The sequence below is a fragment of the Paenirhodobacter sp. CAU 1674 genome, from assembly GCF_029222945.1.
In the GTDB taxonomy this organism is placed as follows: domain Bacteria; phylum Pseudomonadota; class Alphaproteobacteria; order Rhodobacterales; family Rhodobacteraceae; genus Rhodobacter.
Map to the genome: position 1 here is coordinate 112211 of NZ_JARHUH010000010.1, position 55896 is coordinate 168106.

Here is a 55896-nt window from a genome sequence, read left to right on the forward strand (position 1 = left end):
CGCCCCGCGATCCTGGAAATCCGCCCCGGCACCGGCGGCGAGGAAGCCGCGCTGTTTGCGGGCGATCTGCTGCGGATGTATCAGCGCTATGCCGAAACCATGGGCTGGCGGTTCGACTTGCTGGACCTGACCCAGACCGAACTGGGCGGCGTCAAGGAGGCGGTCGCGCGGATCGAGGGCGAGGGCGTCTTTGCCCGGCTGAAATACGAATCCGGCGTGCATCGCGTGCAGCGCGTGCCCGAGACCGAGGCGGGCGGCCGCATCCATACCTCGGCCGCGACCGTCGCCGTGCTGCCCGAGGCCGAAGAGGTCGATATCGACATCCCCACCAGCGACATCCGCATCGACACGATGCGTGCCTCGGGTGCGGGGGGGCAGCACGTCAACACCACCGACAGCGCCGTGCGCATCACCCACCTGCCGACCGGCATCGTTGTGACCAGTTCGGAAAAATCCCAGCACCAGAACCGCGCCAATGCGATGGCGGTGCTGCGCGCGCGGCTTTACGAGGCCGAGCGCGACCGGCTGGCCAGCGAACGCGCTGACAGCCGCAAGTCGCAGGTGGGCTCGGGCGATCGGTCGGAACGGATCCGCACCTACAACTTCCCGCAAGGCCGGCTGACCGATCACCGCATCAACCTGACGCTTTATGCGCTGGCGCAGGTGATGAACGGCGATCTGACCGAGGTGATCGACGCACTGATCGCTCACGATCAGGCCGCAAAACTGGCGGAGATGGAGGGATGAGCGCCCCCCAGACCGCGCAGGTCGCCCTGGTCGCCGCCGTGCGCCAACTGACCGCCGCCGGGATCGAGGGCGCCGCCACCGACGCGCGCCGCCTGCTGGCGCATGCGATGGGGATGGCGCCCGACCGGCTGACCCTGCATCTGCAAGACCCGCTGACGCCAGAGCAGGCCGCGGCCTTCTGCGCTGCGCTGACGGCGCGTGCGGCCCGTCAGCCGGTGGCCCAGATCACCGGCCGGCGCCTGTTCTGGGGGCAGGATTTCCACGTCACCCGCGACACGCTCGACCCGCGCCCCGAAACCGAGGGGCTGGTGGCCGCCGCGCTGGAACGGCCCTTCGTCAAGGTTCTGGATCTGGGCACCGGGACCGGCTGCATCCTGCTCAGCCTGCTGAAATCCATGCCGATGGCGACGGGGCTGGGGGGCGATATTTCCGCAGCCGCCCTTGATGTGGCGCGGGGCAATGCCGAACGGCTGGGGCTGGCCAGCCGCGCGCGCTTTCAGCAGGCCGACTGGTTCGCGGGCATCCGTGGCATGTTCGATCTGATCGTATCCAACCCGCCCTATATCGCCGCCGCGGAAATGGCCGGCCTGTCCCCCGAGGTCCGTGACTGGGAACCGCATGCGGCCCTGACCCCGGGCGGCGACGGGCTGGATGCCTATCGCGCGATTGCGCGGGGCGCGGGGGCGCGGCTGCTACCGGGCGGGCGGATCGTGCTGGAAATCGGGCCGACGCAGGGCGCGGCCGTGGCCGCGCTGCTGGCCGAACAGGGGTTCGAGCGGATCGAGATCCGCCCCGATCTGGATCGGCGCGACCGGGTGGTTTTGGCACATAAACCCGTGGGCGAAACCGGCTGTGGTTGTGCCTGAGCGGGTTTTGTCGTGCATTTTGCACATAAACCGGGGTAAAATGCCGCATCCCCGCAGATTTCTGCTTGTCACTGCGCGCAGTGCATGATTAGTCAAATGCGTGCTGGGTGGAAATTGATCCCCCGCACGGCTCAGCTTCACACTGCGGGTCATACGGTCTTCGGCGGGCAGATGCCCGGTTCTCTTCGCAAGATCGTGTCGCCTGCATGGGCCCCTTGCCGGGCAGCCCAGACCTCAGCACCCCTTCGGGGAAAGACACACGAAAGCTCATGAGATCTTCCAAATCCCGTTCGCGTTCCAAGTCGAACCGCCAGCGCTCTGTCGGCAATGTCATCAATCGGGTCTTTGACAGCTCCGGTCCCGAAGGCAAGGTCCGCGGCACGCCGCAGCAGATCATCGACAAATACCTGATGCTGGCGCGTGACGCCCAACTGTCCAACGACCGGGTGGCCGAGCAGAACTTCCTGCAACATGCCGAGCATTACACCCGCCTGCTGGGCGAGGCGCAGCGTGAAATGGCCCGCGAACAGGAAGAACGGCAACGCCAGCAGGGCCAGGGTGGCAACCAGAACGGTGGCAACCAGAACGGCGCAAATCAGGGTGGCAATCAGAACGGCGGCTCCAACGCGCCGCGCGATCGGTTCGAACCCCGCCCGGACGAGCCGCGCGACGCGGAACCCACCACGCCCGATCTGCCGCCGGTGGAAGAGGATGGCCCGGGTCTGGTCGAGACGCCGGAAATGCGCGCAGAGGCTGCCGCCGGGGCCGAGCCTGCCGCCGAAGGCGCCGCAGAGAGCAAGTCGTCGAAATCGCGCAGCCGCCGCAGCCCGCGCAAACCGCGTGAGCAGCGCGCCGACAAAGAGGCCGCCCCGGCCACCGAAGGATCGGCCGACTAAGCGCCCGATCACGACCAGACTGCAGAACCGCGCCCCGCAAGGCGCGGTTTTTCATTGTGCGGCGACGATCCGGGCAAGGTGGCAGAACTGTTCCAGGCTGACCCGTTCGGCGCGTTCGGTGGGCGCGATCCCGGCCTCTTCCAGCAGCGCCTCGATGTTCGGGGCAACCCCTTTCAGCGACGCGCGCAGCATCTTGCGCCGCTGATTGAACCCCGCCGCGACGATCCGGTTCAGGACTTTCGGGTCCGCCGGATAGCGCGGCGCGGGCAGGGCCTTCAGATGGACCACCGCCGAATGCACCTTGGGCGCGGGGGTGAAGGCCTCGGGCGGCAGATGCATCACGATCTTCACATCGCAGCGCCACTGCGCCAGCAGCGCCAGCCGCCCGTAATGATTGTCGCCGGTCTTTGCCACGATCCGCTGCGCGACCTCTTTTTGGAACATCAGCGTCAGACTGTCCCAGAACGGCGGCCATTCGGGCGGCGTCAGCCAGCGTACCAGTAGTTCGGTCCCGACATTATAGGGCAGGTTGGCGGCGATCTTGATCGGCGGGGTCAGATGGGCGGCCACGTCGATCTCCAGCGCATCGCCGTTGATCACCTCCAGCCGCCCGGGATAATGCGCCGCGATCTCGGCCAGCGCGGGCAGGCAGCGCGGGTCCTTCTCGACCGCCAGCACCCGGCGCGCGCCCTCGGCCAGCAGCCCCCGGGTCAGACCGCCGGGCCCGGGCCCCACCTCCAGCACATCGCAGCCGGTCAGATCGCCCGCGCAGCGCGCGATCTTCGCGGTCAGGTTCAGATCCAGCAGGAAGTTCTGGCCCAGCTGCTTTTTCGCGATCAGATCATGGGTGCGGATCACCTCGCGCAGCGGGGGCAGCCCGTCAAGTGCCGTCATCTCCGACCTCCTTGTTTCATCTTGGCGCAAATATCCTCGGGGGTCCGGGGGCAGACAGCCCCCGGCGCGCGGTGCCAGAACCACGGAGGCAAGGGGGCGCTGCCCCCTCGGCCTGCGGCCTCACCCCCGGGATATTTGAGCCAAAGTGAAAGGGCAAGCCGCGCGGGGCGTTCAGCCGCGCCGCGCCGCGCCCATCTGCGCGGCCAGTTTCAGCGCAGCGATCAGGCTGGACGGGTTGGCCACGCCGCGCCCGGCGATGTCATAGGCGGTGCCGTGATCGGGCGAGGTGCGCACGAAGGGCAGGCCCAGCGTGACATTCACGCCCTCGTCGAAGGCCAGCGTCTTGATCGGGATCAGCGCCTGATCGTGATAGGCGCAGATCGCCGCGTCATAGCGCGCGCGGGCGGCGGCGTGGAACATCGTATCGGCGGGCAGCGGGCCGGTGACGGCGTAGCCCTCGGCGCGCAGGCTTTCGATCGTGGGGATCATCCAGTCCTGTTCTTCGTGGCCCATCGCGCCGCCTTCGCCCGCATGCGGGTTGAGCCCGGCAACGGCAAGGCGCGGATTCTCCAGCCCGAAATCCCGGGCAAGCCCCTCGGCGGTGATCCGCACCGCATCGCGCAGCACCTCGGGGGTAAACGCGGCGGGCACGTCATGCAGCGCGATATGGATGGTGGCGGGCACCACGCGCAGCCCGGGGGCCGCGAGCATCATCACCACCTTGGCGCCGCCTGCCAGATGGGCAAGATATTCGGTATGGCCCGGAAAGGCGAAGCCGGCGCCGTCTTTCAGCGCCTTCTTGTGGATGGGCGCGGTGCACAGGGCCGAGCCTTCGCCGCGCATCACCAGATCGACGCCGCGCGCGATCACATCGATCACCGCGCGGGCATTGGCGGGGTCGGGCTGGCCGGGCAGGGCGGCTTCGGGGAAGGCATGGGGCAGCACCGGAAGCGCCGCACCCGCATGGCTGAGCGCCTCGGCCGGCTCGGCGATTTCGCGCACCCGGGTGCCGCGGGGCAGATGCGCGGGGTCGCCCAGCCACACGAAAGGCAGGCTGGCCCCCAGCGTTTCCCAGGCCTTGGCGGCGATTTCAGGCCCGATGCCCGAGGGATCGCCACAGCTGAGGATGACGGGCGCCAGACTCATTTGCGCACGATCACCGCATTGGCCATCAGATCGGCCAGATAGCTGTCGGCATAAGAGGCCAGCCGGGCGTTGGTCAGGCCATTGGCCACCGCGGTGCGGTCAGGCGCGGTCTCGCCTTCGGCCTGGCTGCGTTCGCGCTTGCACAGCATCAGCACGACGGTGTTCGGGCCGCGGGTCAAAAGCCGCGTCTCGCCGATATCCATCGTTGCCAGCGCCAGCCCGATATCCTGCGGGATCGCCCCTTGCGGTTGGGTGTCGCGCAGCAGCCGTTCGGCGGGCAGGCCCTTGGCCAGACCGTAAAGATCGTCGCAGCGATCGGCCTTGTCCTGCATCATGGCGGCGCTGGCGGCGGTTTCGGGCGCCCCTGCGGGACCTGCGATAAACTGCGCATACTCAAGGGTTTGCGCCTCTTGCGTCACCGGGCCGCCTTCGTCCAGCGCCCGCAGCATGAAGACCGCAACCGCATTGGGGATTTCCACCGGCGCGCTGGCCTGACCGGGCGCGAGGCCCAGCACGATGCTGCGCAGCGCGGGCGGCAGGTTGGCGATCGGCAACCAGTCCAGACGCCCGCCGCGCGGCGCCGAGCTCGAGGCCGATACCTGCCGGGCCGCTGCCCCGAACGCGCCGTCGCCCTTGAGTTTCGAGACACGCTGCGCTTCGGCCGTGGCCTCGGCTTCGCGGCCGGGCGGCGCCGGGATGATGATTTCGGACAGCAGCACACGGGTGCCCTGGCCGCGCTGGCTTTCGGTCAGCAACGCGCGGTCGATCTCGGCTTCGGAGATCTTGACCCGGGGGCCGTATTTCTCGCGGATCAGGGCGCGCCACAGGGCGCCGGCCCGCACGAAATCGCGGAAGGTCTGTTCCTCGACGCCGCCCTTGGCAAGTTCGGCGACGAACTGTTCGGTGCTCAGATTGGCGCGTCCGGCAAATTCGCTCATGCCGTCGGTCAGGGCCTGCTCGCTCAGGGTGATGCCCATCATCTTGGCCGCCGACACCCGCAGCCGGTCCTCGATCAGCCCGTCTTCGGCAAGCTTGCGCAGATCGCCCGACTGCCGCAGCAGGGTCAGGAACTTCGTCCGCTGGTCGATTTCATAGCCGGTGATGCCCAGATCGTTGACCATGATGACCGGGGCGAAGGGGCTGTTGGCCTGCGCGCGCGCCTGAGGGGCGCCAAGCGGCAGGGCAAGCACCGCAACCGCGGCAAGAAGGCTCAGAAATCGTATCATGGTAGGCTCCGCCCGTCTTTCATCGTCGCGTCTGTCTGTCGTCTCGTCTGTCCGGGGCCCGGTTGCCCCGCCTGTCTTGTCCGGTCGATCTGGCCGCTCAGCGGGCGCAGACCCGGCGCGCGGCCCCGGTCGTGGTGCCCGCACCAAAGCCCGCCAGCTGCACCGAGATGCCAACGCCGGTTTCGGGCTTCACACTAGAGGAGGAAGTGAAACGACGCGAGAGGGAAAGATCCACGGTGACGCATTCGTTGGCATATTGCAGGCCGAGCTTGGCCTTGGCCGCGCGCTCGGCGGTGAAGTCATAGCGCGTTTCAAAATTGCCGGTCCAGCCGGTGCCCCATCCCCAGCCGGTCGACAGCAGCAATTCCGAGGTCGGCACCAGGCGGCCTTCGGCGGGGTTGGTTTCCATCCACAGATACCCGGCCGCGATCTGATACTTGTCGCCGGCATAGGCCATCCGCAATTCCTCGCGCGAGACATCGAAACTGTCGTCGAACAAGGCCCGGTTCGACACGATCAGCCCCGTGCCGGTGCTCAGATGCGTCGCCAGCAACCAGTCGGAGCGTTTGCCCGCCAGACCCGATCCCGCGGTGAACTGGCCCAGATCCTCGGCATGCAGCACCCGGCCCATGGTGACCCCGAGCGACCAGCCCGAGGCATCGTGGCGCGTCCAGCTGAGCCCCAGATTGGCCCGTGCGCCGCGTTCGCGCGCATCTCCGCCGGGGAAGCGCGACATCGAGAACAGGTTGCCTTCGTCGAATTCGGTCAGCCAGCTGTCCTCGTTGGGCAGATCGGCGGGGGTCTTGCCGCTCCAGACCAGTTGCGCCACGGGTTCGATGACATGTGCGGCGCGTCCAGAGGTCTTGACCCAGGGCCAGCGCAGTTCGACGCCCACGCTGGGCAGGCTGCGCAGCAGGGTGTCGGGATAGGCCGGGTCCTGCGTGACCTGCACCACATCTGTGGCCAGTTCCGCCTGAGTCGAGGCCAGAATGCCGCCGCCCAGCAGCCAGTTGCGCCGCCAGTCCGCGATCATCGAGGCGCGCACCCGGTCGCGCCCGTCGGGCACGGTGTCGTCATCGGGCCCGTCCACGGTCAGATCCGAGGCACGGCGCAGCGCGCTGAACTGCCATTCCAGCGTCGCTTCGCCCCCGATCCCGGAAGGGTGGAACACCTGCAGCCAGCTCAGATCGCCCGCCAGCATCGGTTCGGTGGCATTGCTTTCGCCGTCGCGGATCGAATGGGTGTTGCCCGCCCGCAGCCAGATCAGTTCGTCGTCGCGCACCCGGTCCAGCGTCAGCCCCGACCAAAGCCGGTCGTCCCCGGTGATGTCGTAGTTCAGCAGATAGGACGGGTCGCTCGTCATCCGCACCTGCAGGCCGAGCGTGAAATCCAGCGGCAGATCGAATGTGCCGTCGGCGAACAGATAGCCGCGCGCCTCGCCGGGCAGCACGCTGTCGCGGCTGTAGGCGCCCTCGATGCTGAACGTGCCCGCGTTGAAGGCCCGGCGGTAGCGTGCGCCCAGCGTATAGGTGTGCGAAGTCGAGAGGTAAGGCTCCAGCGTCAGGTCCGCGCTTTTGCCCAGTTCGATGAAATAGGGCAGCTTGATCCCCGCGCCGAGGCTGGATGTGCTGCGCAGCGTCGGGCGCAGGAAGCCGGTCATCCGCTCGACCGTGGGATCGGGCATGCGCAGATGCGGCCAGTAAAGCAGCGGCACCCCCATCGCGCGGAACTGCGCGCCGTCGAACATCAACTGGCGGGTTTCAGCGTCATGGGTGATCTTGCGCGCGCGGATTTCCCACAGCGGCGTTTCATCGGTCACGCAGATCTGGCAGGACGAGGCCACGACCTGCGTCAGCGTGGTATAGCGCCCGCCCTGACGCCGGATCTTCGCTGCCGCCAGCTGCAATTCGCGTGCCATCACCATGCGCGCGCCGGTCAGGATGCCGTTTTGCAGGTCGCGCGACAGCTGCGCCTGATCGGCCAGCAGGATATTGCCGGTCTGGCCCGGTTCGATCAGCCGGATCGGCCCGTCGATGGTCAGCTGGTCGGTCTCGCGGTCATAGACCAGCCTCGCGGCGGTCAGCCGGTTCGAGCGGTAGTAGATCTCGACCGCGCCCTCGGCGATCAACTGGTTCGAACCGCTCAGCACGATGCGGTCGGCCAGCAGGGTCGCGGCCTCGTCCTGCACCGGGGCGGTGGTGTCGGCGGTCTGGGCCTGCGCACCGGGGCCGCCCGGCACCAGCCCCAGCGTCAGCAGGGCGGCCAGCGTCAGCGCCCAAGCCGGGCGCGCGGGGCGGCGGGTCAGGGGGGGCAAGACAGGGGCCGCCATCAGCCATCCTCCAGATGCAGCAAAAGCGCCAGCGACAGCATCAGCGCGATGGCGGGCGGGGCCCAGGCCGCCAGCGCCACCGGAATCTGCCCGTTATCGCCCAGAACTTGCGCCACATTGCGCAGGAAGAAAACCCCCAGCCCGGCGCCAAGGGCCAGCAGCACCATCGAGCCGGTGCCGCCAAAGCGCACATGGCGCATGGTAAAGCCCGCCGCGATCAGCACCATCGCCGCCAGCACCAGCGGCTGGGCCAGTTCCATCTGGAACCAGACCATGTGGCGGCGCGCCGAGAATCCCGCCTTTTCCAGCGCCGCGATGAAGCCCGGCAGATCCCAGACCGGCACCGCAGAGGGGGTGCCGAAACTGTCACGGATACGATCGGCGGTCAGGTCCGAGGGCAACCGCAGCACGGCCGAGGTGGTCGCGTCGCGTTCGGGGTTGGTCGAGGCGCCCAGCGGCCAGTCCTTGGCCTCGCCCAGCACCCAGGCGCCGGGATCAAGCTGTGCGGTTGCCGCGTCGATCCGGCGCACCGGGCCTTCGCCCGGGGCAAAGATCAGGAAGGTCACGTCATACAGAACCGTCGCATCCAGATTGGCCCGCGCCGCGCGGATCACCGCCTGACCGCCGGCCACCTCTTCGGTGCCCTGCCGCATCCAGACGCCCTCGCGACCGATCGACACGGTCTGCGCCCCGCCCGCGGTATAGCGCCCGGCCAGCGTTTCATAGGCCTTGGCGGTGGCCGACACGATCGGGTTGCCCACCATCACCGCCAGCGCCCCGAAGATCAGCGCCACCGCGACCGGCGCCAGCAGCATGCGCAGCGCCGAGCGCCCGGCCGCACGCACCACCACCAGTTCCGAGCTGCGCGCCAGCCCCAGAAACAGCACCACCGCCGCCAGCATCACGATCAGCGGCAGGATAGTATAAAGCGATCCGGGCACCGTCAGCGCGGACAGGATCGCCGCCTCGCGCAGCCCGACGCGGGCCGCATCATAGCGGCGGATCTGCTCGACCATCTCGATCAGGAACAGAATGCCCCAGAAGGTCGCGCCGACCATCAGCAGGCTGCGCACGAAGCGCCGCGCGATATAAAGCGAGAGCGTCATGCCGGGGCGCCTCCGCCAGTGGCGGGCTCGGCGCCGCGCGGGGTGCGCAGGCGGCGCGGGCGCGTGGCCAGCCACAACAGACCTGCCGCCGCGGCCAGACCCAGGGCGACCGGCAGATAGGCCAGCCCCCACAGATCGGGCGCACCGCGCATCGCGCTGTCCGTGGCATTGGCCATGAATTGCACCGCAATCAGCCCCACCGTCGCCAGCCCGATCTGCCGCCACAGGCCAAAGCGCGAAAAGCCGCCCAGCATCAGCGCGGCAAAACCGATCAGCGCCGCAACCGGCGCCAGCAGCGGCTGCGCCAGCCGCTGGTGCAGTTCAAGCCGCGCGCTCTGTGTATCCGAGCCGGTCAGTTCCAGCACCTCGGGCGTGGGCGCGATCAGCGCCCAGGTCGGCAGATCCTCCCAACCGCGCCGGGCGCCGGCCGAGGCGCCCATCAGCCCGGCGATGTCATAGGTGAAATTCGAAAACCGGGTGATCGCCAGGCTGGCGTCGGCAAAGCGCAGCGTCTGCGCCATGCCGTCAAGCATGATCAGCTTGGGCCCGGTATCCGAGCGCACGATCAGCGCCTTTTCGGCAGTATAGGTCGTGCGGGTGCCTGCGGCCCGGCCATCGGACAAGAACAGGTCGAGCAGCTCGCCCAGCGGAGAAATCTCGCGAATGTAGATCGTGACGCCGTCGGTCGGATGCTGGAAGCTGCCCTCGATCAGGAATTGCGCGGTGACATTCTCGGAAATCTGCGCCTGCCGGTCGGCCAGACGCGCCCGCGCGGCGGGCACCAGCGCATGCACCAGCACCAGCATCAGCACCGCCACGATCAGCCCGAACATCGCCACCGGCCGCGCCAGCCGCCAGGGCGAGGCGCCGGTGGCCTGCATCACCACCAGTTCGCTGTCCTGAGCCAGCCGGTTGACCGCATAGATCGTGGCCGCGAAGGCCGCGACCGGCAGCACCAGCCGGATCACGTTGGGCAGGGTCAGCGCGGTGAATTCCAGCACCACCAGCGCGGTCTGCCCGTCGGAAATCAGCTTGTCGAACAGCCGCACCGCCTGGTTGACCCAATAGACCGACACCAGCACAAGCGCGAAAAAGCCGAACAGCGCCATCAGCTGGTGCAGCAGATATCGGTCCAGTCGTGTCAACCCTGTCCATCCCCCCGGATGCGTTTGTCCCTCTCTACCGTGTCCGCGCCTGCGGGGAAAGGGCGCACGCCTGCGCTTTTCATTTTCCCGCGCGGGCCTTAGGCTCGGGCGCGATATTCCGCGCATGTCCGTGCGCGCCCTGTTGCCGCCCCCTCCGGCCATCCCGGCCGGCCAATCCCGGAGACCGCCATGACCCATCCCGTCGCCATTCACTTTCGCGAAACCGATCTGGAGGCGCTGGCCGCGCGCAAGGGGCAGATCGCCGTGCCGGTGGACCCGTCGGGCAAGCTGTCGCCCGGGGCGCGCCGACTTGACCGGCTGATGCGCGGGGGGCTCAAGCGCGCGGTCGCGGCCGAGGCCTTCACCAAGCTCAAGCCGGGCGAATCGCTGGTGCTGGGCTGGCCTGCCGGATTGGCCGCCGAAGCCGTGGTCGTGCTGGCGCTGCCGCGTCGGGCGGCGGTGGCCGAGGCGCGCAAGGCAGGGGCGGCGGTTGCCAAGGCGCTTGGCCCCGATGGGGCGCTGGTGCTGGCCGAATCCCATCCGCGTGCGGCCGAGCTGGCCTTCGGTCTGGCGCTGCGGGCCTATCGCTTCGACTATCATACCGAAGAGAAGAAGCCCTTCGGCGCGGTCGATGTCATGGTCGCCAATCCCGAGGCGGTGGCCGCGCAGGCCGCGCCCCATGCCGCGCTGGCCGAGGGCGTGTTCTTCACCCGCGATCTGGTGAACGAGCCCGCGAATATCCTGACCACCGACGATTTCGCCGCGCGTCTGGCGGCGATGCAGGAACTGGGTCTTGAGGTCGAGATCCTGGAAGAACCCGATCTGGAGAAACTGGGCATGCGCGCGCTTCTGGGCGTGGGGCAGGGCTCGGAAAGCCCGTCGAAGGTCGTGGTGATGCAGTGGAACGGCGGCGGCGACGAAGCGCCCTTCGCCCTGGTCGGCAAGGGCGTGACCTTCGATACCGGCGGCATCTCGATCAAGCCCGCGGCGGGGATGGAAGAGATGACGATGGACATGGGCGGCGCGGGCGTCGTGGCGGGCGTGATGCGCACGCTGGCGCTGCGCAAGGCCAAGGCCAATGTCGTGGGGCTGGTGGGGCTGGTGGAAAACATGCCCGACGGGCGCGCGCAGCGCCCCGGCGATATCGTGAAATCCATGAAGGGCGACACGATCGAGGTCATCAACACCGACGCCGAGGGGCGTTTGGTGCTGGCCGATGTGCTGTGGTATGCGCAGGACCGTTTCGCGCCCCGCGCGATGATCAACCTGGCCACGCTGACCGGCGCGATCATCATCGCACTGGGGCATGACAACGCGGGCGTGTTCAGCAATGACGACGAACTGTCGCACGATCTGCTGCGCGCGGCCACGGCCGAGGGCGAGGGCGCCTGGCGGATGCCGCTGCAACCCGCCTATGACAGCCTGATCAAATCGCGTCTGGCCGATATCAAGAACACCGGCGGGCGGCCCGCAGGCTCGATCACCGCGGCGGCCTTCCTGCAGAAATTCGTGAAACCTGATGTGCCGTGGTGCCATATCGACATCGCCGGCGTCGCGCTGCCGCCGACCGAGACCACGCTGGCGCCGAAAGGGGCCACCGGCTGGGGCGTGATGACGCTCGACCGGCTGATCCGCGACCGCTTCGAAGGCTGAGCGCATGCCCGCGCTGTTCTATCACCTGCTCGACAGCCCGCTGGAGGAGGTGGCCACGACGCTGCTGACCCGTGCGCTGGCGCAGGGCTGGCAGATCGAATTGCGCGGGCGCGATCCGGCCCGGATGGCCTGGCTTGACGACCGGCTCTGGCTGGGCGGCGATGAAAGCTTTCTGCCGCACGGGGTGGCGGGCGGCCCGCATGACGCGCTGCAACCCGTGCTGCTGACCACAAGCCCGCAAGGTGCGGGACGGCAGGCGGTGATGGCAATTGATGGCGCGCCGGTGGCGCCCGAAGAAATCGCCACGCATGAACGGATCTGGATCCTGTTCGATGGTCACGACACGCTGGCGGTAGAACGGGCCCGCGAGCAATGGCGCGAACTGACGGCGGGCGGGGCCGCGGCGCAATACTGGCGCGAGGAAAACGGGCGTTGGGAGAAGAAGGCCCAAAGCTGAGCGGGGTGGCCGGTCGGGTCCGAGTATTTGGACCAGGAAGAAATCACTGCCCCGCGTTGGCATTTCTTCTTGGCAAAAATACTCATCTTCTGCCGATCTCCGCCGCGCGCGATTCGGGGGTGGCTGCGCGCGCCGCTTCCCATCGGCGCGGGCTTGCGCTAGAACCCGGCGCCTGAGCGCAGGAGCCCCCGCATGACCCAGAAATTCAGCTTCACCCTGAACGCCACCGATGGTGCCGCCCGCACCGGGGTGATCCATACCCCCCGGGGCGAGATCCGCACGCCTGCCTTCATGCCGGTGGGCACGGCGGGAACCGTCAAGGCGATGATGCCGGAATCGGTGGCGGCGACCGGGGCCGATATTCTGCTGGGCAATACCTATCACCTGATGCTGCGCCCGACCGCCGAACGCATCGCGCGGCTGGGCGGTCTGCACCAGTTCATGAACTGGCAAAAACCGATCCTGACCGACTCGGGCGGGTTTCAGGTGATGAGCCTTGCCTCGCTGCGCAAACTGACCGAGGAAGGTGTGCGGTTTTCGTCCCATATCGACGGCTCCAAACACATGCTGACGCCCGAACGCAGCATGGAAATCCAGCGTCTGCTGGATTCCGATATCGTGATGGCCTTCGACGAATGCCCCGCGCTGCCCGCCACCGAAGACGAGGTCGCCAAATCCATGCGGCTCAGCATGCGGTGGGCGCTGCGCTCGCGCGAGGCGTTTGGCGATCGTCCGGGCTATGCGCTGTTCGGCATCATGCAGGGCGGCGTGACCCGCGATCTGCGCGAGGAATCGGCGCGCGCGCTGACCGAGATCGGCTTCGAGGGCTATGCCGTCGGCGGTCTGGCGGTGGGCGAGGGGCAAGAGGCGATGTTCGGCGTGCTGGATTACGCGCCGGGCTTCCTGCCCGCAGACAAGCCGCGCTACCTGATGGGGGTGGGCAAGCCCGATGACATCGTGGGCGCGGTCGAACGCGGCATCGACATGATGGATTGCGTGCTGCCCTCGCGTTCAGGGCGGACCGGGCAGGCCTGGACGCGGCGCGGACAGGTCAACATCAAGAATGCGCGCCACATGGACGATCCGCGCCCGCTGGACGAGGCCTGCAGCTGCCCGGCCTGCCGCAACTATTCGCGCGCTTATCTGCACCATGTCTTCAAGGCGCAAGAGATGATTTCGGGCATGCTGCTGACCTGGCACAACCTGCATTACTATCAGGAACTGATGCAGGGGCTGCGCGATGCGATCGCGGGCGGGCGGCTCAGCGCTTTCGTGGCAGAGTTCCACGCGCAGCGCGCAATGGGGGATATCGAGCCGCTGTAAGGGGATCAGTTCAGGCCGGCGATCATCACCACGGCCGCGTAATGCGTGGCGGCGGCGGCGATCACATGGCCATGCCAGATCGCGCGCGAGAAGGGCAGCGATTTCAGGCTGTAGAACACCGTGCCCAGCGTATAGATCGCGCCGCCCGTGCCCAGCAGGACCAGCACCGCCAGCGGCAGCCCCTGCACCAGCGGCCAGATCGCGATGACCCCGAGCCAGCCCATCGCGAGATACAGCCAAAATCCCGCCCGCTCGAACCGGTGAAAGAAGCCAAGCTTCATCACCATCCCCAGCAGCGCCAGCGCCCAGATCGCGCCGGTCAGCCACAGCCCGGTGATCCCGCCCAGACCCAGCAACGCCATCGGCGTATAGGTGCCCGCGATCAGCAGATAGATCGCCGCGTGGTCGAAGCGGCGCAGCACCGCGCGGGTCGGCGCATGCAGCGTCATGTTGTAGCCCGCCGAAAACCCGAACGAGGCCAGCAGCCCGACCGCATAGACGACCAGCGGCCAGATCTGCCCGCCCCGCGCGGTCAGCGCGGCCCAGACCATCAGCGCCGTGACCCCGGCGACAGCGGCGATCACGCCCAGCACATGCATCACGCCATCGGCGAAATGCTCTTTGAAGGAATGGGGAAGGTGGTAACGGGTCATCGGGCGCTCCGGGGGTTCGGGCGATCCTAGCAAATCCCGCTTCAGCACACCAATCACGACGCCGCGTCAAGGGGCCGGGGAAACAGGGGCGCTGCCCCTCTTGGCGCTGCGCGCCAATTCACCCCGGGATATTTCGACCAGAAAGAAAGCCCTTTCATCTTGGTGCAAATATCCCGGGGGAGGCTGCGGCCCGCAGCCGGGGGCAGCGCCCCCGTCAGCCGGTGATCACCAGATCGGCCGCGCGGTTCTCGTGGCGCAAGATCCGGCCATTGGGCAGATCGTTCTGCTCGATCTGGGCCGTGATGTCGCCGCCCGGTGGCGGGCAGGCTTGCCAGCGTTGCAACAGCCGCACGCGCAGCACCGGCTCGGGCACGTTCAGCCGTACGGTCAGATCGAACAGCGGGAACAGATCGCGCCAGCCGGGGCGCGTCAGCAGCAGGTAATTGCCTTCCACCAGAACATAGCGCGTGTTGGCCGGGATCGTGACGGCCTCGGGGATCACCTGATCGGTGGCGCGGTCAAAGCCCGGCGCGCGCAGATCGGCGCCCGGCACGCGGGCCTGGCTCAGCGTCGCGGTCAGGGCCGTCACGTCGAAGGTCTCGGGCGCCCCCTTGCGGGCGCGCAGTCCGCGCGTCTCCAGCACATCGTTGCTCAGATGGAACCCGTCCATCGGCAGCACGGCGGCAGAGCCGGGTGTGGCGGCGTTCAGCGCGGCCGCCAGTTCGGCCGCCAGATGCGACTTGCCCGCACCGGGCGCGCCCGCGATGGCGATCAGGTTGCGCGGCCCGTCCAGCTGGCGGATATGGGCGGCCAGATCGGCGCGGTCCACCCGCAGCTCGCTGTCCATGAAGGCGCCGACATCGCCCATCGGCCCGTTGCTGTCGCCCAGCCAGAACTCTGCCATCCGCCTGCGGTCCCTTGCTCAGCCCATCGCCGCGATCATCCGCCCCAGCGCGGCGGTCGGGTCGTCCTCGCGCCAGATTTCCTCGCCCAGGGCGAAGAAATCGGTGACCGGGGTGAACTCGCGGATCAGGTCTTCGGTCAGGTTGCCCTCGGCCACCACCGGCACCTCGATGACTTCGGACCACCAGGCGAACAGATCGCGCGGCGCCAGTTCGCCCGCGCCAAGCGCGGTTTCGCCGACCGGACCGAAGCAGACGTAATCCGCGCCCGCCTCGCCTGCGTTCATGCCGTCATGGCGCGAGGCACCACACCACGCGCCCACGATCGCATCCTGACCCAGTTCCTTGCGCGCATAGCGCACGGTGCGCGCGCCATCGGTCAGATGCACACCATCCAGCCCGTGCCGGTCGACCAGCTTGATGTGGTTCTCGATCACCAGCGCCACGTCGTGACGATGCGCCACCTCGCGGCAGGCATCCGCCGCGCGGCCCTGCGCGTCCTCGTCCTTGGTGGCCAGCGCCAGCCGGATGCAGGCCACCTCATGCGCGGCCAGAACCCGGTCGAGTTGCGCGGGGAAAATCGCCGGGTCGAAGCTCGGCGGGGTAATCAGATAGATCTGCGGGCGTTCAGTGTCGGCCATGGCACGTCCTTTCGGTTTGGGGCGTTCTAGCGCAAGGGCGGCGGCCTTGCCAGTGGGCGCGTGGCACCTTATGGCGGGGGAAAGGAGCCTGCCCATGACCGACCCGACCCCCGATCTGCCGAAATTCCCGCTATTCATCCTTGTGCGGCCGCAAATGGGCGAGAATATCGGCGCGGCCGCGCGGGCGATGCTGAACTTCGGGCTCGACCGGCTGCGGCTGGTCAGCCCGCGCGACGGCTGGCCCAACCCGAAGGCGGTGGCGATGGCCTCGGGCGCGGCGGGGCAGGTGCTGGATCATGCGGGCGTGTTTGCCGATACCGGCGCGGCGATTGCCGATTGCGATTTCGTCTTTGCCACCACCGCCCGCGGGCGCGAACTGACCAAGCCGATCTACACCCCCGAGGCCGCGATGACCGAGGCCCGCACCCGCATCGCGCGCGGGGAAAAGGTGGCGGTGCTGTTCGGCCCGGAACGCACCGGGCTGGAAAACGACGACATCGTGCGCGCCAATGCGATCATCACGGTGCCGGTCAACCCGGCCTTCTTCTCGCTCAATCTGGCGCAGGCGGTGCTGCTGACGGCCTATGAATTCTCGCGTCAGACGGTGGATGTGGCGCCGATCGACCCCGGGCTTGCCGGGGGCGAGACCGCCTCGGCGCTGGAGGTCGAGAAACTGGGCGATCACTATGAAGAACGGCTGCAGGAGGCGGGGTTCTTCTTCCCCGAAGGCAAGGCGCCGATGATGAAGCGCAACCTGCGAAACATGTGGACGCGGTTCGGGCTGACGCGGGCGGATGTGCAGACCCTGCATGGCGTGCTGCGCAAACTGACGCGGGTGCCGCGCTAGGGCTTGCTGGCCCGGCACGGGGCGCCTAGGTCAGGGGGATGATGCGGATCTTGCGCAAATTCCTGATCGCGACGGGCCTTGGGGCAGGGCTTGGGCTGGTGGCGCTGGCCGGGTTCTTTCCGGTGCTGCGCGGTGCGATCTGCCCGGGCTGCTACGGGCTCGAACAGGTCGCGCCGGGGGTCTATGTCGAAGCGTCGATGCCACCGGCCGCCCGCGCGGCCCTGCTGGCGCAACTGGGCGCATCGCGCGCGCAAATCGCCGCCTTTTATGGCCCGCCCAAGGCCCATCTGCGCATTCTGGCCTGCGAAACGCGCCACTGCGATCGCCGTCTGGGCGGCCGCGGCGCGGCGGCGGTGACCTATTCGCTCGGGCCGGTTTCGGTGGTGCGCCTGGCGCCGCGCGGGCTGAGCCAGACGATCCTGACGCATGAGCTGGCCCATACCGAAACCCACGCGCGGCTGGGGGTGACGGGGCAGATCCGTGGGCGGTTGCCGACCTGGATGGACGAGGGGCTTTCGGTGCTGATCTCGGACGACCCGCGCTATCTGGGCCCCGGAACAGGGACCGCGCGCTGCCTGCGGACCCCGCGCGCCGATCTGCCGTCCTCGGCGTTCGACTGGGCGCCTTTGGCCGCGCGCGAGACCTGGCTTTACGCCGAGGCCGCCTGCGCGGTGCTGCACTGGGCCGATGCGCACGGCGGTCTGGCGGCCCTGCGCACCCGGCTGGAAAGCGGCGCGCGCTTTCCCTGAGCGGGCAGGGGGACGCCAGGATGAAATCCCGCCCCCTTTCTCTTTGGTCCAAATATCCCGGGGTGAATTGGCGCGCAGCGCCAAGAGGGGCCGCGCCCCTAGCGTCGCAAATTCCAGACGCCCCCGGCGGTTCCGCGCCCCCTTGCCCCCCCTCGCGCCGGGGCCTAGTCTGGCGCGCGCAACTTGGGAGAGACGGATGAGCCAGAAGCGCAGCATTTTCGAGGAGGTCAGCCCCGATCAGGCCGGCGTGCCGAAACCCGCCCCGAAAGGCGGGATGATCGACACCCGCCCGCGCGGCGCGCGCGCGGCGATCCGGGTCTGGCTGCTTGTGCTGTTTGCACTGGTGGTGGCAATGATCGCCGTCGGTGGGGCGACGCGTCTGTCGGATGCGGGGCTGTCGATCACCGAATGGAAGCCCGTCACCGGGGCGCTGCCGCCGATGTCTGATGCCGACTGGCAATCCGAATTCGCGAAATACCAGCAAATTCCGCAGTTTGCCCTGCAAAACCCGGACATGACCCTGCCCGAGTTCAAGGGCATCTACTGGTGGGAATGGGGGCATCGGCAACTGGGCCGGGTGATCGGGCTGGTCTGGGCACTGGGATTCGCGGGCTTCGCGCTGACCCGGCGGGTGCCGGTGGGCTGGTCGAAACGCTTCTGGCTTTTGGGCGCGCTTGGCGGGTTGCAGGGCGCGATCGGCTGGTGGATGGTCAGCTCGGGGCTGAGCGGCGAGATGGTCTCGGTCGCCTCCTATCGGCTGGCGGTGCATCTGGGGCTGGGCTTCGCGATCCTCGGGCTGATCGCCTGGTATGTGCTCAGCCTCGGGCGCCCCGAGGCGGCGCTGCTGCAGGCGCGCCGTCTGGCGGAACCGAAGCTTTTCGGCATGGCGACTGGTGTGATGCATTTCGCATTCCTGCAAATCATTCTGGGCGCGCTGGTGGCGGGGATCGACGCGGGCCGCGGCTTTACCGACTGGCCCTGGATGGGCGGGCATTTCCTGCCGCCCGACCCGTTCGCGATCACGCCGCTGTGGCGCAACTTCTTTGAAGACCCGGGCCTTGTGCAATTCATCCACCGGATGGCGGGCTACGGTCTGCTGGCCTTCGGGATCGTCACCGCGCTCAAGGGGCGCCGCTCGGCGCATCCGGTGACGCAGGGCGCCTTCACCCTGATGGGTGTGTGGCTGCTGTTGCAGGCGGTGCTGGGCATCGCCACGGTGATGCATGGCGCGCCGCTTGCACTGGGGCTGGCCCACCAGCTGGGCGCGGTCGTCGCCTGGGTTCTGATCATCCGCGCACGCCATCTGGCGCGTTATCCTGTTGTCCAATCCATTCGGAGGTCGAAATGACGGCTTATCAAGAACTTGCGGCCTTTCAGCATGACACCGAGGCGCTTGGCGCGATTGCCGAGCGGCTGGGCTGGGATCAGGAAACCATGATGCCGCGCGGCGCCACCGATCAGCGCGCCGACGAGATCGCGGCACTTGAAGGCGTGCTGCACGCGCGCCGCACCGATCCCCGGATCGAAGACTGGTTGGCCCGTGCCGAGGCCACGTCCGAGGTCGAGGCCCGCACGCTCGACCTGATCGCGCGCAGCTACAATCGCAACACCCGGATTCCGGCGCGGCTGGCGGCGGAACTGGCGCGGCTGACCTCGCTCAGCCAAGGCATCTGGGCCGAGGCCCGCGCAAACGAAGATCCCTCGGCCTTCCTGCCGACGCTGGAAGAGGTGGTGCGGCTGAAACGCGAAGAGGCCGAGTGCCTGTCGAACGGCGATCTGTATGATGCGCTCTTGGACGATTACGAACCCGGCGCCACCCATCGCCAGCTGGGCGCGATGTTCGACCGGATGCGCCCGCGTCTGGTCGCGTTGCGCGAACGGGTGCTGGGCGCCGAAACCCAGCCGGCTGCGTTGAACCACGTCTTCCCCGAGGCCACGCAGCTGCGCATCGCGCGGATCTGCGCCACCGCCTTCGGCTACGACTGGACCCGGGGACGGCTGGATATGGCGGTGCATCCGTTCTCGTCGGGCGGCGGCAATGATGCGCGGATCACGACGCGGGTCAGCGAAAGCGATCCGTTCAACTGCCTCTATTCGACGATCCACGAGGTCGGCCACGCCTGCTATGAACAGGGCATCGACCCGGCCTATCGGTTCACGCCGCTGGGGCGCGGGGTGTCGATGGGGGTGCATGAAAGCCAGAGCCGGATCTATGAAAACCAACTCGGCCGCTCGGCGCCCTTCACCGGCTGGCTGTATCAGCGCATGGTGGAAGCCTTCGGCGATTTCGGCGTCGCCAGCCCCGAGGCCTTCCACGCCATCGTCAACCGCGTGACCCCCGGCTTCATCCGCACCGAGGCCGATGAGCTGCATTACAACCTGCATATCATGCTGCGCTTCGATCTGGAGCGCGACCTGATCACCGGCAAGCTCGAAGTCACCGATCTGGAAGAGGCCTGGAACGCCCGGTTCGCCGCCGATTTCGGCGTGGCGGTGGATCGCCCCTCGCACGGGTTCTTGCAGGATGTGCACTGGCCGGTGGGGCTGTTCGGTTATTTCCCGACCTACAGCCTGGGCAATGTCTACGCCGGCTGTTTGAACCAGGCGATGCGCGCCGCCGTGCCCGGGATCGACGCGAGCCTTGCGCAGGGCAGCGCCGCGCCCGCGACCGACTGGCTGCGCGCCCATCTGCAAACCCACGGCGGGCTGCGCCCCCCGGCCGCCACGATCGAACACGCCTGCGGCTTTGCCCCCACCGAGGTGCCTCTGCTGGACTATCTGGAGGCCAAATTCAGCGCGATCTACGGGTTGTGAGCGGACACCGGGGGTTTTGCACCCCCGGACCCCCGCAGGATATTTTCGCCAAGCTGAAAACTGTGCCTTTTCATCTTGGTGCAAATATCCCGGGGGAGGCTGCGGACCGCAGCCGGGGGCAGCGCCCCCTAGCGCGGGCTGAGCTGCAGCCAGATCCCGTCCTTCCCGCGCACCGTCAGATGGGCGACTGGCATCGCCGGGCGCTCTGGCACCGGGGCCACGCGGAATTCGCGCAGGATCATCGACAGGATCAGCGGGCCCTCGGCCATCGCGAACCCCGCGCCCGGGCAGACGCGCGGGCCGGTCGAGAACGGGATATAGGCGTTGCGCAGGCAGGTCTTGCCGTTTTCTGTCTCCCATCGGCCGGGGTCGAAGCCGTCGGGATTGTCCCACAGCCGTTCGTGCCGGTGCAGGTGCCAGGGGCTGATCACGACCTGTGCGCCGGGGGCGACAGCGCGGTCGCGGAACTGTTCGGGGCAGCGCGCCTCGCGCACGAACATCGGCACGGGGGGATAAAGTCGCATCGCTTCGCGGAAGGTGGCGCGGCTTAACTTCAGCGCGTTGATCGTTGAGAAATATGGCTTTTCAGGGTCGATGGCCGCCTGCGCCTCGGCGGCCAGCCGGTCTTGCCAGTCGGGGTGAAGCGCCAGCAGATAGAGCGACCAGGCCAGTGCCGAGGCCGAGGTTTCATGCCCGGCCAGAAAGAAGATCGCGACCTGATCGACCATTTCCGGCGTGTCGAAGCACTGCCCGGTTTCGGGGTCGGGGGTGGTCATGATCTTGGTGGCCAGATCGTCGGGCGCGGTGCCTGCGGCGATCTGTGCGGCGCGGGCGGCGGTCAGGCCTTCGATCAGGGCGCGAATCCGCGCGGCGGTGCGTTTCGTGGCGCGGGAATGAAAGCGCGGAAACCAGCGCGGCAGTGGCAGCAACGCGCCCAGATTGACCACGGGGGCGGTACGCTGATGCGCCTTGAATTCGGCAAAGACGGCGCCGGCGGTTTCATCTTCGATCGGGATCGAGAACAGGGTGCGAAAGATCACATCGGCGGCGGCATGCGAAGTTTCCGATTCAATTTCAATGGGTTCCGGGCCGATCTTGAGGCGCAGCCTGGCCACGCAGGCGACGCCCGCATCCCACATCGCGGGGAAGGTGTCGCGCAGGCGGCCGCCTTCGAAGGCGGGGTCGATGATCCGGCGCTGGCGTTGCCAGTGCGCGCCGTTGGTGATGAACACGCTGTCGCGCAGCAGGGGTTTCAGCCCCTCGCGCACGCGGTCGGATTTGGGGAAATCCATCGGGCGTCGGCGGAGCACCAAGTCGACCAGATCGGGGTCGTTGCATAGATAGGACCGGAAGAACGGGGTGCGGAACTCGGCCATCCAGGCGCGGTAGAGCCGGGCGGGTTGCGCCGAGAGGATATCTTGCCGGAACAGCCGGAAATAGCGCCAGAGCGAGACCTTGGCGGGCCGGGCGGGCGGTTTGGGGGGCAGGGCGACGCTCATGCGACAGTGGTATAGCGGTTGGCCGCGCGCTCAATGCGGCTTTTTGACGGGGGGCGCCCGGCAAAGCGCGCGGCCAGCGTCTGCGGCCCCGCGGTGATGCGGAAATAGTCGTAATCGCCGGGACGGTCGAAGGCGCAGAGATATTGGAAATGCAGGCGGAAAAACCGCCAGCGCAGGGCTTTCCAGCGGTCGGGGCTGAGCGTCCGGGTGAAGGCCGCCGACAGGATCAGGGGGCCGCGCTGATCGGGGGGGGCCACGCCCGAGACCTTGACCGGATCGCAGAGCGCAAAGGCGCAGCCATCGCCCGGCGCGGTGACATCGACCCAGGTCAGCTCGGGGCGGGCGCTGAGGAAGGCCAGATCCGCGCGCAGCCGGGTGGCGCGGGGCAGAAAGCTGACCATCGGCACCACCTGGCCGAGCGAAAGGAAGGCCAGCGCCGGGCGGGGCGGGGCCGTTGCAGATGAGTATTTTTGCCAAGAAGAAGCGGCGGAGGTGTCCCGGATCAGATCGGCCAGGATCGAGACCGCCAGATGCGCGCCCGAACTGTGACCGACGATCAGCACCTCGTCCCAGTCCTCGGTCAGGGCTTGGGCGATGGTGGCACGAAACGCGGCCATCCGTGTTTCCAGCGCGGGCGGGTTGGCGCCATTCCAGCGTGCAGTGAACGCGTAGTCATGCATCAGGTAATAGGCGTAGAAGCGGCCATCCTGACGGCGGAACCAGCGCAGGGTCAGGGCCATGACAGCGGCGCCGAGCCCCAGTGCCGCGGCCCCGTCGGCCGGGAAGGCAGGGAGCAGCCGGAGCGCCAGCGCCGCCAGCGCGCCTCCCATCGCCAGCCCGATCAGGGCCTGTCCCAGCAGCGCGACAATCGGGTAAAGCGCGGCAATCACCGGCCCCTTGCGCAGCCGCATCAGCCGGAACAGGGCCCCCGAGGCGATATAGGCAAAGGCCGTGCGGGCCAGTTGGCCATAGGTCGCCAGGATCGAGGCGCCCATGCTGTCGCGCACGATGTCGGACCAGATCAGCACCTCGACATCGGTTTCAACGGTGGTGCCGTCCTGCGTGCTGGTGACGTGCCAACCATAGGACCCGGCGCCCTGTTTCGGGGTCAGTGCAATCTGGTAGCCCGAGATCGCGGCCTGCGCGGCGCCTTCCTTGCGATATAGTTCGCGATAGCGGCGCGGATGAATCGGGTCATAGCCGGGGATGTAGAACACCCGGCGGCGGACCTGTCGAACTTCATGTGCGCCCATGCGGATGCCCCGTTTTGGGGCAGACTAGCGGGGCATGCAGGCAAAGGTAAGGGCTCAGCCGCCCCAACGTGTCGCATTCGCCTCGATCGCGGCGATCCGGCGCGGGGTTTTGGGGTGGGTCAGCAGCCAGGCGGGGATCTCGCCCGCCCGGTTTTGCGTCAGCGCATCGAGTTTGCGGAACAGCGAGATCTGCGGCCCCACGCCGAAGCCCGCCTTGATCAGCAGGGCCGAGGCGAATTCGTCGGCCTCGAATTCGTCGCGCTGGCTGAGGCGGGCGGCCAGCGCAGTGGTCAGCAGATTGGCCAGCCAGATGCCGATGAAGGGCAGGAACCGGCCCAGCACCGTCATCAGCACGATGCGCAGGGCGTTCTGGCCGGAAAAGTCGATCATCCGGCGCCGGGCATGGCCGCGCGCGACATGGCCGATCTCATGGGCGATGACAGATCCGATCTCCTCGGGGGTGATCTTGCCGGCGCGGTATTGCTCCATGAAGCCTTCGGTCAGAAAGATCCGCCCGTCGGGGGCGGCCAGACCGTTGATCGGTTCGACCTGATACACATAGACCGGCACCTCGGGCAGGTTCAGCGCCACCGCCAGGCGGTCTAGAACCGGCTGAAGCCGCGTGTCACGCAACCGGCGCGAATTCTGATCCAGTTGCCGGGCCAGCGCGCGCGCCGAGAAATGCCACAGCACGAGGCCGTAGACGATCAGCAGCAGAAGGGGCAGGAACCGGATCATGGGGGGGATATGGGGCCAAAGGCGGGGGGCGTCAACGGCGGCGGGGCTGCCGGGCGGCGCGCCACAGCCACCAGCCAAGCGCCACGGCCATTGCGCCCGCGGCCATCAGCCCCAACGCGTTCGAGGCCAGATCGGCCGCTGCCTGCAGATTGGCGCCGAAGGCGATGCCAAGGCCGACATAAGCGCCGACCCAGACCGCCTCGCCCAGCACGCCCGCCAGGGTGAAGCGCGGGTGGCGAAACCCCGAGGCGCCTGCCGCCAGGTTGACCCAGGGCCCAAGCGCCGAGAACAGCCAACGGCTCAGAAACACCGTGACCGCTCCCTTGCGCGCCAGTTGTGCGAGCGCGGCGGAAATCAGCTTGCCCTTGCGGCTGTCGGGGGCGGGCAGCAGCCGCCCGGCGCGCCGCCCCAGCCAGAACCCGGCCTGATCGCCGCTGACCGCCCCGGCGAAGGCCGCGCCGCCAATGGCGGGCAGCGACAGATCGCCGGTCGCCACGAAGGCGCCCGAGGCGATCATCATCAGCGAGGCAGGCACCGGCAGCGCCAGACAGCTGAGGAAGGTAGTCATCCCCAGCAGCCAGGGCCCGTAAAGCGGCAGCTGGGCCAGAACCCAGTCGGTCAGGGCAGCGTTGCTCATGGGCCGGGCGGGGCCTGTGCTGCAAGGGCGGGCAGGGCAGCGTTCAGCCGTTCGATCAGATCGACGACCGGCACCCCCAATGCGGCGGCAATCCGTTCCAGCGTGGGCGGCCCCTTGCCCACCAGCGCCCGCCCGTCGGTGACCCCCAGCACGGCGTCGATGTCTTCGATCCGCAGATGCCAGCTGCGCGCGATATAGCCCGGGCTCATCCAGGGTTCGGGCGCCTGCTGGCGATGCGCGGGGTCGGCCCAGTAAAGTGCGCGGCTGACCATCCGCCCGCCGAAGAACAGCGCCAGCCCCAGTGCCAGCACGAAGGCGATCAGCACCCCGCGCTGTTCACGCCAGAGCCGGGCCAGAACGCTCATCCCAGAACCTTCATCGCATCCGTGATCCCGGCGAGCGTCAGCGGATACATCCGGTTGTCGAATTCCTGCCGGATGATGCCGATCGACTGGGTATAGGGCCACAGCCGCTCGGCCAGCGGGTTGAGCCAGACATGGGCGGGCCATTGTTCGCGCGCCCGCGCCAGCCAGACCGCGCCCGCCTCGGGGTTCCAATGTTCGTTGGCGCCGCCCGCGTGGGTGATCTCGTAAGGCGACATCGAGGCATCGCCCACGAAGATGCATTTGTAATCGGGGCCATAGCGGTTGAGGACCTCCCAGGTGGGGGTCACCTCGTCCCAGCGGCGGCGGTTCGATTTCCACACGCCCTCATACAGGCAGTTGTGGAAGTAGTAATGTTCCAGATGCTTGAATTCCGCCTTGGCGGCCGAGAACAGCTCTTCGACCAGCTTGACATGCGCATCCATCGAGCCGCCGACATCCAGAAACAGCACCACCTTGACGGCATTGTGCCGTTCGGGGAGGGTCTTCACGTCGATATAGCCCGCATCCGCGCTGGCGCGGATCGTGGCGGGCAGGTCCAGTTCCTCGGTCGCGCCGTGGCGTGCCCATTGCCGCAGCCGTTTCAGCGCGACCTTGATATTGCGAGTGCCCAGTTCGACGCTGTCGTCGAAATCCCGGAATTCCCTTTTGTCCCAGACTTTTACGGCGCGTTGATGACGTGACTTGTCCTGCCCGATCCGCACCCCTTCGGGGTTATAGCCATAGGCGCCGAAGGGCGAGGTGCCAGCGGTGCCGATCCATTTGTTGCCGCCCTGATGGCGGCCTTGCTGTTCCTTCAGCCGCTCTTTCAGCGTTTCCATCAGCTTCTCGAACCCGCCCAGAGCCTCGATCTGCGCCTTTTCCTCGTCGCTCAGATGGCGTTCGGCCAGCTTGCGCAGCCAGTCCTCGGGCAGGTCGACGGCGTCGAGCACCTGTTCGGGGGTGATCGCTTCAAGGCCCTGAAACGCCTCGGCAAAGGCCCGGTCGAAACGGTCGAGGTGGCGTTCGTCTTTCACCATCGTGGCGCGGGCGAAATAATAGAACCCGTCCACGTCATAGGTGCACAGACCGGCGGCCAGCCCTTCAAGAAAGCTCAGATATTCGCGCAGGGAAACCGGAACCCCGCCGCGTCTGAGTGTGTCGAAAAAGGGCAGGAACATCGCGGGCGCCTCAGAAGTTGCGGTCGATGATCAGCGTGATGAACAGCCCCAGCAGCGCCAGCGCAATGCCATGCACGGCGGCATATTGGGCGCGGTCCATGGCGTTGCCGCCGCGCGATGCAGCCCGACGGTATCCGATGATGGCGCCGATCACGGCCCCGGCGATGACGATCATGGCGCCTCCAACTGGACGCCTGCGCGTCCTCAGTTCAACCGTGCCCCGGCCTGCGCCAATGCCGCCACTTCGGCAGCCCGGGCGCGGACGGCAGCGTCCGAACCAAAGCCATACCGCGCCCAGTTGGCCGAGTCGAGCCGCGCCTGACGGGCAAGCGCACTCTGCCCCAATGCCTCATAGCTTTCGGCGCGGATCATGTAGAGCGTGGCCATCAGCGCTGCATTCTCGCCGTCCAGCGCGGCCGACAACGAGCGGTTGACCAGCGCGATCGCATCCTGCGCCCGCCCCGACCCCAGCGCGAAGGCCGCCAGTTGCATGTCGACATGCGCCGCCTGAATGCCTGCGCCCGGCGTCGCACGATAGATCGCACCGGCGTTCAGGAAAGCGCGCAGCGCGGTCGAGGGATCGTCCTTCATGCTCAGCCGCCCCAGCGCGAACCAGGCAAAGCCCGCGCGCGTGTCGGTCCAGCCCTGACCTGCGGCGATCTGCACCGCCTCCTTGGCGGCGGCCTGACGTCGGCCCGTATTCGAGCGCGCGCCCAACGCGGCCTCGACCGCATTGATATAGGCGCGCGGTGTCGGGTCTTCGCGCAGCTGACCGATCGCGCCGCCCGCGGGGTTGATCCGGGCCAGAACGCGGGGCAGGGCGGCCATCACCTCGGGGCGGCTCATTCCCGAATGCAGTTCGGGCGCATAAGTCGCGCGCAGGATCGTCATGTCGAAGCGGGTCAGAACGGTGTGGAAATTGTCGTCGTTCCAGACCGTGTCGGGCAGGCGATACAGGTCATTGAGGGGGCCCAACGCCTGGGAAATCTCTTCGTGCAGGCAGTCGCGGACCTCTTGCGGGGTGCTGTCGGAGGGCACGAAGACCGTCGCGGTCTGACGGCTGGTCAGTGCGGCCCAATCCGCGCGCGTGCTTCGCCGCGCGGCGCGGTAATCGGCCCAGTCGCTGACATTGGGCACCACGAAACAGGCGGCATTGGGTACCTGAGCCTGCATTTCGCGCTTGGGCAGGAATTCGATGTTGATGTGGTTGGCATTGCCCGGCTGGGTGGTCACCGCAAGCCCCGCCTCGCGCTGGAGCCGGCTGACAAGACGGGCAAGCTCTTGCGGGGCGGTGGGCGGCACGCGCCCCGAGAGCGTGATCGACACCGGCCCTTCGAAGCGGGTGAACCGGGACAGCGCACGCCCTGATTCCAGCGAAAAGCTGAGTTCGAGGAAGTCTTCGGCCAGTTGCGTGTTGCCGGGCAGCCGCGCGCGGGGCACCGAGGCCATGATCCCCGCCGTCGGGTCGTTCAGCGGCAGGTCGATAGCCGCAGAAGAGGCGCGCGTCGCGGGTTTTTCCAAGGGCGGCGTTGCCGTGCAGGCCGCCAGCGTCAGGGCGAACACAAGCCCCGGCAGACGCGAGACCAGACGCCCCCGCCGCATCGGCACAGGCAGATTGGAAGGCCCGGCGGTCTCCGTGGCAGCGGAGACCGCCCAAGGCGGCAGACATGTATCACGCATGGCAGTGCGTATCCCAGGTTGGTGCCCCAGATTAGGCACAACACTTTAACTTCGACCAGCAATAGTTTGAGTTGAAATAAGATTTTTTCGTGTCCCGCCCAGATGTGGTGCCCGGATTGTGCCCGGGATACGCCTTGTTGTTGCCACAATCCGGCGTCCGCGGGGGAACTGGAGCGTGTGGCGGAAACAGTCTGGTGCCGTTTCGTGCCGAATCGAGCAGATCTCGCCAGGTGCCCGCGACGGTGCGTTCACGATCTGGAAACAGCACCTGCGGAAATTGTTTTCAGATTTTTAATCTTGTTGTGCCGTGTGCTCAGCAGCGGGCCGCCACATTCTTCGCAGGACGCGACATTCCCGCTATGAGGCGCAGATTGGGCGTCGGAATGAAACAAAGCCCCGCACGGGGGGCGGGGCTTCGAATCGGGGTGGGTCTTGCGGCCGATCAGCCGCGGGCGCGCCGGCGCCCGCCGCGCCCGCCACTTGCCGCCGCAGCGGCCGAGGCCTCGGCGAAGCTCGCGCCTTCTTTCATCGCATCCAGAACGCGGCTCAGCTTGATCCATTCGGTGCCGTTCGGGTCGTGATCCATCAGCATGTTGGCAGCGCGGATCGCCTCCATCTCGACCGACCGGACGGGGTTCATGATCGCGCTGGTCATGCCCGCGCCGATCGCCATCGGCAGGAAGGCGGCGTTGACGCCATGACGGTTGGGCAGCCCGAAGCTGATGTTCGACGCGCCGCAGGTGGTGTTCACGCCCAGTTCAGTGCGCAGCCGGTTGACCAGGGTAAAAACCTGCCGCCCCGCCGTCGCCATCGCGCCGACCGGCATCACCAGCGGGTCAACGACGATGTCATGCGCCGGAATGCCGAAATCGGCGGCGCGTTCGACGATCTTCTTTGCGACGGCAAAGCGCACGTCGGGGTCTTCGGAAATCCCGGTGTCGTCGTTCGAGATCGCCACCACCGGCACGTTGTATTTCTTGACCAGCGGCAGCACCAGGTCCAGCCGCTCCTCCTCGCCGGTGACCGAGTTCAGCAGCGGCCGGCCCTCGCAGGCGGCAAGCCCGGCTTCCAGCGCGGCAGGGACCGAGCTGTCGATGCACAGCGGCACATCGGTGATCGCCTGCACCCGGGCGATCAATTCGCGCATCAGCGGCGGCTCGACGAAGTTGTTGTCGGCATAGCGCGGGTCTTCGGCCATCTTGTTCGAGAAGACCGCACCCGAGTTGATGTCCAGCACCATCGCCCCGCAGGCGACCTGTTCCAGCGCGTCTTTCTCGACGGTCGAGAAATCGCCAATTTCCAGTTCTGCGGCCAGCTTCTTGCGCCCGGTGGGGTTGATCCGCTCGCCGATGACGCAGAAGGGCTCGTCAAAGCCGATCACGACGGTCTTGGTTTTGGACTCGATTACGGTGCGGGTCATGGTCAGCCTTTCGAATGGTCCGCGATCCAGGTCGCGTTGGTCTTGATACCCCCGAGGGGGAAGAAATGCACGGCTTCAATGCCGAACTCCGGGTGCGCGGCCTTGTGTGCGGCCAGCCCTGCCACCAGATCGGTCGGCTCGAAGGGCATGAGCAGCTTGGTCACGTCACGCGCGCGTTTTTGCAGCACCCGCAGGCTGGGCCCGACGCCGCAGGCAATCGCGAATTTCAGCAGCGTCTGCAACTTGGCGGGCCCGGCCACGCCGATATGGATCGGCAGGCGGATGCCTTCGGCGGCCAGCCGGTCGGCCCAGGCGATGATCGGCGCGGCCTCGAAGGCGAACTGCGTGACGATGGCCATGTCGGCATCGGTGCGGTTCGCGAAATCCTGTTTCAGTTTAAGGGCTTGCAGGACGATCTTGTCACCGCCTGCCGGGTCGATGTCGCGGTTGCCTTCGGGGTGGCCTGCGATATGCAGCCGCGCAAAGCCGTTGAACGCGCCGCTTTCCAGCAGTTGCATTGCGTTATCCAGCGTGCCCACCGGATGCTTCACCCCGCCGCCCAGCAGCAGGGCCTGGCGCACACCGGCCTCGCCCTTGTAGCGCTGAACCCAGTCATTCAGCTGCACGGTGTCGCGGATGATGCGCGCGGGGAAATGCGGCATCGGCTCGAAACCCTCGGCGCGCAGGCGGCGGGCGGTCGCGACCATATCCTCGATCGGCGTGCCCTCGATATGGGCGATGTAAACCCGGGTGCCCGCCGGCAGCAGCGGGCGGAAATCCTCGATCGCGGCGGCGGTGCGCGGCATCACCTCGATGGAGCAGCCGTCCAGAAAGGCGCTGACCACACCGTTGCCGGGCGTCTCGTTTTCGCGGCGGAAGTTCAAAAGCGCCATTCCTTCTCTCCATCAGGCGGGCGTGGGGGGCTCCCAGCCGTCGTTTGCGATCAGCGCGGCGATCCGCGCCGCGTCATAGTCAGAGAGAATCCGCGCCAGCTCCGCTTCGGCGGCGCTCGTGTCGTCGCCCGGCCGCTCGCCCATCGCCACCTTGCGCCATTCCGCCAGATAGGCGTCGCTGTCACGCGCGCCGATCTTCATGGCGCAGCGGTCGATGGCTTGTTCGAACCGCTCGGGCAGGGGCTTTTTCACGCCGCGGCGTCCCTTCCCGGCAATGATCTGTGCCGGAATGTCGCGCCAGAAAACGATGGTGATCTCGGCCATTTTGATTCCCTCTGCCTCACAGATACGCGCAGAAACGACGCGCCCGATGACGGATTTCGACATGTTGAGCGGGGCTTGCGACCTCGCTGCATCTGGATAGCGGCACGGCGCGTGCAACGCCACCGCCCGGGATCGGAAAAACATGCATCAAGATTGTGAGTCGCGCTCATCCGGGCGGTGGGTTTGCCCCCGGCGGGAGTATTTCGGCCAAGAAGAAAACGGCCCTTCTTCTTGGTTGAAATACTCCGGGGTGAATGGGCCAAAGGCCCAGAGGGGCAGCGCCCCTGATCCGGTTTCATAGGATCGTCACCTTTGTGCCGCGTGCCGCCTTGAACCGGCGCCCCGGGCGCGCTACTTTGGGGATAACTTGACATCGGAGGGCGTGAAGATGGCGCCCAAGCGTCCCCGGTCTGCGGGCGCGTTCCCGAAAACGGTAGAGCGGCCCGCGACCCAACCCGCCGAGAAGGGTGAGCTTTATGCTGCGCTCGATCTTGGCACCAACAGTTGCCGGATGCTGATTGCCCGACCGAAGGGCAATCAGTTTCAGGTCGTCGACAGCTTTTCCAAGGCTGTCCAGCTGGGGCAGGGGCTCGAAGCCTCTGGCCGGTTGTCGCGCAGTTCCATGGCGCGCACGGTGCAGGCCTTGCAGATCTGCCGCCGCAAGATCGAACATCACGGCGTGAAACGGATGCGTCTGGTTGCGACCGAGGCCTGCCGCCGGGCTGGCAATGCCCGCGATTTCATCCGCTTCGTGCGCCGCGAAACCGGCCTGCCGCTCGACATCATCGCCCCCGAGGAAGAGGCGCGGCTGGCGGTGATTTCCTGCGCTTCGCTTGTCAGCCCGCGCACCGAACAGCTGCTGGTGGTCGACATCGGCGGCGGCTCGACCGAACTGGTCTGGATCGACATTTCCAAGGTGCCGCCCGCGGATCGGGCGCGCGCGATCATGCGGCTGTCGGGCGGCTTTCACCAGCCCGAGGGCGCCGAGCCTTCGGCGCGCGTGGTCGACTGGATCTCGGTGCCCCTGGGCGTGGCGACGCTGAAAGACCAGTTCGCCGATGTCGAGGACGATGCCGCGCGCTTTGCGCTGATGAGCTGGTTCTTCGAGGAAAAGCTTGCCGATTTCTCGCCCTACAGCGCGGGCAGCCCGCAGGAGGGGTTCCAGATCATCGGCACCTCGGGCACGGTGACCACGGTTGCCGCTTGCCATCTGGGGCTGAAACGCTATGACCGCACGCGGGTCGACGGGCTGACGATGACATCGGGCCAGATCGACGCGGTGATCCGCAGCTTCCTGCAGCTGGGCCCCGAGGGGCGCCGCTCGGACCCGCGGATCGGGCGCGACCGGCACACGCTGATCATGTCGGGCGCGGCGATCTTGCAGGCGCTGATGCGGGTTTGGCCGACCGACAAGATGAGCGTGGCCGACCGCGGGCTGCGCGAGGGGCTGCTCTATGCGCAGATGGTTGCGGATGGCGTGCTCGAGGAAATGGGCCCGATTTGAGGAGAGTTCTGATGACCAAGACGCCGACGGGCAAGAATACTTCGGGGCGCGGCCAGCGGGATCTGCGGGTGCGGGTGAAAACCGCCAAGGGCCGCAAGCTCAGCTCGACGCTGTGGCTCGAACGCCAGCTGAACGATCCCTATGTGCAGCGGGCCAAGAAAGAGGGCTATCGCGGTCGCGCGGCCTTCAAGATCATGGAACTGGATGACAAGTATCGCTTCCTCGTGCCCGGCGCGCGGGTGGTGGATCTGGGCTGTGCGCCCGGCGGCTGGTGCCAGGTCGCGGTCAAGCGCGTCAATGCCCTGGCCGAGAAATCGGGCAAGAAGGTCGGCACCGTTCTGGGCGTCGATCTGCAAGAGGTCAGCCCGATCACCGGCGCCGAGATCCACCAGCTCGATTTTCTGGAAGAGGGCGCGGATGACAAGGTCAAGGCCTGGCTCGGCGGTCCGGCGGATGTGGTGATGTCGGATATGGCCGCGGCCTCGTCCGGGCATCAGGGCACCGACCATTTGCGCATCATCGCGCTGTGCGAGGCGGCCGCCTATTTCGCCTTCGACGTGCTGGAAGAAGGCGGCACCTTCGTCGCCAAGGTGCTGGCGGGTGGGGCCGAGATCGAGTTGCAGACCATCCTGAAAAAGAACTTCACCAAGGTCGCCAATGTGAAGCCGCCGGCCTCGCGTGCCGACAGTTCGGAAAAATTCGTGGTGGCGCAGGGCTTCCGCGGCAAGCGGCACGAAGGTGCATCGCACGTCGGGGAAGATGACGCGGACGATCGCGACTGATCTTGCGGGGCGGCCGCGCATCATGGGGGTGATGCCGCCCGCTTGACGCAAAGGTTAGTTGCAGATCGTGCCAATCCCCTTATCCTTGGGTCTCTGACGCTTCGGAAAGAGGGGAGGCTTTTCGCCATGACGTCGTTGACGCGTACTCCGGCGCGCAATCATGCCGAGATCGTCCAGTCGGTGGTCGCGTCCTCCAGTGCGCTGGGGCGGGCCGGGTTCGCCGCAAGCTGGCGTCGCTCGCTGATCCATCACAAGATCGACCCGGGCACGCCGCAGCCCAGCGAACGGCTGTCCGAGTCCGAGATGCGCGCCCGGCGCGAGGCGTCCGGCCTGCTGGTGCAGATCGCGACCCCGGTGCTGGACCGGTTGGCGCGGGCGGCCTGCGATGCGGGTTGCACGGTGCTTTTGTCGGACGCATCGGGGCTGGTGCTGGATGAACGCGTGCGCGCAGGCGATGCGCGCGACTTCCACGCCTCGGATCTGGCGCCGGGCACCAACTGGTCCGAGGGGGCGCAAGGCACCAATGGCATCGGCACCTGTCTGGCCGAAGGCCGCCCCGTCGTGGTCTGGCGCGATCAGCATTTCCGCGCGACGAACACCGGGCTGACCTGCATGGGCGCGCCGGTCTTCGGTGCGACGGGCGAACTGGCCGGGGTGATCGACGTGTCCTCGGCGCGGGGCGACATGACCGAAGGCTATGCCCGGCTGGTCGCGCTGACGGTGCAGGACGCGGCGCAGCGGATCGAGGCGGATCTGTTCCGCGCCAGCTATGACGGCGCGCGGATTCTGTCCACCGGGGCGGGGGAAAGCGCGCCGCAGGGTGTGATGTTGCTGGCGCTGGACCGCGACGATCTGGTGATCGGGGCCACCCGCGCCGCGCGCCGCCATCTGGGGATCGAGGATGCCCAGATCGGGCGGCTGCCGGCCAACGACCTGCTGGAACTGGGGCTGCGCGGCGGGCTGGAAGAGGCGCAGCGCGCCGAAATGGCGCGCGCGCTGGCACGCTCTGGCGGTAATGTCTCGGCTGCGGCGCGCGATCTGGGGATCGGACGCGCGACCTTCTACCGCAAGGCCAAGGCGCTTGGGCTCGAAGTCTGAGCCACGATCCGGCGGCAGGCGCGTGGCGGGCCGCCCGAGGGGGCGCCGCCCCCTCTTTGCCTGTGGCAAATTCACCCCCGAGGTATTTCGGCCAAGCTGAAACGGAAGCAGCTTTCACTTTGGCTCAAATATCCCGGGGGAGGCCGCAGGCCGGGGGCAGCGCCCCCTTTCCGGTCGATGCTGCGGCTGCACCTGTCTCGGGGCTGAGACAGGTAAGCTATCCGCCCTGCGCAGCCCGGCTATGCGATTCGCGCCATGCCGTGCAGCTTGGTCCCATGCCGAGCCCGCGACGGGCCCGGGTTCATGGGAGGAAGAACACATGGCCAATGATATGGCATCCGACTTCAAGGGCGTGATGGTTTCGCCGTTCAAGGCACGCTACGACAACTTCATCGGTGGCAAATTCGTGCCCCCGGTCAGCGGCCAGTATTTCGACAACATCACCCCGATCACCGGCGAGAAAGTCTGTGAAGTGGCCCGTTCGGGCGCCGCCGATATCGAACTGGCGCTGGATGCGGCGCATGCGGCCAAAGACGGCTGGGGCACCACCTCGGCCGCCGCACGCTCGAACGTGCTGCTTGCGATCGCCGACCGGCTGGAGGCGAACCTCGATCTGCTGGCTGCCGCCGAAACCTGGGACAATGGCAAGCCGATCCGCGAAACGACGGCTGCGGATATTCCGCTGTCGGTCGATCACTTCCGGTATTTCGCAGGGGTTCTGCGCAGCCAGGAAGGTTCGATGTCGGAAATCGACGCCGACACCGTGGCCTATCATTATCACGAGCCGCTGGGCGTCGTCGGCCAGATCATCCCGTGGAACTTCTCGATCCTGATGGCGGCGTGGAAACTGGCGCCGGCGCTGGCGGCGGGCAACTGCATCGTGATGAAACCGGCCGAGCAGACCCCGGCCGCGATCATGGTTCTGGCCGAACTGATCGCCGATCTGCTGCCCGCGGGCGTGCTGAACATCGTCAACGGCTATGGCGCCGAAGTGGGGGCGCCGCTGGCGCGCAGCCCGCGCATCGCCAAGATCGCCTTCACCGGCTCGACCGCGACGGGGCGCAAGATCATGCAGGCCGCGACCGAGAACCTGATCCCGGTCACGCTGGAACTGGGCGGCAAGTCGCCCAACATCTTCTTCTCGGATGTGATGGCCAAGGACGACGCCTTCCTCGACAAGGCGGTCGAGGGCTTCGTTCTGTTCGCCTTCAACCAGGGCGAGGTCTGCACCTGCCCGTCGCGCGCGCTGGTGCAAGAGGACATCTATGAAGAGTTCATCGCCCGCTGCATCGAACGGGTGAAGGCCATCAAGCAGGGTGATCCGCGTCTGATGGAAACCATGGTCGGCGCCCAGGCGAGCCAGGAGCAGCAAACCAAGATCATGTCCTACCTGCAGATCGGCCGCGAAGAGGGCGCCGAGGTTCTGGTCGGCGGCGATGCGGCGCGCTTCAACGGCGAGCTGGCCAACGGCTTCTACATCCAGCCGACGATCCTGAAGGGCCACAACAAGATGCGCGTCTTCCAGGAGGAAATCTTCGGCCCGGTCGTCTCGGTCACGACCTTCAAGGACGAGGAAGAGGCGCTGCATATCGCCAATGACACGATGTATGGCTTGGGCGCCGGTGTGTGGTCGCGCGACATCAACACCTGCTACCGCTTTGGCCGTCATATCCAAGCCGGTCGTGTCTGGGTCAACAACTACCACGCCTATCCGGCGCATGCGGCCTTCGGTGGCTACAAGCAGTCGGGCATCGGCCGCGAGACCCATAAGATGATGCTCGACCACTATCAGCAGACCAAGAACATGCTGGTCAGCTACAACCCCAACAAACTCGGGTTCTTCTGATCCCTCCCCTTCAACGATCAGAAAATCCGGCCGTCCCCGAAAGGGGGCGGCCGACATGGTTTTGCACGGACAGACGCGCGGGCAGAGGCCCGCGTTACAGGGTGACGCGGAAGCGGGCGAACCCGTCGGGCCCGTCGCCTGCCGCCTCGATCGCGACGCCGCGGCTGCGGATGTCGTCCAGATAGTCGGCAGCCTTGGCCCCGGTGTCGAACAGGACCGTGGCCCCCGCCGCAGGTGCAAGCCGCCAGTTGCCATCGGCCGAGGGGGCAATCGTGCCTTGCTCGACGATATAGCGCACGATCACGTCGCGGTTGGTGTCGGGCGCCTGCAGGATCACGGTGCTGCCATCCGCCCCGGGAAAGTGCCCGCCACCCGAGGCCCGGTAGTTGTTGGTGGCGACGATGAATTCCTGCGCGTCGTCAATCGGTTGTCCGCCGAAGCTCAGGTTGATGATGCGGTGGGCTTCGGGCGCCACGACCTTGCCGTCATTGTCGTAGCGCGCGGGCTGGGTCACGTCGATCTGATAGGTGACCCCGTCGATCGTATCGAAATTGTAGGACGGGAAATCGGGGTTCAGCAGAACCTGATCGGCGCCGCCCGGGGTGATCTGGTTGAACATCCCGGCCGAGCGTTCCAGCCATTCGCGCACCTCGGCGCCGGTGATGCGCACCGCCTGCAGGGTGTTGGGGTACAGATACAGATCGGCGACATTCTTGATCGCCATCGGGCCTGCGGGCACATCGGTGTAATACTCGGGCCCGCCGCGCCCGCCCGCCTTGAAGGGCGCCGCCGCCGACAGGACCGGCAGGCCCTCATGCGCGGTGCCCCGCAGCAGCTGCGCGACATACCAGCTTTGCGCAAGGCTGACGATCTGCACCGAGGGGTCATCGGCCAGCAGCGCGAAATAGGAATAAAGCGGGGCCGAGGTCTTGCCCACCTCGGCGCGCACATAGCTGAGCGTGGCCAGATGCGCCTCGGCGGTGGCGGTGATCGCGGGGGTGTAATCGCCCACCAGCGCGGTGACCTTGCGATCCTCGCCGCGGGTATAGATCGGCCGGACCGTGCTTTGCGAGGCAGCCAGTTGCCAGCTGTCACCCACGCGGTCCAGCATCAGGTCGATCACCCCCAGATGCGAGCCCCAGAACCCCGCCATCACCGCGGGCTTGCCCATGATCTGCCCGGTTTCGGCATCGAAGCCTTCGCCCTCGTAATCCGTCGAGGGCCAGACCTTGTGCTGATGACCCGAAATCACCGCGTCGATGCCCTCGATCGCGGCCAGGTGGTAGGCGGCGTTTTCCATGCCCTCAGTTTCGGCGCTGGCATCCAGCCCGGTATGCGCCAGCGCGACCACCAGGTCGACGCCTTCCTCGCGCAGTTGCGGCACCCAGGCACGGGCGGCCTGCAGGATGTCGCGGGCGAACAGGTTACCCTCCAGATGCGCGCGGTCCCATTGCAGGATCTGCGGCGGCACGAAGCCGATCACGCCCAGCTTCAGCGGGTGCTTGACGCCCGCGCCATCGGCCAGATCGGTTTCGATGATCAGATAGGGGCGGACGAACAGCTCGTCCTCGCGCGGGCTGGCGCCCAGCTTGCGCGCGACGTTGGCGCAGACGATGGGGAAATTCGCGCCTGCGTTTACTTTTTCCAGAAAGTCGATGCCGTAGTTGAATTCATGGTTGCCCAGCGTGCCCGCGGAATAGCTGAGCGTGTTCATCCCGGCGATGACCGGGTGAATGTCGCCCGCGGCCATGCCCTTGGAATAGGCGATGTAATCGCCCATCGGGTTGCCCTGCAGGTAATCGCCATTGTCGAACAGCAGCGCGTTGGTCGCCTCGGCCCGGATTTCCTCGATGATCGAGGCGGTGCGCGCCAGACCCATCGTGTCGGCGGGCTTGTCGGCGTAATAGTCATAGGGCTGCACATGGCAGTGCAGATCGGTGGTGGCCAGCAGCCGCAGATGCGCCTGTCCGGCCTGCGCGCGCGCCGAGAACGGGTGCAGCATCACCAGCCCCCCAAGCGCAGTGCCCGAAATCAGAAAGGAACGACGGGAAAATTCGGTCATGACAGCCCCCAGAAACACGATCCATCCTTTATCGGATGGTCAAATGACAGGACCATGACGCCCCGGATCGGGGGTCTTGGCAAGTCTTTCCTGCAGGGGGTGGCGGGGCTGGCGGCATTTTGCCCGCCGCGGACTAGCCCGCGCGGCGGAATTGGGTGGGTGTCTTGCCGGTTTTCGCGTGGAATGCGCGGGTGAAATAGGCCGGACTGGCAAATCCCAAGGCATCGGCGATCTGCTTGACCGGCACGCGGGTGTCGGCCAGCAGGCGGCGCGCCTCGAACATCTTGCGGTCCTGCAGCAGATCATGCGCGGCGCGCCCGCAGGTCTCGCGGCACGAGCGGGTCAGATGGGTCGAGGTCACGCCCAGTTCGGCAGCGAAATCCGACACGCCGTGACCCGAGCGGAAATCGCGCTCCAGCAGCGCGGAATAGCGCGCGACCAGCCGTTTTGCGGCCGAGGGGCGGGGGGCATCCGCAGTGGCAGGGGCGATCTGCCGTTCCAGCCAGACACCCAGCAGCCCCAGATGGTGACGGGCCGCCCGGTCGGCGCCGGGGCGGGTGCTGTCAAGCTCGCGCTGCACCGCCTCGATGATGCCGGACAGTTCGGCCTGCGGGCCGGCCTCGCGAATGCGCAGGTGCTGCGGCGTCTCGGGCAGGGTGACATCGCTGTCCCGGCCGAAGAAGATCGCCTGACCATGGGTTTGCGGCCCGACCTCGAACCCGTGCATGACACCCGCGGGGATGAACACCGCGTTATGCGGACCGTAGCCGCGGGTCTCGCCGCCCATGGTGATGCGGCCCTGACCGCGGGTGAACCACAGCAGGCAGGGTTCGGACAGCGCGCGCATCGCCTCGACCCGCCAACGCCCGCCCTGCGCCAGCCGGGCGATCGGCACGATGCGCAGGTTCGAGGGCGTCTCGGGCAGCAGCGCCGCGCGGGGCGCGGGGGCTGTTTCGGTCCGGGGCCGGGCGAATTGCGACAACGGCGGGGCAGTGAAAAGTTTCACGGCGGAACTCTCTTTTGGGGGTCTGACGATCCATCGGGGTGCGCCCGGGGTCAGGGTGTTTGCGTGAAGAATAGGCGCGAACCCCTTTATTTCCAACAGGAATATTGATTTTCGGCGTGGTGTTGCCGAGGCTTTGTTAGGGCCGCATGATCTTGTGCCAGTCCCGCATCCGGCTACGAAACCATGTGCGCTGGCGCTTGGCATATTGCCGCGAGGCAGCCTGCGCCAGCGTCCGGGCGGTGGCCAGGTCGACCTCGCCGTGCAGATGCGCCACCAGTTCGGGCGCCCCGATCGCCTTGGCCCAGAGCGCCCCCGATTCCCAGATCGGCAGCACCGCGCGCACCTCGTCCAGCGCGCCTTCCGCCAGCATCAGATCGAAGCGCCGGTCGATCCGCTCGGCCAGCCAGTCGCGGTCGGCCTCGATCACCAGGGCGGTGCAGGCGCTCAGCGGTAAGGCGGGGGGCGGCGTATCGTCCTGCCAGGCGGCCAGCCCGCGCCCGGTGGCGGCCTGCACCTCCCAGGCGCGCTGGACCCGGGCGGGATTGAGCGGGTCGATCCGGGCGGCGGTGGCGGGGTCCAGTTCCGCCAGCAGCGCTGCGGCACCTTCGGCGGCCAGACGCCGGTCGGCGAGGGCGCGCACCTGCACCGGGGTCGCGGGGATCTCGGCCAGACCTTCGGTCAGCGCGCTGAGGTAGAGCCCGGTGCCCCCGACGATGATTGGGCGCGGCCCGCCCGCCGCATGATCAGCCAGCACCGGCGCCAGATCGCGCAGCCAATGGCCCACGGAATAGTCCTGACCGGGCGATTTGTGGCCGTAAAGCAGGTGCGGGGCGGCGGCTTCGTCGGCCAGGGACGGGCGTGCCGACAGCACCCGCCAGCAGTCCCAGACCTGCAACGCATCGGCATTGACCACCACACCGCCCTGTACCTGCGCGATCTGCAGGGCCAGCGCGGATTTGCCGCTGGCCGTCGGGCCGGCGATCACCACCGGTTTTTTCGGATCAATTTGCGCAGAAATTTCCAATATTTAGGCCCCTCGTAGCCGCCTGCCGCAGGATATTTGACCAAACCGGGCCGGGTGGGGAATTCCCGAGGTTGAACCCGCGCCGCATTTGGGACATTTTGCGCGGCAATGACAACCACAGATTGGGACCCCGAGATGTCTGCACAAGCCGAGCCGAGTATCAAATACAAACGCGTTCTGCTGAAAATCTCGGGCGAGGCGCTGATGGGCGATCAGGGCTATGGCCTGCACCCGCCGACCGTTGCCCGCATCGCGCGCGAGGTCAAGTCGGTGCATGACATGGGCGTCGAGATTTGCATGGTGATCGGCGGCGGCAACATCTTCCGCGGGCTGGCGGGGTCTGCACAGGGCATGGAACGCACCACCGCCGATTACATGGGGATGCTGGCCACGGTGATGAACGCGCTTGGCATGCAGGCCGCGCTGGAGGCCGAAGGCATCCACACCCGCGTGATCTCGGCCATACCGATGGATCAGGTCTGCGAGCCCTACATCCGCCGCCGCGCCGTGCGCCACCTGGAGAAAAAGCGGGTCTGCATTTTCGCCGCGGGCACCGGCAACCCCTATTTCACGACCGACACCGCCGCCACGCTGCGCGCCAATGAAATGAGCTGCGAGGCGATCTTCAAGGGCACCAAGGTCGACGGCGTCTATGACAAGGACCCCAAGAAATTCGCCGATGCCAAGCGCTATGACACGGTCAGCTATGACGAGGTTCTGCAAAAGAACCTGGGCGTGATGGATGCCTCGGCGATTGCGCTGGCGCGCGACAACAACCTGCCGATCATCGTGTTCTCGCTGGATGAACCGGGCGGGTTCCGCGGCATCCTGGCCGGGCAGGGTACCTACACCCGCGTTCAGGGCTGAGCCTATCTTTCGGGCCCAAGCTGCGCTAGAGAAGGCCCAGACCGCATAACAAGACGGAAAAGACGACCATGTCCGACGATATCGAAATCGACATTGACGACCTCGAGCGCCGTATGGAAGGCGCGATGACGGCGCTGAAACACGAATTCGCCTCGCTGCGCACCGGGCGCGCCTCGGCCTCGATGGTCGAGCCGATCATGGTGGATGCCTACGGTTCGCTGACGCCGATCAACCAGGTCGGCACCGTGAACGTGCCCGAACCGCGGATGGTGACCATCAACGTCTGGGACAAAGGGCTGATCAACAAGGTCGAAAAGGCGATCCGGGAATCGGGTCTGGGTATCAACCCGCAGACCAACGGCCCGATCATCATGCTGCCGATCCCCGAACTGAACGAGGAACGCCGCAAGGAACTGACCAAGGTCGCCGCGCAATATGCCGAACACGCCCGCGTGGCAGTGCGCAACGTGCGCCGCGACGGCATGGACCAGATCAAGAAGGCCAAGGCCAACGGCATGTCCGAGGATGACGCGAAATTCTGGGAAAGCGCGGTCGAGGATCTGACCAAGAAACACATCGCAGTGGTCGACAAGGCGCTGGAAGGCAAGCAAGCCGAAATCATGCAGGTCTGAGCCTGCCTTCCGCGAAAGGCGCCCCGATGGCGAAAAGCGAATCCGAGCAAGCCAACCCCGGTGCGGCTCCGGCTGCGACCGGGGGTGATTATGGTGTGCGCGCCGTGGCCATCATCATGGATGGCAATGGCCGCTGGGCCACCAATCGCGGCTGGCCGCGGCTGGCCGGGCATCGCCGCGGGGCCGAGCGGGTGAAGGAAATCGTGCGTGCCGCCCCGGATCTGGGCGTAAAACACCTGACGGTCTATGCGTTCTCCACCGAAAACTGGAAACGCTCGACCGAAGAGGTGCTGGGTCTGATGGGGATTTTCGCGCGCTACATCGAGAAAGAGGCCGACGCGCTGTCGGCCGAAGGCGTGCGCCTGCGGTTCATTGGTGAACGCGGGCGGCTGGATGGCCGCCTGGCGCGGCTGATGTCGGGGATCGAGGAGCGCACCGCCGCCAATACCCGGCTGACGCTGACCGTGGCGATCAATTACGGCGGCCGTAACGAGCTGGCGCGTGCGGCGGCGACGCTGGCGCGGGATTTCGCTGCCGGGCGCATCGCCGAGGCCGATCTGACCGAAGACGCGCTGGAGGCGCGCCTGGATACCGCAGGCATGCCCGACCCCGATCTGGTGATCCGCACCTCGGGCGAAACCCGCACCTCGAATTTCCTGCCCTGGCAGGCGGCCTATGCCGAATATGAATTCACGCCCACGCTCTGGCCCGATTTCACGCCCGAGGAGCTAGCGCAAATTCTGGCGCGTTTTGCCGGGCGCGAACGGCGGTTCGGCGGGGTCAAGCCATGACCACATCCCAGACACCCCCGGCCAAATCCGCCGCGCCGCGCTGGTCCGATCTGCGCGACCGGGTTCTGTCGGGGCTGGCAATGCTGGCCGTGGGCGTGGGGGCGGTCTGGTGGGGCGGGCTGTTCTTTGCCGAGATCGCGGTGCTGGTGACGGGCTTGATGGTCTGGGAACTGGCCGCGATGACCGCGCCCGAACGACCGCGCGAGGCGCGGGTGATGGGCCTGATGGCCGCCGCGGTGCTGGTGGCGGTGCTCTGGGTGCATTCGCCCTTCATGCTGCCCGTTCTGGCGCTGCCGTCGGTGATCGGCGTGCTGCGCCCGCGACGCGATCGCGGGATCTTTGCGGGGTATGCGCTGGCGGTGATGCTGACGGGCTATGGCATGGTGGCGCTGCGTCTGGGCTTGGGTTTTGCGGCCATCGCCTGGATCGTGGCGATCGTGGTCGTCTCGGATGTGGCGGGCTATTTTGCCGGACGCACATTGGGCGGGCCGAAATTCTGGCCGCGGATCAGCCCGAAAAAGACCTGGTCGGGCACCGTGGCGGGCTGGATCGGCGCGGCGCTGGTCGGGCTGATCGGGGTGGCGCTTGGCGGCGACTGGGCGCTGGTGTGGCTGTCGCCGCTGCTGGCCTTCGCAGGCCAGATGGGCGACATCGCGGAAAGCTGGATCAAGCGGCGCGCGGGCGTCAAGGACAGCTCGCATCTGATCCCGGGCCATGGCGGCGTGATGGATCGCTTCGACGCCTTCGTGGGCGCGGTGCTGATGCTGCTGGCGGTCGCGCAGATCATGCCGCTGCCGCTGGGCGGGGGCTGAGACATGCGCAGAATTTCGGTATTCGGTGCCACCGGCTCGATCGGGGAAAGCACGTTCGACCTGTTGATGCGGCAAGGCGGGGCCGAGGCCTTCGATATTGTCGCGCTGTCGGGTGGGGCCAATGTCGCGCGGCTGGCCGAACAGGCGATCGCGCTGCGCGCCGATCTGGCGGTGACCGCCTATGACGCCTGCCTGCCCGCATTGCGCGAGGCCTTGGCGGGAACCGGGATCGAGGCGGCCGCTGGCCCGCAGGCCCTGATCGAGGCGGCGGAACGCCCGGCCGACTGGGTGATGAGCGCGATCGTCGGCGCGGCCGGGCTGGCACCGGGGTTCCGCGCGCTGGCGCAGGGCGCGACGCTGGCGCTGGCCAACAAGGAATCGCTGGTCACCGCCGGGCCGCTTCTGCTGGCCGAAGCCGCGCGGCACGGCGCCCGCATCCTGCCGGTGGACAGTGAACATTCCGCGGTGTTCCAGGCGCTGGTGGGCGAGGATATGGCCGCGGTCGAGCGGATCATCATTACCGCCTCGGGCGGCGCCTTCCGCAACTGGCCGCTGGAAAAACTGGCCCACGCGACCGTGGCCGAGGCGTCGAGCCATCCGAACTGGGCGATGGGGCAGCGGATCACCATCGACAGCGCGTCGATGTTCAATAAGGCTCTGGAAGTCATTGAAACCAAGGAATACTTCCGCGTCGACCCCGACATGATCGAGGTTCTGGTGCATCCGGAATCGCTGGTTCATGCCCTGGTGGGGTTCAATGATGGCGCGCTGATGGCGCATCTGGGTGCGCCCGACATGCGCCACGCCATCGGCTATGCGCTGAACTGGCCCGCGCGGCGCGCGCTGCCGGTCAAGCGGCTCGATCTGGCGGAAATCGGCAGTCTGACCTTCCGCGCGCCCGACCTGACCCGCTTTCCGGCGCTGCGTCTGGCGCGCGAGGTGATGGCGATCGGCGGCACGGCGGGGGCGGCCTTCAACGCCGCGAAAGAGGCAGCACTTGATGCCTTCATCGCCGGCAAGATCGGCTTTCTGGACATGGCGCGGCTGGTTGAAACCGTCCTCGCGCAGATGTCATCGCGCCAAGGGCTTGGAAATGCCGCGGTATCTTTGGATAACGTGATGCTCACCGATGCCGAGGCCCGCGCCCTCGCGTTTGAACATATCTCGACCGGAAGGATCTGAGCCTTGGAGTTTCTGTCCACCATTGGCCACGGCCTGTATACCGCCGGCATGTTCGTGATCGCGCTGTCGATCATCGTCACGGTGCATGAATACGGCCATTACATCGTGGGCCGCTGGTCCGGGATCAAGGCCGAGGTGTTCAGCCTGGGCTTCGGCCCGAAACTGTTCAGCCGGGTGGACAAGCGCGGCACGCGCTGGCAGCTGGCGGCGATCCCGCTGGGCGGCTACGTCAAGTTTCTGGGTGACGCGAATGCGGCCTCGGCGGGCGAGGATGCCGACACCATGCGCGAGCTGAGCGCCGAGGAACGCCGCCATACCATGCACGGCGCGCCGCTCTGGGCGCGCGCGGCCACGGTTGCGGCGGGGCCGGTGTTCAACTTCATCCTGTCGATCGCGGTGATCGCGGGGCTTCTGCTGTGGTCGGGCACCGCGACGGACGAACCCACCGTCGGCGCGCTGAGCGATCTGCCCGGTGGCCATGCCGAATTGCAGGTGGGCGACCGTATCCTGGCGGTGAACGGGCAGGAGACCCCGGATTTCGCCGCGCTGAGCGCGATCATCGACACGCTGCCCTCGCAGCCCACCTTACCCTATCGCGTTCTGCGCGATGGCGCCGAGGTCGAGATCACCGGCCCGCAGCTGTATCCCCCGCGGCTGAGCGGTGTGATCGCGCAATCGGCGGCCTATGCGGCCGGGCTGAAGGAAGGCGATGTCATCACCGCCATCGACGGGCAACCGATCTGGCGCTTTGCCGATCTGCAGGTGGCGGTGACCGCCTCGCAGGGGGCGCCGCTGGCGCTGGCGCTGTGGCGCGCGGACGGGGGCGCGTTCGAGCGCACGCTGGAACCCAAAAGCACCGATATTCCCGCCGCCGATGGCGGGTTCGAGACCCGCTGGATGATCGGCGCGACCGGCACCTTCGTGTTCGAACCGGAAACCCGGGCCACCACTCTCCCCGAGGCCCTTGGCGGCGCCGTGCGTCAGACCTGGGGCATCATCGCGCAATCGGTCTCGGGGCTGGTGCATATGGTGGCGGGCGATATTTCCAGCTGCAACCTGCGCGGCGCGATCGGCATTGCGCAGGGCTCTGCCGCGGCGGCGCAATCGGGGATGCCCGATTTCATCTGGTTCATCGCGGTGCTGTCCACGGCGGTTGGCTTCCTGAACCTGTTCCCGATCCCGGTGCTGGACGGCGGGCATCTGATGTTCCACGTCTGGGAAGCGGTGGCGGGCAAGCCGCCGTCGGACAAGGTGATGAACGTGCTGACGGCGATCGGCATCGCGCTGGTGCTGACGATGATGCTGTTCGGCCTGTCAAACGACATCTTCTGCCCGTAAGACGGCTGCGGCATTTTGCACGTTATGGTTGAATTCTGGCACTGCGCCGCAATTTGGCCATATTCCCGGTCTATCCCGAACCTGCAATTTCGCAGCCGCAGCCAAGGAGGGCCTTGCGATGCAATTGGTGTTGACCGAAGGAGTCCGCGGGCTGTCGATGATCGTTGATCTGGCGCTTGACCGGATCATCGTGCCGCTGGCGGTCGTCGTGGCATTGCTGGGCGCCTGTATCATCGGCATCCAGCTGGCCGAGATGCTGGGTCCGGCGCATCTGCCTTATCAACTCTGATCCTGCCGCCCCGTCAGCAAAAGCCAGCGGGCAGGGGGCATATTTTTTGCGCGGCCGCTGGCTGTGCCGGGGGGCGCGGGAATTTCCTGCGCCCTGCGCTTTTGACAAGCCGGGGCTTTCCCGGTAGTCACTTTGGAAACACTAGGGATGCCATCTGGCGGGGTGAGGGCGATGACGAATTGGCTGCAACGGGCAGGCGGGCTTTCCACAGTTCGCGGGGCGCTCAAGTCCACTGCAATTTTCCTTGCGATGGCAACGGTTTGGGTGGCCGAACCGACGATGGCGCAGGCGCAGACCTACAGCTTCAGTAATCTGGTGATCGAGGGGAATGAGCGGATCGAGCCGCAAACCATCATCACCTACGCAGGAATCGGTCGTGGTAAGCCGGTGTCGTCGGGGGCGCTGAACGATGCCTATCAGCGGTTGCAGGGCTCGGGTCTGTTCGAAAGCGTCGAACTGGTGCCGCAGGGCGGCACGCTGGTGATCCGGGTGCAGGAATATCCCACGATCAACGTCGTCAACTTCGAAGGCAACAAGAAGCTGAAGGACGAGGATCTGGCCAAGATGGTCAAGACCCAGTCGCGCAAGATCTATTCTCCCGCCACGGTCGAGGCCGACGCCGCGCTGATTACCGAAGCCTATGCCAATGTCGGTCGACTGGCCGCCCGCGTCGATCCCAAGGTGATCCGCCGTGACGGCAACCGCGTCGACGTGGCCTTCGAGATCAAGGAAGGCAAGGTGACCGAGGTCGAGCGGATCTCGTTCACCGGCAACCGCCATTATTCGGACCGCCGCCTGCGCAACGTGCTGCAGACCAAACAGGCGGGCCTGCTGCGCCAGATCATCCAGCGCGACACCTTCGTCGGCGATCGGGTCGAGTTCGACCGTCAGCTGCTGACCGATTTCTACCGGGCGCGCGGCTATGTCGATGTGCAGGTCACCGGCGTGTCCTCGGAAATGGCGCGGGAACGCGATGCGTTCTTTATGACCTTCAACATCCGCGAAGGGCAGCAGTTCCGGTTCGGCAAGATCACCACCACCTCGGAAATCCCGGATCTGGACGCCGTCGAGTTTCAGAAGCTGACCAAGATCCGTTCGGGTGTGGTCTATTCGCCCAATGCGGTCGACTTGGCGATCACCCGGATGGAAGAGGTGGCATTGCGCAAGGGCGCGCAATTCGTCCGCGTCGAACCGCGCGTGACCCGCAACGAACGCGACCTGACGCTGGATGTGGAATTCGCGCTGGTGCGCGGGCCGCGTGTCTTTGTCGAACGCATCGACATCGAGGGCAACACCACCACGCTCGACAAGGTCGTGCGCCGCGAATTCCGCACGGTCGAAGGCGACCCCTTCAACCCGCGTGAAATCCGCAACTCGGCCGAACGTATCCGCGCGCTTGGTTTCTTCTCGAACGCCGAGGTGAACTCGCGCCAGGGCACCGCGTCCGATCAGGTGGTGGTCGATGTGAACGTCGAGGAACAGCCGACCGGCTCGTTCGGGATCGGCGCCAGCTACGGTCAGGATGCGGGCTTCGGTCTGACGCTGGACCTGCAGGAACGCAACTTCCTGGGCCGTGGCCAGTATGTCGGTCTGTCGGTGTCGACCACGGCCGACAACCAGCAGAACTCGCTGACCTTCATCGAGCCCTATCTTTTCGGGCGCGACCTGAAGGGCAAATTCAACATCTGGTACACGACGTCCGAATATGACAGCGCGGATTATTCGACGAAATCCTATGGCATCTCGCCGGCGATCGAATTCCCCGTGTCGGAAAACGGGCGGCTGGAAATGCGCTACAGCTATTCCAGCAAGGAACTGTATGATGTCGACACGAACTCTTCGCCGATCCTGATCGCCGAAGAGGGCAAGCGCAACAGCTCGGCGTTTGGCTACACCTACACCTATGACACGCGCACCACCGGGATTGACCCGCGTTGGGGCATGACCCTGCGCTTCGGGCAGGATGTGGCGGGCTTCGGCGGCGATGTCGAGGCGATCACCACCACCGCGCTGGCCCGGGTCGAGCGCAAGATCCTGAACGAGGAAGTCACCCTGCGCGCCGAGCTGGAAGGCGGGGCGATCCACGCCCGCGGCGATACCAAGCTGACGGTTCTGGATCGCTTCTCCGGCAACGGCAAGATCCGCGGCTTCGAGACCAACGGCTATGGCCCGCGCGACACCACCGCGGTCAACGAAGACGCGCTTGGCGGCAAGTATTTTGCCGCGCTGCGTCTGGAATCGGAATTCCCGCTGGGCACGCCCGAGGAATACGGCATCCATGGCGGCGCCTTCCTGGACGTGGGCTCGGTCTGGGGGCTGGACGATACCGCCGGTTTCGCGGGCACCGTGGATGATGCGCTGCACTGGCGTTCGTCGATCGGTCTGTCGCTGTTCTGGACCACGCCGATCGGTCCGCTGCGCTTCAACTTCGCGCATGCGCTCAAGAAAGAGGAATACGACCTTGATCGGGTCTTCGATCTGACCATTTCGACCAAGTTCTGAGGTCGCAGATGCGGATCGTGCGCAGACCGGGGCAGGGCGGGGCATGGGCCGCGCGCGGGCTCCGGTCTGTCGTTTTTCTGCTGGGGCTTGCGCTGTTTGGCGGCGCGGCCCTGCCGGGTGCCGCGCAGGACACCGCCGCCGAGGCCGCCGCACAAAGCCAGATACTGACGCTGGATTGGGAGCGGCTTTATGACGGCTCGCTCTGGGGTCAGCGGGTGCGTCGCGAAATCGCCGCGGCCTCGCAGGCGCTGACCACCGAAAACAACCGTATTGCCGACGATCTGATCGCCGAAGAACGCAGCCTGACCGAACGCCGCGCGACGATGGCGCCGCAGGCCTTCCGGGCCGAAGCCGAGGCCTTCGATCAGCGCGCAACCGGCATTCGCGCGGCACAAAAGGCCAAGGCGCAGGCCCTGAACCGGCGGCTGGAGGACGAACGCCAGGCCTTCATCGCGCAGGTCGTGCCGTTGCTCGATCAGATCCTGGTGCAGAACCATGCCGCCGTCGTGCTGGACAGCCGGGTCATCATCCGCGGGCTGGCGCAGATCGACGTGACCGAAGCGCTGATAGCGCTGGTGAATGACGAATTGGGCGAGGGCAGCGCGATCTCCGACCCCGCCGAGGATGGTGCCGACGCGCCCGATGCGCCGCAGACCGGCGCGCCCGCCGCGGCCCCCACCGAGGCCCCGGCCCCCGGCCAATAAGAACGGGCGCCACCCCCGTTCTTGCCAAGCCCGCCTGCGGTTGTTAGCAAGATCGGGACAGGGCGGCCGGGCCAGCCCACAAGACAAGGAACTCCGATGACCGAACCCGCCCCCTATACCTCTGCCGATCTGAGCCTGATCAAACGCATCATCCCGCATCGCTATCCGTTCCTGTTCATCGACAAGGTGCGCGACATCGTGCCTTTCGAAAGCGCCGTGGGCATCAAGAACGTCACCTGCAACGAGCCGCATTTCCAGGGCCATTTCCCGAATGAGCCGATCATGCCGGGCGTGACGATCATCGAGGCGATGGCGCAGACTTCGGCGGTCGTGGTGGGGATTTCGCTCAACGTGATCGACCGCCCGCTTGGCACCTATTTCATGGGCATCGACGCGTGCAAGTTCCGCCGCATGGTGGTGCCGGGCGACGTGCTGGAGATGCACGTCAAGGTGAAGCGCGGCGGCGGCAAGATCTGGAAATTCGAAGGCCAGGCCTTTGTCGAGGGCCAACTGGCCGCGCAGGCGGAATTCACCGCGATGATGGACCTCAAGGGGTAAGCGATGAGCATTGATCCAAGCGCCGAGATTCACCCCTCGGCGGTGATCGAAGCCGGCGCGGTGATCGGGCCGGGCTGCAAGATCGGGCCGTTCTGCCTGATCGGTCCCGAGGTCACGCTCGGCGCCGGGGTCGAACTGAAATCCCATGTCGTCGTCACCGGCTGGACCGAGATCGGCGACGAAACGGTGGTGTTTCCCTTCGCCTCGCTGGGGCAGATCCCGCAGGACCTGAAGTTCAAGGGCGAACGCACCCGCCTGATCGTGGGCAAGCGCAACCGCATCCGCGAAAACGTGACGATGAGCACGGGCACCGAAGGCGGCGGCGGGCTGACGCAGGTCGGCGATGACGGGTTGTTCATGGCCAATTGCCACGTCGCCCATGATGCCCAGATCGGCAACCGGGTCATTCTGGTCAATTCGGTCGCGATCGCGGGGCATTGCGTGCTGGAAGATGACGTGATTGTCGGCGGGCTGTCGGGCGTGCATCAATGGGTGCGCATCGGCCATGGCGCGATTGTTGGCGCCTTGTCGATGGTGACCGCCGATGTGATCCCGCATGCGCTGGTCGCGGGGCCGCGCGCCGGGCTGGAGGGGCTGAACCTCGTTGGGCTGAAACGGCGCGGCGTTGCGCGCGAGGAAATCGGCGCGCTACGCGAGATGTTCACCGCGCTTGCCGCCGGGAATTTCCGCGAACAGGCGCGCAAGCTGTCCGAAGAGGCCCCCGAAAGCGCGCATGTACGCGAGGTGCTGGATTTCATCCTCGGTCCCTCGGACCGCAGCTTCCTGACCCCGCGATGAGCACCGCGCTGATTGCAGGCACCGGCGCCTTGCCCGCGCTGCTGGCCGCGGCCCGTCCCGGCATGCTGATCTGTGAAATGGAGGGGTTTGCCGCTGCCGTTCCGGGCGCCGAGCCGCTGCGGTTTCGCGTCGAACGGCTGGTGCCGTTTCTGGATGCGCTGGTCGAGCGGGGCGTGACGCAGGTCTGTTTCGCCGGTGCGATGCGCCGCCCGCGGCTGGAGCCGGAACTGTTCGACGCGCGCACCGCCGCGCTGGTGCCGCGGCTGATCGGCGCGATGCAGGCGGGCGACGACGCGACGCTGCGCGCAGTGATAGAGCTGTTCGAGGAATGGGGCCTTGGCGTGGTCGGCGCGGATGACATCGCCCCCGATCTGGTGCCCGGGCCCGGTGTGCTGACCGGCACGCCCGGCCCCGCCGATGCCGAAGACGCCGCGCGTGCGGCGGCCATTGTCGCGGCCCTGGGCGGTGTCGATGTAGGGCAGGGCGCGGTGGTGGCGCAGGGCCTGTGTCTGGCGGTCGAGGCGCTGCCCGGCACCGATGCGATGCTGGATTTTGCGGCCCTGCATCAGGGGCTCAAACCCGATCCGACCGGCGCGCGCGGGGTGTTCTACAAGGCGCCGAAACCCGATCAGGACCGCCGCATCGACCTGCCCGCGATCGGCCCGCAGACGGTGGCGCGCGCCGCCGCCGCAGGGCTTGCCGGGATCGTCTGGCAGGCGGGGGGCGTGCTGTTGCTGGACCGCGCCGCCACGCAGGCCGCCGCCGAAGCCGCGGGCCTGTTTCTGTGGGCGCGCGAGCCATGAAGCTGTTCGTGATCGCGGGCGAGGCCTCGGGCGACAAGCTGGGCGCGGCGCTGATGGCGGGGCTGAAAAGCCTGGTGCCCGGGGTCGCGTTTCATGGGGTTGGCGGGCCGCTGATGGCGGCCGAGGGGCTGACCAGCCGCTTCCCGATGGAGGAGCTGTCGGTGATGGGGCTGGCCGAGGTTCTGCCGAAATACCGCCAGCTGAAGCGCCGCATTGCCGAAACCGCCGCCGCCGTCACCGAACTGGCGCCCGATGCGCTGATCACCATCGACAGCCCGGATTTTTGCCTGCGGGTAGCGCGTGCGGCGCGCGCGGCGCGCCCCGATCTGCGCACGATCCATTACGTCGCGCCCTCGGTCTGGGCCTGGCGGCCCGGTCGTGCGGCCAAGATGGCGCAGGTGATCGACCATGTGCTCGCGCTCTTGCCGTTCGAGCCGCCCTATATGCAGGCGGCGGGGATGAGCTGCGATTTCGTCGGCCACCCGGTCGTGGCCGAACCCCATGCCGGCGCGGCCGAGGCGGCGGCGTTCCGCGAAACCTACATGATCGGCCCCGATCAGCCGCTGGTGTTGTGCCTGCCCGGGTCGCGCCGGGGCGAGGTGAAACGGCTGGGCCCGCGTTTCGACGAGGCGCTGATGCGCCTGCGCGACCGCGAGCCGGGGCTGCGCGTGGTGCTGCCCACGGTGCAGGGCGTGGCACCGATGGTGCGCGAGATGTCGGCCCGCTGGCCGGTCGCGCCGATCGTGGTCGAGGATCTGGCCGACAAGCGCGCGGCCTTTGCCGCCGCCGATCTGGCGCTGGCGGCCAGCGGCACGGTCAGCCTGGAACTGGCGGCCAGCCGCACGCCGATGGTGATTGCCTATGACGCGGCCTTCGTGACCTGGCACCTGATTTCGCGGATGCTGCGGGTCGATACCGTGACGCTGGTCAATCTGGTGTCCGAGCGCCGCGCGATCCCGGAATTTCTGGGCCCGAACTGCCGCCCCGGGCCGATTGCTGCGGCGCTCTCGGCGCTGTTGGAAAACGACGCGCTGCGCGCGGCGCAGTTCGAGGCGATGGAGCTGACGATGCAGCGCCTGGGAGAGGGCGGCGAAGACCCGGGCCTGCGCGCCGCACGCTCGGTTCTGGGCGCCTTGGGGCGTTAAAGCGCGGCCAGCGTGACGCCCGCCCCCAGCAAGGCGGCGCGCAGCGCGCGCGCCATCGCCAGCGCCTCTGGCGTGTCGCCATGCAGGCACACCGTGTCGATCCGCGCCGGGATGCGGTGGCCGGAGCCCGCGATGATCGCGCCTGCGCGCAGCATCTCCAATATCCGCGCGGCGGCCGCGTGCGGGTCGTGCAGCACCGCCCCGGGTAGTGCGCGGTCGACCAGCGTTGCGTCGTCGTTATAGGCGCGGTCGGCGAAGATCTCGCCCGCCCAAGCCCCGCCGATCTCGTGCGCCGCCTGTTCCTGCGCGGTCGCCGCCAGCACCATCAGCACCAGATCGGGCACCACCGCCCGCGCCGCACGATAGCATGCGCGCGCCAGATCGGCATCTTCCGAGGCCATGTTCGCCAGCGCCCCGTGCAGTTTGAAATGACGCAGCCGCAGGCCTTGCGCCCGCGCCACCGCCTGCGCGGCGCCGGTCTGATAGGCGATCAGCGCAGTCAGATCGTCGGCGCCCAGATGCTGCCGGGTGCGGCCGAAATTGGCGCGGTCGTCAAAACCCGGATGCGCGCCGATGCCCACGCCCGCGCGCGCCGCAGCGGCCATCGTCTGCGCCATCAGCACCGGCCCGCCCGCATGCAGCCCGCAACAGATATTGGCCGAGGTGATGACCTGCATCAGCGCCGCGTCATCGCCGCAGCCCTCGCCCAGATCGGCATTCAGATCGAGTTTCACGGGCTGTCCTCCTCGTGTTCGTCGCCGCGCACCGCGCCGCTGATCAGCTGATAGCCCAGCAGATCGGGGATGTCATGCGGGCTGCGGATCAGCGGTTGGGCCTGCGCGCGCAGCGGCGCGATCCAGCGGCTTTCGGGGGGCGAGGCCGTCTCGGCCACCTCCAGCGTGACGGGGGCGAAGCGCAAGACGGTGCCCGGCGCGGCCTGTGCCACGATGCCCAGATCGGCGGGGATCACCGTGCCGATCCGGGGATAGCCGCCGACCGTCTGGCATTCGCACAGCAACACCATCGGCACCCCGGCGCCGGTCATCTGAATGTCGCCGGGCACGATCAGATCGGACACAAGGTTCGGCGGAGCATCGGCGGCAAAGGGCGCGTCGGGGGGCGGCAGCGCCAGTCCCTGACGGTTGCCGCGCCCGGCGGTGAAGGGCGTGGCGAAGAACCGCGCGCGAGTGTCGGGGGGGAACAGCGCGGTCTGCGGCCCTGCGATCACCCGCACCGTGCCACCCTGAAACCGCGCGGGCGCGGGCAGGGCCAGCGGCGGCGCGCCCGGGGTGGTATCCGGGCCGAGCGGCAGGCAGTCGCCGGCGGCCAGACGCGCACCGATCCCGGCGGCCAGATGGGCCGAGCGCGCGCCCAGAATTTCCGGCGTGGCGATCCCGCCCGCAAAGCTCAGGTAGCCATAGCTGCCCGCCTCGACGGCGCCGATGTCCAGAACGGCCCCGGACGGCAGCAGATGCGCGGCATGCCAGCGCAGCGGCGCGCCATCGAGCGTCGCGCGCATCGGTGCGCCGGTCAGGGCGATGCGCGTGGGCGCGCCGACCCGGAACCGCCCGCCGTATCCCGCCAGCTCCAGACAGGCCAGCGGCGCGGGCTGCCCCAGCAGGGCCGCGGCCTCGAAAAGCGCCCGGCGATCGGCCGCGCCCCCTGTCGACAGGCCCGTCGCCAGATGCCCGGGGCGGCCCAGATCCTGCACGCTGACGCCGGGGCCCGTGGCCAGCAGATCCAGCACCGGCGTCATGGCGCAGACTCCAGCCGGGCGCCGCCCATCGGATCGCCCGCGCGCAACAGCGCCTCCATCTCGGCCCCGGGGACCGGCACGAAGCGCAACGCATCGCCCGCAGCCAGCGGCAGCGGCACCGCGCCCTGCGGCTGAAACGGGCGAAACGCGGTTTGCGCCAGCCAGCGCCAGCCGGTGGGCGAGGCATTGGCGAACAGCACAAGTTGCCGGATCGCGGTAACGATGGCGCCGGCCGGAACCTGCGGGGTCAGGGCGGTCTGGCGTGGCAGATCCCAGGCGTCGGGCAGCAGCCCCAGATAGGGCTGGCCGGGCGCGAAGCCGATGGCCAGCACCTGCAGCGGCGTGGCGCAGATCTCGTCGCGCAGCGCGGCTTCGGGGCGGCCCAGTATCCGGGCCAGTTCGGCAAGTTGCGGGCCGTGTGCGCCCCCGAACGCCGCCGGGATCTGCCACAGGCGCTGCGGGGCGCGGGCCTGCGGCGGGGCGGGCCGCGCCAGCCGGTTGCGCAGGGCGGCCAGGATCGCGGCGCGGCTGGTGGTGCCCCGGTCGAACCGTACCGCGACGGATACCAGCGCCGAGGCGACCTCGGTCTGGCCGGGCAGGGGATCGGCGGTCAGACCCGCAGCCAGATCCAGCGCGGCGCGGTTCGCGGCGGGTCCGAAGCGCTGCGCAAAGCGCACCAGCACCCCGTCAAGCCCAAGCGGGCACAGCTCGGGCGCTTCGGGGGGCGGCGGGGCAGGAAGGTCGGGCGGGCTCATGGCGCCATCAAAGCCGCAAACGGCGCCCGCTTCAACCGGCGGCGTCCAGCGGCACGACATCCACCGCCTGCTGGCTTTGGTGCCCGCCAGAGGAGCGCAGCACCCCGCGCACCGGCGCCACGTCGGAATAATCGCGCCCCACGGCCACGGTGATGTAATCGACGCCTGCGGGCTGATCGTTGGTCGGATCGAATTCGATCCAGCCGTTTTCCGGCCCGACCCAGGCGCGCACCCAGGCATGCATGGCATCGGCACCTTCCAGCCGGGGCTGGCCCGGCGGCGGGAAGGTGCGCAGGAAGCCCGACACATAGCCCGCCGGAATGCCCAGCCCGCGCAGCCCGGCGATCATCACATGGGTGAAATCCTGACACACGCCATGGCGCGCGGCAAAGGCCTCATGCGGGGTGGTGTCGACGGTGGTCGCCTCGGGGTCGAAGCGCATTTCGGTATAAAGCGCGTGCCCCAGCGCCAGCACCGCCTGCAAGGCGGTCATCGCGGGGGTGACCTGTGCGCGGGCGAAGGCGGTGATTTCGGGGTCGGGCATGATCCGCGGCGAGGCGCCCAGAAAATGATGCGGGGCCTCGGGCCCGAGCGAATGGACATCGGTCACATCGGCGCGCAGCTGTGCCAGCCCGGGCGACAGGTCCAGCAGCCGCGGCCGCGGGTGCCGCTCGACCCGGGCGCGCAGGGTCAGCGACACCGCCTCGATCGGCGCATGCCAGGCGACCGAGGTCGTGGGATTGCCAAAGAAATCCTGATAATCGCGCCGCTCGTCAGAGCGTGGGTCGGCATCCAGCAACCGCGCACTGACCCGCTGCACGCCCGGAATATCCAGCGGCATCAGCCGCAAAAGGTTGCGGGTATGATCCGAGGGGGCGGCATAGGTGTAGTCGATGGCCAGCTTGATGTCGTAGAGCATCTTCCCCCCTAGCGCAGATAGGCCGCGGCCAGCAGATCCGAAATCGCGGAAATCTGGGCGCGAATTTCGATCAGCCGTTCGGTGGTGATGTCCGACGGATCGGCGATGGACAGCGCGCTTTCCAGCGGCACCAGCGCCCGCGACAGCGCCGCCAGCCGCCCGTTGTCAAGCGCATTGGGCAGTGCGCCCGCCAGCCGCCGCAGCGACTGCACCTGGAACAGGATCGCGCGCGGGTTGTCGGCATCCAGCGCAAGCAGGTCGATGACCGTATCGCGCGAGGTTTCCACCCGGTAGCGGCGCTGGTGGGTGATGACGCTGTCGGCCACCTCGACCGCCAGATCC

The 55896-nt window shown here is 67.4% G+C and carries 55 protein-coding genes (2 of these 55 only partly in view); 27 read left to right on the plus strand and 28 right to left on the minus strand.

The annotated features are described in order from the left end of the window. From prfA to P2G62_RS14725, 3 genes are all read left to right on the plus strand, one after another. A protein-coding gene (gene prfA / locus P2G62_RS14715; protein ID WP_275735727.1) for a peptide chain release factor 1 crosses the window boundary here: on the plus strand, nt 1-747 show its 3' portion. Its footprint begins 309 nt before the window's first position; 747 of the gene's 1056 nt are visible here — the last part of the coding sequence; its start codon lies beyond the left edge, outside the window; its stop codon occupies nt 745-747. Then, nucleotides 744-1613: a peptide chain release factor N(5)-glutamine methyltransferase gene (gene prmC / locus P2G62_RS14720; protein ID WP_275735665.1), complete on the plus strand. Its 870-nt coding sequence runs from the start codon at nt 744-746 to the stop codon at nt 1611-1613. Before prfA ends, prmC begins: the two co-directional genes overlap by 4 nt. A gap of 269 nt (nt 1614-1882) precedes the next feature. Further along, nucleotides 1883-2509, plus strand: coding sequence for a DUF4167 domain-containing protein (locus P2G62_RS14725; protein ID WP_275735666.1), 627 nt, complete (start codon nt 1883-1885; stop codon nt 2507-2509). A 51-nt stretch (nt 2510-2560) separates the two neighbouring features. Here P2G62_RS14725 and rsmA read toward each other — a convergent pair whose 3' ends face one another. From rsmA to lptF, 6 genes are all read right to left on the minus strand, one after another. Further along, nucleotides 2561-3403 (minus strand): 16S rRNA (adenine(1518)-N(6)/adenine(1519)-N(6))-dimethyltransferase RsmA, encoded by an 843-nt coding sequence (rsmA, locus tag P2G62_RS14730; protein ID WP_275735667.1) that lies wholly within the window; start codon nt 3401-3403, stop codon nt 2561-2563. A gap of 171 nt (nt 3404-3574) precedes the next feature. Continuing rightward, entirely contained in the window at nt 3575-4549 is a 975-nt protein-coding gene (gene pdxA, locus P2G62_RS14735; protein WP_275735668.1) for a 4-hydroxythreonine-4-phosphate dehydrogenase PdxA, read from the minus strand. Further along, nucleotides 4546-5775, minus strand: coding sequence for a peptidylprolyl isomerase (locus P2G62_RS14740; RefSeq protein WP_275735669.1), 1230 nt, complete (start codon nt 5773-5775; stop codon nt 4546-4548). The genes pdxA and P2G62_RS14740 overlap by 4 nt, the downstream gene beginning before the upstream one ends. Nucleotides 5776-5872: 97 nt before the next feature. After that, nucleotides 5873-8104 carry an LPS assembly protein LptD gene (gene lptD, locus P2G62_RS14745; protein WP_275735670.1) on the minus strand — a complete coding sequence of 744 codons (2232 nt, stop codon included), beginning with the start codon at nt 8102-8104 and terminating at the stop codon, nt 5873-5875. Continuing rightward, complete coding sequence (gene lptG / locus P2G62_RS14750; protein WP_275735671.1) at nt 8104-9210, minus strand: LPS export ABC transporter permease LptG; 1107 nt, start codon at nt 9208-9210, stop codon at nt 8104-8106. The genes lptD and lptG overlap by 1 nt, the downstream gene beginning before the upstream one ends. Further along, nucleotides 9207-10355, minus strand: a complete 1149-nt coding sequence (gene lptF, locus P2G62_RS14755) for an LPS export ABC transporter permease LptF (RefSeq protein ID WP_275735672.1) — start codon at nt 10353-10355, stop codon at nt 9207-9209. Before lptF ends, lptG begins: the two co-directional genes overlap by 4 nt. A gap of 189 nt (nt 10356-10544) precedes the next feature. Between lptF and P2G62_RS14760 the strand changes: the two genes are divergently transcribed. The 3 genes from P2G62_RS14760 to tgt all read left to right on the plus strand — a co-directional run bounded on the left by P2G62_RS14760 (nt 10545) and on the right by tgt (nt 13788). Beyond that, nucleotides 10545-12008, plus strand: a complete 1464-nt coding sequence (locus P2G62_RS14760) for a leucyl aminopeptidase (protein ID WP_275735673.1) — start codon at nt 10545-10547, stop codon at nt 12006-12008. 4 nt (nt 12009-12012) lie between these two features. Then, nucleotides 12013-12465 carry a DNA polymerase III subunit chi gene (locus P2G62_RS14765; protein ID WP_275735674.1) on the plus strand — a complete coding sequence of 151 codons (453 nt, stop codon included), beginning with the start codon at nt 12013-12015 and terminating at the stop codon, nt 12463-12465. A 192-nt stretch (nt 12466-12657) separates the two neighbouring features. Further along, nucleotides 12658-13788 carry a tRNA guanosine(34) transglycosylase Tgt gene (gene tgt, locus P2G62_RS14770; RefSeq protein ID WP_275735675.1) on the plus strand — a complete coding sequence of 377 codons (1131 nt, stop codon included), beginning with the start codon at nt 12658-12660 and terminating at the stop codon, nt 13786-13788. Between the two features lie 5 nt (nt 13789-13793). Here the strand turns inward: tgt and P2G62_RS14775 are convergent, their stop codons facing one another. From P2G62_RS14775 to P2G62_RS14785, 3 genes are all read right to left on the minus strand, one after another. After that, a complete protein-coding gene (locus P2G62_RS14775; RefSeq protein ID WP_275735676.1) occupies nt 13794-14441 on the minus strand; it encodes a hemolysin III family protein in 648 nt (215 codons plus the stop codon). A gap of 214 nt (nt 14442-14655) precedes the next feature. Further along, the gene (locus P2G62_RS14780; protein WP_275735677.1) at nt 14656-15345 is read right to left on the minus strand and encodes a hypothetical protein; all 690 of its coding nucleotides are present in this window, start codon (nt 15343-15345) and stop codon (nt 14656-14658) included. Between the two features lie 18 nt (nt 15346-15363). Continuing rightward, complete coding sequence (locus P2G62_RS14785) at nt 15364-15984, minus strand: thiamine phosphate synthase (protein ID WP_275735678.1); 621 nt, start codon at nt 15982-15984, stop codon at nt 15364-15366. A 94-nt stretch (nt 15985-16078) separates the two neighbouring features. Here P2G62_RS14785 and P2G62_RS14790 point away from each other — a divergent pair, with 94 nt between their 5' ends. The 4 genes from P2G62_RS14790 (at nt 16079) to P2G62_RS14805 (ending at nt 20394) form a co-directional block, all read left to right on the plus strand. After that, nucleotides 16079-16831, plus strand: coding sequence for an RNA methyltransferase (locus P2G62_RS14790; protein WP_275735679.1), 753 nt, complete (start codon nt 16079-16081; stop codon nt 16829-16831). 38 nt (nt 16832-16869) lie between these two features. Then, entirely contained in the window at nt 16870-17580 is a 711-nt protein-coding gene (locus P2G62_RS14795; protein ID WP_275735680.1) for a hypothetical protein, read from the plus strand. Between the two features lie 196 nt (nt 17581-17776). Further along, nucleotides 17777-18928, plus strand: a complete 1152-nt coding sequence (gene ctaA, locus P2G62_RS14800) for a heme A synthase (RefSeq protein ID WP_275735681.1) — start codon at nt 17777-17779, stop codon at nt 18926-18928. Continuing rightward, nucleotides 18925-20394: a carboxypeptidase M32 gene (locus P2G62_RS14805; RefSeq protein WP_275735682.1), complete on the plus strand. Its 1470-nt coding sequence runs from the start codon at nt 18925-18927 to the stop codon at nt 20392-20394. Before ctaA ends, P2G62_RS14805 begins: the two co-directional genes overlap by 4 nt. Nucleotides 20395-20522: 128 nt before the next feature. Here P2G62_RS14805 and P2G62_RS14810 read toward each other — a convergent pair whose 3' ends face one another. From P2G62_RS14810 to P2G62_RS14860, 11 genes are all read right to left on the minus strand, one after another. Beyond that, complete coding sequence (locus P2G62_RS14810) at nt 20523-21893, minus strand: cytochrome P450 (RefSeq protein ID WP_275735683.1); 1371 nt, start codon at nt 21891-21893, stop codon at nt 20523-20525. Then, nucleotides 21890-23146, minus strand: a complete 1257-nt coding sequence (locus tag P2G62_RS14815; RefSeq protein WP_275735684.1) for a hypothetical protein — start codon at nt 23144-23146, stop codon at nt 21890-21892. Before P2G62_RS14815 ends, P2G62_RS14810 begins: the two co-directional genes overlap by 4 nt. A gap of 54 nt (nt 23147-23200) precedes the next feature. Further along, nucleotides 23201-23884: a M48 family metallopeptidase gene (locus P2G62_RS14820; RefSeq protein WP_275735685.1), complete on the minus strand. Its 684-nt coding sequence runs from the start codon at nt 23882-23884 to the stop codon at nt 23201-23203. Nucleotides 23885-23915: 31 nt separating this feature from the next. After that, complete coding sequence (locus tag P2G62_RS14825) at nt 23916-24521, minus strand: VTT domain-containing protein (protein ID WP_275735686.1); 606 nt, start codon at nt 24519-24521, stop codon at nt 23916-23918. Next, entirely contained in the window at nt 24518-24886 is a 369-nt protein-coding gene (locus P2G62_RS14830) for a hypothetical protein (RefSeq protein WP_275735687.1), read from the minus strand. The genes P2G62_RS14825 and P2G62_RS14830 overlap by 4 nt, the downstream gene beginning before the upstream one ends. Then, nucleotides 24883-26064, minus strand: a complete 1182-nt coding sequence (locus P2G62_RS14835) for a VWA domain-containing protein (protein WP_275735688.1) — start codon at nt 26062-26064, stop codon at nt 24883-24885. The genes P2G62_RS14830 and P2G62_RS14835 overlap by 4 nt, the downstream gene beginning before the upstream one ends. Before the next feature lie 10 nt (nt 26065-26074). Then, entirely contained in the window at nt 26075-26239 is a 165-nt protein-coding gene (locus tag P2G62_RS14840) for a hypothetical protein (protein ID WP_275735689.1), read from the minus strand. 29 nt (nt 26240-26268) lie between these two features. Then, nucleotides 26269-27744 carry a DUF2927 domain-containing protein gene (locus P2G62_RS14845; RefSeq protein ID WP_275735690.1) on the minus strand — a complete coding sequence of 492 codons (1476 nt, stop codon included), beginning with the start codon at nt 27742-27744 and terminating at the stop codon, nt 26269-26271. A gap of 442 nt (nt 27745-28186) precedes the next feature. After that, the gene (locus P2G62_RS14850; protein WP_275735691.1) at nt 28187-29164 is read right to left on the minus strand and encodes a methyltetrahydrofolate cobalamin methyltransferase; all 978 of its coding nucleotides are present in this window, start codon (nt 29162-29164) and stop codon (nt 28187-28189) included. 2 nt (nt 29165-29166) lie between these two features. Beyond that, entirely contained in the window at nt 29167-30057 is an 891-nt protein-coding gene (locus tag P2G62_RS14855; RefSeq protein ID WP_275735692.1) for a methylenetetrahydrofolate reductase, read from the minus strand. 12 nt (nt 30058-30069) lie between these two features. Further along, the gene (locus P2G62_RS14860) at nt 30070-30381 is read right to left on the minus strand and encodes a virulence factor (RefSeq protein ID WP_275735693.1); all 312 of its coding nucleotides are present in this window, start codon (nt 30379-30381) and stop codon (nt 30070-30072) included. A 388-nt stretch (nt 30382-30769) separates the two neighbouring features. On the opposite strand from P2G62_RS14860, the gene P2G62_RS14865 reads away from it, so the two are divergent. From P2G62_RS14865 to adh, 4 genes are all read left to right on the plus strand, one after another. Continuing rightward, nucleotides 30770-31885 carry a Ppx/GppA phosphatase family protein gene (locus tag P2G62_RS14865; RefSeq protein ID WP_275735694.1) on the plus strand — a complete coding sequence of 372 codons (1116 nt, stop codon included), beginning with the start codon at nt 30770-30772 and terminating at the stop codon, nt 31883-31885. A gap of 11 nt (nt 31886-31896) precedes the next feature. Then, nucleotides 31897-32667: an RlmE family RNA methyltransferase gene (locus P2G62_RS14870; protein ID WP_275735695.1), complete on the plus strand. Its 771-nt coding sequence runs from the start codon at nt 31897-31899 to the stop codon at nt 32665-32667. 126 nt (nt 32668-32793) lie between these two features. Then, nucleotides 32794-33765, plus strand: a complete 972-nt coding sequence (locus P2G62_RS14875; protein ID WP_275735696.1) for a GAF domain-containing protein — start codon at nt 32794-32796, stop codon at nt 33763-33765. A gap of 319 nt (nt 33766-34084) precedes the next feature. After that, complete coding sequence (gene adh, locus P2G62_RS14880; protein ID WP_275735697.1) at nt 34085-35611, plus strand: aldehyde dehydrogenase; 1527 nt, start codon at nt 34085-34087, stop codon at nt 35609-35611. A gap of 94 nt (nt 35612-35705) precedes the next feature. On the opposite strand, the gene P2G62_RS14885 is transcribed toward adh, so the two are convergent. From P2G62_RS14885 to miaA, 3 genes are all read right to left on the minus strand, one after another. Beyond that, nucleotides 35706-37673 carry a bifunctional 2',3'-cyclic-nucleotide 2'-phosphodiesterase/3'-nucleotidase gene (locus P2G62_RS14885; protein WP_275735698.1) on the minus strand — a complete coding sequence of 656 codons (1968 nt, stop codon included), beginning with the start codon at nt 37671-37673 and terminating at the stop codon, nt 35706-35708. Nucleotides 37674-37806: 133 nt separating this feature from the next. Then, nucleotides 37807-38679: an AraC family transcriptional regulator gene (locus P2G62_RS14890; RefSeq protein WP_275735699.1), complete on the minus strand. Its 873-nt coding sequence runs from the start codon at nt 38677-38679 to the stop codon at nt 37807-37809. A 136-nt stretch (nt 38680-38815) separates the two neighbouring features. Next, complete coding sequence (gene miaA / locus P2G62_RS14895; RefSeq protein ID WP_275735700.1) at nt 38816-39703, minus strand: tRNA (adenosine(37)-N6)-dimethylallyltransferase MiaA; 888 nt, start codon at nt 39701-39703, stop codon at nt 38816-38818. Between the two features lie 135 nt (nt 39704-39838). Here miaA and pyrH point away from each other — a divergent pair, with 135 nt between their 5' ends. The 13 genes from pyrH to lpxB all read left to right on the plus strand — a co-directional run bounded on the left by pyrH (nt 39839) and on the right by lpxB (nt 52124). Further along, nucleotides 39839-40570 (plus strand): UMP kinase, encoded by a 732-nt coding sequence (gene pyrH, locus P2G62_RS14900; RefSeq protein ID WP_275735701.1) that lies wholly within the window; start codon nt 39839-39841, stop codon nt 40568-40570. 68 nt (nt 40571-40638) lie between these two features. After that, a complete protein-coding gene (gene frr, locus P2G62_RS14905) occupies nt 40639-41202 on the plus strand; it encodes a ribosome recycling factor (protein ID WP_275735702.1) in 564 nt (187 codons plus the stop codon). Between the two features lie 26 nt (nt 41203-41228). Beyond that, the gene (gene uppS / locus P2G62_RS14910) at nt 41229-41993 is read left to right on the plus strand and encodes a polyprenyl diphosphate synthase (protein ID WP_275735703.1); all 765 of its coding nucleotides are present in this window, start codon (nt 41229-41231) and stop codon (nt 41991-41993) included. Continuing rightward, nucleotides 41990-42805 carry a phosphatidate cytidylyltransferase gene (locus tag P2G62_RS14915; RefSeq protein WP_275735704.1) on the plus strand — a complete coding sequence of 272 codons (816 nt, stop codon included), beginning with the start codon at nt 41990-41992 and terminating at the stop codon, nt 42803-42805. The genes uppS and P2G62_RS14915 overlap by 4 nt, the downstream gene beginning before the upstream one ends. Before the next feature lie 3 nt (nt 42806-42808). After that, nucleotides 42809-43987 carry a 1-deoxy-D-xylulose-5-phosphate reductoisomerase gene (gene dxr, locus P2G62_RS14920; RefSeq protein ID WP_275735705.1) on the plus strand — a complete coding sequence of 393 codons (1179 nt, stop codon included), beginning with the start codon at nt 42809-42811 and terminating at the stop codon, nt 43985-43987. A 48-nt stretch (nt 43988-44035) separates the two neighbouring features. Continuing rightward, nucleotides 44036-45325, plus strand: a complete 1290-nt coding sequence (gene rseP / locus P2G62_RS14925) for an RIP metalloprotease RseP (RefSeq protein WP_275735728.1) — start codon at nt 44036-44038, stop codon at nt 45323-45325. A 118-nt stretch (nt 45326-45443) separates the two neighbouring features. Next, complete coding sequence (locus P2G62_RS14930) at nt 45444-45614, plus strand: hypothetical protein (protein WP_275735706.1); 171 nt, start codon at nt 45444-45446, stop codon at nt 45612-45614. Between the two features lie 171 nt (nt 45615-45785). Next, nucleotides 45786-48116 carry an outer membrane protein assembly factor BamA gene (gene bamA / locus P2G62_RS14935; protein ID WP_275735707.1) on the plus strand — a complete coding sequence of 777 codons (2331 nt, stop codon included), beginning with the start codon at nt 45786-45788 and terminating at the stop codon, nt 48114-48116. Nucleotides 48117-48124: 8 nt separating this feature from the next. Further along, nucleotides 48125-48820: an OmpH family outer membrane protein gene (locus P2G62_RS14940; RefSeq protein ID WP_275735708.1), complete on the plus strand. Its 696-nt coding sequence runs from the start codon at nt 48125-48127 to the stop codon at nt 48818-48820. 96 nt (nt 48821-48916) lie between these two features. After that, nucleotides 48917-49378, plus strand: a complete 462-nt coding sequence (gene fabZ, locus P2G62_RS14945) for a 3-hydroxyacyl-ACP dehydratase FabZ (protein ID WP_275735709.1) — start codon at nt 48917-48919, stop codon at nt 49376-49378. A 3-nt stretch (nt 49379-49381) separates the two neighbouring features. After that, nucleotides 49382-50176, plus strand: a complete 795-nt coding sequence (lpxA, locus tag P2G62_RS14950; protein WP_275735710.1) for an acyl-ACP--UDP-N-acetylglucosamine O-acyltransferase — start codon at nt 49382-49384, stop codon at nt 50174-50176. Then, a complete protein-coding gene (gene lpxI / locus P2G62_RS14955; protein WP_275735711.1) occupies nt 50173-50979 on the plus strand; it encodes a UDP-2,3-diacylglucosamine diphosphatase LpxI in 807 nt (268 codons plus the stop codon). Before lpxA ends, lpxI begins: the two co-directional genes overlap by 4 nt. Then, entirely contained in the window at nt 50976-52124 is a 1149-nt protein-coding gene (gene lpxB, locus P2G62_RS14960) for a lipid-A-disaccharide synthase (protein ID WP_275735712.1), read from the plus strand. Before lpxI ends, lpxB begins: the two co-directional genes overlap by 4 nt. Here the strand turns inward: lpxB and P2G62_RS14965 are convergent. The 5 genes in view from P2G62_RS14965 to P2G62_RS14985 are tightly spaced (at most 31 nt apart) and all read right to left on the minus strand, a layout consistent with a single transcriptional unit that may run on beyond the window. Next, nucleotides 52121-52858: a 5-oxoprolinase subunit PxpA gene (locus tag P2G62_RS14965; protein ID WP_275735713.1), complete on the minus strand. Its 738-nt coding sequence runs from the start codon at nt 52856-52858 to the stop codon at nt 52121-52123. The two genes, lpxB and P2G62_RS14965, sit on opposite strands and share 4 nt — an antisense overlap. After that, nucleotides 52855-53880 (minus strand): biotin-dependent carboxyltransferase family protein, encoded by a 1026-nt coding sequence (locus tag P2G62_RS14970; protein ID WP_275735714.1) that lies wholly within the window; start codon nt 53878-53880, stop codon nt 52855-52857. Before P2G62_RS14970 ends, P2G62_RS14965 begins: the two co-directional genes overlap by 4 nt. Then, complete coding sequence (locus tag P2G62_RS14975) at nt 53877-54635, minus strand: carboxyltransferase domain-containing protein (RefSeq protein ID WP_275735715.1); 759 nt, start codon at nt 54633-54635, stop codon at nt 53877-53879. The genes P2G62_RS14970 and P2G62_RS14975 overlap by 4 nt, the downstream gene beginning before the upstream one ends. A gap of 31 nt (nt 54636-54666) precedes the next feature. Beyond that, nucleotides 54667-55554 carry a transglutaminase family protein gene (locus P2G62_RS14980; RefSeq protein ID WP_275735716.1) on the minus strand — a complete coding sequence of 296 codons (888 nt, stop codon included), beginning with the start codon at nt 55552-55554 and terminating at the stop codon, nt 54667-54669. 8 nt (nt 55555-55562) lie between these two features. Then, nucleotides 55563-55896, minus strand: the 3' portion of a protein-coding gene (locus P2G62_RS14985; protein ID WP_275735717.1) for a circularly permuted type 2 ATP-grasp protein. Its footprint extends 2096 nt past the window's final position; the window shows 334 of its 2430 coding nt (coding positions 2097-2430); its start codon lies beyond the right edge, outside the window — the gene reads right to left on this strand; the stop codon is at nt 55563-55565.

What these genes read in the sequence shown, in the direction of transcription:
- uppS (WP_275735703.1), top strand. Translation starts at nt 41,229, where the DNA reads ATGGCGAAAAGCGAATCCGAGCAAGCCAACCCCGGTGCGGCTCCGGCT.
- P2G62_RS14855 (WP_275735692.1), bottom strand. Translation starts at nt 30,057, where the DNA reads ATGGCGCTTTTGAACTTCCGCCGCGAAAACGAGACGCCCGGCAACGGT.
- bamA (WP_275735707.1), top strand. Translation starts at nt 45,786, where the DNA reads ATGACGAATTGGCTGCAACGGGCAGGCGGGCTTTCCACAGTTCGCGGG.
- P2G62_RS14815 (WP_275735684.1), bottom strand. Translation starts at nt 23,146, where the DNA reads ATGGGCGCACATGAAGTTCGACAGGTCCGCCGCCGGGTGTTCTACATC.
- frr (WP_275735702.1), top strand. Translation starts at nt 40,639, where the DNA reads ATGTCCGACGATATCGAAATCGACATTGACGACCTCGAGCGCCGTATG.
- P2G62_RS14775 (WP_275735676.1), bottom strand. Translation starts at nt 14,441, where the DNA reads ATGACCCGTTACCACCTTCCCCATTCCTTCAAAGAGCATTTCGCCGAT.
- P2G62_RS14835 (WP_275735688.1), bottom strand. Translation starts at nt 26,064, where the DNA reads ATGTTCCTGCCCTTTTTCGACACACTCAGACGCGGCGGGGTTCCGGTT.
- P2G62_RS14830 (WP_275735687.1), bottom strand. Translation starts at nt 24,886, where the DNA reads ATGAGCGTTCTGGCCCGGCTCTGGCGTGAACAGCGCGGGGTGCTGATC.
- P2G62_RS14760 (WP_275735673.1), top strand. Translation starts at nt 10,545, where the DNA reads ATGACCCATCCCGTCGCCATTCACTTTCGCGAAACCGATCTGGAGGCG.
- P2G62_RS14845 (WP_275735690.1), bottom strand. Translation starts at nt 27,744, where the DNA reads ATGCGTGATACATGTCTGCCGCCTTGGGCGGTCTCCGCTGCCACGGAG.
- P2G62_RS14850 (WP_275735691.1), bottom strand. Translation starts at nt 29,164, where the DNA reads ATGACCCGCACCGTAATCGAGTCCAAAACCAAGACCGTCGTGATCGGC.
- rseP (WP_275735728.1), top strand. Translation starts at nt 44,036, where the DNA reads ATGTTCGTGATCGCGCTGTCGATCATCGTCACGGTGCATGAATACGGC.
- P2G62_RS14875 (WP_275735696.1), top strand. Translation starts at nt 32,794, where the DNA reads ATGACGTCGTTGACGCGTACTCCGGCGCGCAATCATGCCGAGATCGTC.
- P2G62_RS14940 (WP_275735708.1), top strand. Translation starts at nt 48,125, where the DNA reads ATGCGGATCGTGCGCAGACCGGGGCAGGGCGGGGCATGGGCCGCGCGC.
- P2G62_RS14915 (WP_275735704.1), top strand. Translation starts at nt 41,990, where the DNA reads ATGACCACATCCCAGACACCCCCGGCCAAATCCGCCGCGCCGCGCTGG.
- rsmA (WP_275735667.1), bottom strand. Translation starts at nt 3,403, where the DNA reads ATGACGGCACTTGACGGGCTGCCCCCGCTGCGCGAGGTGATCCGCACC.
- lpxB (WP_275735712.1), top strand. Translation starts at nt 50,976, where the DNA reads ATGAAGCTGTTCGTGATCGCGGGCGAGGCCTCGGGCGACAAGCTGGGC.
- pdxA (WP_275735668.1), bottom strand. Translation starts at nt 4,549, where the DNA reads ATGAGTCTGGCGCCCGTCATCCTCAGCTGTGGCGATCCCTCGGGCATC.
- P2G62_RS14805 (WP_275735682.1), top strand. Translation starts at nt 18,925, where the DNA reads ATGACGGCTTATCAAGAACTTGCGGCCTTTCAGCATGACACCGAGGCG.
- fabZ (WP_275735709.1), top strand. Translation starts at nt 48,917, where the DNA reads ATGACCGAACCCGCCCCCTATACCTCTGCCGATCTGAGCCTGATCAAA.
- P2G62_RS14860 (WP_275735693.1), bottom strand. Translation starts at nt 30,381, where the DNA reads ATGGCCGAGATCACCATCGTTTTCTGGCGCGACATTCCGGCACAGATC.
- P2G62_RS14870 (WP_275735695.1), top strand. Translation starts at nt 31,897, where the DNA reads ATGACCAAGACGCCGACGGGCAAGAATACTTCGGGGCGCGGCCAGCGG.
- dxr (WP_275735705.1), top strand. Translation starts at nt 42,809, where the DNA reads ATGCGCAGAATTTCGGTATTCGGTGCCACCGGCTCGATCGGGGAAAGC.
- P2G62_RS14725 (WP_275735666.1), top strand. Translation starts at nt 1,883, where the DNA reads ATGAGATCTTCCAAATCCCGTTCGCGTTCCAAGTCGAACCGCCAGCGC.
- adh (WP_275735697.1), top strand. Translation starts at nt 34,085, where the DNA reads ATGGCCAATGATATGGCATCCGACTTCAAGGGCGTGATGGTTTCGCCG.
- P2G62_RS14885 (WP_275735698.1), bottom strand. Translation starts at nt 37,673, where the DNA reads ATGACCGAATTTTCCCGTCGTTCCTTTCTGATTTCGGGCACTGCGCTT.
- P2G62_RS14740 (WP_275735669.1), bottom strand. Translation starts at nt 5,775, where the DNA reads ATGATACGATTTCTGAGCCTTCTTGCCGCGGTTGCGGTGCTTGCCCTG.
- P2G62_RS14825 (WP_275735686.1), bottom strand. Translation starts at nt 24,521, where the DNA reads ATGAGCAACGCTGCCCTGACCGACTGGGTTCTGGCCCAGCTGCCGCTT.
- P2G62_RS14785 (WP_275735678.1), bottom strand. Translation starts at nt 15,984, where the DNA reads ATGGCCGACACTGAACGCCCGCAGATCTATCTGATTACCCCGCCGAGC.
- P2G62_RS14780 (WP_275735677.1), bottom strand. Translation starts at nt 15,345, where the DNA reads ATGGCAGAGTTCTGGCTGGGCGACAGCAACGGGCCGATGGGCGATGTC.
- P2G62_RS14930 (WP_275735706.1), top strand. Translation starts at nt 45,444, where the DNA reads ATGCAATTGGTGTTGACCGAAGGAGTCCGCGGGCTGTCGATGATCGTT.
- lpxI (WP_275735711.1), top strand. Translation starts at nt 50,173, where the DNA reads ATGAGCACCGCGCTGATTGCAGGCACCGGCGCCTTGCCCGCGCTGCTG.
- P2G62_RS14795 (WP_275735680.1), top strand. Translation starts at nt 16,870, where the DNA reads ATGATGCGGATCTTGCGCAAATTCCTGATCGCGACGGGCCTTGGGGCA.
- P2G62_RS14790 (WP_275735679.1), top strand. Translation starts at nt 16,079, where the DNA reads ATGACCGACCCGACCCCCGATCTGCCGAAATTCCCGCTATTCATCCTT.
- P2G62_RS14865 (WP_275735694.1), top strand. Translation starts at nt 30,770, where the DNA reads ATGGCGCCCAAGCGTCCCCGGTCTGCGGGCGCGTTCCCGAAAACGGTA.
- P2G62_RS14980 (WP_275735716.1), bottom strand. Translation starts at nt 55,554, where the DNA reads ATGCTCTACGACATCAAGCTGGCCATCGACTACACCTATGCCGCCCCC.
- prmC (WP_275735665.1), top strand. Translation starts at nt 744, where the DNA reads ATGAGCGCCCCCCAGACCGCGCAGGTCGCCCTGGTCGCCGCCGTGCGC.
- P2G62_RS14820 (WP_275735685.1), bottom strand. Translation starts at nt 23,884, where the DNA reads ATGATCCGGTTCCTGCCCCTTCTGCTGCTGATCGTCTACGGCCTCGTG.
- lptD (WP_275735670.1), bottom strand. Translation starts at nt 8,104, where the DNA reads ATGGCGGCCCCTGTCTTGCCCCCCCTGACCCGCCGCCCCGCGCGCCCG.
- P2G62_RS14975 (WP_275735715.1), bottom strand. Translation starts at nt 54,635, where the DNA reads ATGAGCCCGCCCGACCTTCCTGCCCCGCCGCCCCCCGAAGCGCCCGAG.
- ctaA (WP_275735681.1), top strand. Translation starts at nt 17,777, where the DNA reads ATGAGCCAGAAGCGCAGCATTTTCGAGGAGGTCAGCCCCGATCAGGCC.
- P2G62_RS14810 (WP_275735683.1), bottom strand. Translation starts at nt 21,893, where the DNA reads ATGAGCGTCGCCCTGCCCCCCAAACCGCCCGCCCGGCCCGCCAAGGTC.
- lpxA (WP_275735710.1), top strand. Translation starts at nt 49,382, where the DNA reads ATGAGCATTGATCCAAGCGCCGAGATTCACCCCTCGGCGGTGATCGAA.
- lptG (WP_275735671.1), bottom strand. Translation starts at nt 9,210, where the DNA reads ATGACGCTCTCGCTTTATATCGCGCGGCGCTTCGTGCGCAGCCTGCTG.
- P2G62_RS14970 (WP_275735714.1), bottom strand. Translation starts at nt 53,880, where the DNA reads ATGACGCCGGTGCTGGATCTGCTGGCCACGGGCCCCGGCGTCAGCGTG.
- P2G62_RS14765 (WP_275735674.1), top strand. Translation starts at nt 12,013, where the DNA reads ATGCCCGCGCTGTTCTATCACCTGCTCGACAGCCCGCTGGAGGAGGTG.
- pyrH (WP_275735701.1), top strand. Translation starts at nt 39,839, where the DNA reads ATGTCTGCACAAGCCGAGCCGAGTATCAAATACAAACGCGTTCTGCTG.
- P2G62_RS14840 (WP_275735689.1), bottom strand. Translation starts at nt 26,239, where the DNA reads ATGATCGTCATCGCCGGGGCCGTGATCGGCGCCATCATCGGATACCGT.
- tgt (WP_275735675.1), top strand. Translation starts at nt 12,658, where the DNA reads ATGACCCAGAAATTCAGCTTCACCCTGAACGCCACCGATGGTGCCGCC.